At 54.7% G+C, this 57,671-nt stretch carries 48 protein-coding genes, 4 pseudogenes and 2 riboswitches (2 of these 54 running past the window's edge); of the genes and pseudogenes, 9 read left to right on the top strand and 43 right to left on the bottom strand.

The window, feature by feature from the left end; all coding sequences use genetic code 11:
• The 15 genes and pseudogenes from JD108_RS02445 to JD108_RS02370 form a co-directional block, all read right to left on the bottom strand.
• A protein-coding gene (locus tag JD108_RS02445; RefSeq protein WP_228728268.1) for a M28 family peptidase crosses the window boundary here: on the bottom strand, positions 1-266 show its 5' portion. 1,102 nt of this gene lie to the left of the window's left edge; 266 of the gene's 1,368 nt are visible here — the first part of the coding sequence; the start codon lies at positions 264-266; the stop codon falls past the left edge of the window.
• 227 nt (positions 267-493) lie between these two features.
• Positions 494-976: a hypothetical protein gene (locus tag JD108_RS02440; protein ID WP_228728267.1), complete on the bottom strand. Its 483-nt coding sequence runs from the start codon at positions 974-976 to the stop codon at positions 494-496.
• Between the two features lie 24 nt (positions 977-1,000).
• Entirely contained in the window at positions 1,001-1,261 is a 261-nt protein-coding gene (locus JD108_RS02435; RefSeq protein WP_198828427.1) for a hypothetical protein, read from the bottom strand.
• A 133-nt stretch (positions 1,262-1,394) separates the two neighbouring features.
• Positions 1,395-3,032, bottom strand: coding sequence for a peptide ABC transporter substrate-binding protein (locus tag JD108_RS02430; RefSeq protein WP_198828426.1), 1,638 nt, complete (start codon positions 3,030-3,032; stop codon positions 1,395-1,397).
• 298 nt (positions 3,033-3,330) lie between these two features.
• Positions 3,331-4,062 (bottom strand): NPCBM/NEW2 domain-containing protein, encoded by a 732-nt coding sequence (locus JD108_RS02425; RefSeq protein WP_228728397.1) that lies wholly within the window; start codon positions 4,060-4,062, stop codon positions 3,331-3,333.
• A 318-nt stretch (positions 4,063-4,380) separates the two neighbouring features.
• Positions 4,381-6,006: a peptide ABC transporter substrate-binding protein gene (locus tag JD108_RS02420; protein WP_198828424.1), complete on the bottom strand. Its 1,626-nt coding sequence runs from the start codon at positions 6,004-6,006 to the stop codon at positions 4,381-4,383.
• 188 nt (positions 6,007-6,194) lie between these two features.
• Positions 6,195-7,412, bottom strand: a pseudogene (locus JD108_RS02415) (peptide ABC transporter substrate-binding protein); the annotation flags it as partial.
• A 111-nt stretch (positions 7,413-7,523) separates the two neighbouring features.
• Positions 7,524-9,170 (bottom strand): peptide ABC transporter substrate-binding protein, encoded by a 1,647-nt coding sequence (locus JD108_RS02410; protein WP_198828423.1) that lies wholly within the window; start codon positions 9,168-9,170, stop codon positions 7,524-7,526.
• A gap of 242 nt (positions 9,171-9,412) precedes the next feature.
• On the bottom strand, positions 9,413-10,252 hold the full coding sequence (locus tag JD108_RS02405; RefSeq protein WP_198828422.1) for a MetQ/NlpA family ABC transporter substrate-binding protein: 840 nt from the start codon (positions 10,250-10,252) through the stop codon (positions 9,413-9,415).
• An 80-nt stretch (positions 10,253-10,332) separates the two neighbouring features.
• On the bottom strand, positions 10,333-10,992 hold the full coding sequence (locus tag JD108_RS02400) for a methionine ABC transporter permease (RefSeq protein WP_198828421.1): 660 nt from the start codon (positions 10,990-10,992) through the stop codon (positions 10,333-10,335).
• The gene (locus tag JD108_RS02395) at positions 10,993-12,006 is read right to left on the bottom strand and encodes a methionine ABC transporter ATP-binding protein (RefSeq protein ID WP_198828420.1); all 1,014 of its coding nucleotides are present in this window, start codon (positions 12,004-12,006) and stop codon (positions 10,993-10,995) included.
• 83 nt (positions 12,007-12,089) lie between these two features.
• A riboswitch (SAM riboswitch) is annotated at positions 12,090-12,207 on the bottom strand.
• An 84-nt stretch (positions 12,208-12,291) separates the two neighbouring features.
• Complete coding sequence (locus tag JD108_RS02390; protein WP_228728395.1) at positions 12,292-12,540, bottom strand: Ger(x)C family spore germination C-terminal domain-containing protein; 249 nt, start codon at positions 12,538-12,540, stop codon at positions 12,292-12,294.
• 73 nt (positions 12,541-12,613) lie between these two features.
• Positions 12,614-12,817 (bottom strand): annotated as a pseudogene (locus tag JD108_RS02385) (GerAB/ArcD/ProY family transporter); the annotation flags it as partial.
• A pseudogene (locus JD108_RS02380) lies at positions 12,790-13,925 on the bottom strand (spore germination protein). The pseudogenes JD108_RS02385 and JD108_RS02380, both read right to left, overlap by 28 nt.
• Before the next feature lie 80 nt (positions 13,926-14,005).
• On the bottom strand, positions 14,006-15,007 hold the full coding sequence (locus tag JD108_RS02370; RefSeq protein ID WP_407649394.1) for an LCP family protein: 1,002 nt from the start codon (positions 15,005-15,007) through the stop codon (positions 14,006-14,008).
• 192 nt (positions 15,008-15,199) lie between these two features.
• On the opposite strand from JD108_RS02370, the gene JD108_RS02365 reads away from it, so the two are divergent.
• Positions 15,200-16,447 carry an MFS transporter gene (locus tag JD108_RS02365; RefSeq protein WP_198828417.1) on the top strand — a complete coding sequence of 416 codons (1,248 nt, stop codon included), beginning with the start codon at positions 15,200-15,202 and terminating at the stop codon, positions 16,445-16,447.
• Positions 16,448-16,593: 146 nt separating this feature from the next.
• On the opposite strand, the gene JD108_RS02360 is transcribed toward JD108_RS02365, so the two are convergent.
• From JD108_RS02360 to JD108_RS02325, 8 genes and pseudogenes are all read right to left on the bottom strand, one after another.
• The gene (locus JD108_RS02360) at positions 16,594-17,466 is read right to left on the bottom strand and encodes an aldo/keto reductase (protein WP_198828416.1); all 873 of its coding nucleotides are present in this window, start codon (positions 17,464-17,466) and stop codon (positions 16,594-16,596) included.
• 70 nt (positions 17,467-17,536) lie between these two features.
• On the bottom strand, positions 17,537-17,968 hold the full coding sequence (locus JD108_RS02355) for a BrxA/BrxB family bacilliredoxin (protein WP_198828415.1): 432 nt from the start codon (positions 17,966-17,968) through the stop codon (positions 17,537-17,539).
• A gap of 208 nt (positions 17,969-18,176) precedes the next feature.
• Positions 18,177-18,981 (bottom strand): annotated as a pseudogene (locus JD108_RS02350) (bile acid:sodium symporter family protein); the annotation flags it as partial.
• A gap of 104 nt (positions 18,982-19,085) precedes the next feature.
• On the bottom strand, positions 19,086-20,738 hold the full coding sequence (rnjA, locus tag JD108_RS02345; protein ID WP_267459291.1) for a ribonuclease J1: 1,653 nt from the start codon (positions 20,736-20,738) through the stop codon (positions 19,086-19,088).
• Between the two features lie 358 nt (positions 20,739-21,096).
• Positions 21,097-21,720 (bottom strand): SCO family protein, encoded by a 624-nt coding sequence (locus JD108_RS02340; protein ID WP_198828414.1) that lies wholly within the window; start codon positions 21,718-21,720, stop codon positions 21,097-21,099.
• Positions 21,721-21,746: 26 nt separating this feature from the next.
• Positions 21,747-22,064: a rhodanese-like domain-containing protein gene (locus JD108_RS02335; protein ID WP_198828413.1), complete on the bottom strand. Its 318-nt coding sequence runs from the start codon at positions 22,062-22,064 to the stop codon at positions 21,747-21,749.
• A gap of 69 nt (positions 22,065-22,133) precedes the next feature.
• Positions 22,134-23,159 (bottom strand): cytochrome d ubiquinol oxidase subunit II, encoded by a 1,026-nt coding sequence (locus JD108_RS02330; RefSeq protein WP_198828412.1) that lies wholly within the window; start codon positions 23,157-23,159, stop codon positions 22,134-22,136.
• Between the two features lie 18 nt (positions 23,160-23,177).
• Positions 23,178-24,491, bottom strand: a complete 1,314-nt coding sequence (locus JD108_RS02325; protein WP_198828411.1) for a cytochrome ubiquinol oxidase subunit I — start codon at positions 24,489-24,491, stop codon at positions 23,178-23,180.
• Between the two features lie 441 nt (positions 24,492-24,932).
• Between JD108_RS02325 and JD108_RS02320 the strand changes: the two genes are divergently transcribed.
• Both JD108_RS02320 and JD108_RS02315 read left to right on the top strand, forming a co-directional pair.
• Positions 24,933-26,285 carry an ISLre2 family transposase gene (locus tag JD108_RS02320; protein ID WP_198826639.1) on the top strand — a complete coding sequence of 451 codons (1,353 nt, stop codon included), beginning with the start codon at positions 24,933-24,935 and terminating at the stop codon, positions 26,283-26,285.
• Positions 26,286-26,628: 343 nt separating this feature from the next.
• Positions 26,629-26,734, top strand: a riboswitch (SAM riboswitch).
• Between the two features lie 84 nt (positions 26,735-26,818).
• The gene (locus JD108_RS02315) at positions 26,819-28,123 is read left to right on the top strand and encodes a homocysteine synthase (RefSeq protein ID WP_198828410.1); all 1,305 of its coding nucleotides are present in this window, start codon (positions 26,819-26,821) and stop codon (positions 28,121-28,123) included.
• Between the two features lie 109 nt (positions 28,124-28,232).
• Here JD108_RS02315 and JD108_RS02310 read toward each other — a convergent pair whose 3' ends face one another.
• The 16 genes from JD108_RS02310 to JD108_RS02235 all read right to left on the bottom strand — a co-directional run bounded on the left by JD108_RS02310 (position 28,233) and on the right by JD108_RS02235 (position 44,138).
• Positions 28,233-29,126 carry a M73 family metallopeptidase gene (locus tag JD108_RS02310; protein WP_198828409.1) on the bottom strand — a complete coding sequence of 298 codons (894 nt, stop codon included), beginning with the start codon at positions 29,124-29,126 and terminating at the stop codon, positions 28,233-28,235.
• Between the two features lie 13 nt (positions 29,127-29,139).
• Positions 29,140-29,838, bottom strand: a complete 699-nt coding sequence (locus JD108_RS02305) for a SipW-dependent-type signal peptide-containing protein (protein WP_198828408.1) — start codon at positions 29,836-29,838, stop codon at positions 29,140-29,142.
• A gap of 76 nt (positions 29,839-29,914) precedes the next feature.
• Positions 29,915-30,436 (bottom strand): TasA family protein, encoded by a 522-nt coding sequence (locus JD108_RS02300; RefSeq protein WP_198828407.1) that lies wholly within the window; start codon positions 30,434-30,436, stop codon positions 29,915-29,917.
• 129 nt (positions 30,437-30,565) lie between these two features.
• A complete protein-coding gene (sipW, locus tag JD108_RS02295) occupies positions 30,566-31,138 on the bottom strand; it encodes a signal peptidase I SipW (RefSeq protein ID WP_228728266.1) in 573 nt (190 codons plus the stop codon).
• A gap of 221 nt (positions 31,139-31,359) precedes the next feature.
• A complete protein-coding gene (locus JD108_RS02290; protein WP_198828405.1) occupies positions 31,360-32,190 on the bottom strand; it encodes a hypothetical protein in 831 nt (276 codons plus the stop codon).
• A gap of 11 nt (positions 32,191-32,201) precedes the next feature.
• A complete protein-coding gene (locus JD108_RS02285) occupies positions 32,202-32,960 on the bottom strand; it encodes a hypothetical protein (protein WP_198828404.1) in 759 nt (252 codons plus the stop codon).
• Positions 32,953-34,206 (bottom strand): TasA family protein, encoded by a 1,254-nt coding sequence (locus JD108_RS02280; protein ID WP_198828403.1) that lies wholly within the window; start codon positions 34,204-34,206, stop codon positions 32,953-32,955. The genes JD108_RS02285 and JD108_RS02280 overlap by 8 nt, the downstream gene beginning before the upstream one ends.
• Positions 34,203-34,748, bottom strand: a complete 546-nt coding sequence (locus JD108_RS02275; protein ID WP_198828402.1) for a signal peptidase I — start codon at positions 34,746-34,748, stop codon at positions 34,203-34,205. Before JD108_RS02275 ends, JD108_RS02280 begins: the two co-directional genes overlap by 4 nt.
• A gap of 216 nt (positions 34,749-34,964) precedes the next feature.
• Positions 34,965-36,491 (bottom strand): tripartite tricarboxylate transporter permease, encoded by a 1,527-nt coding sequence (locus tag JD108_RS02270; RefSeq protein ID WP_198828401.1) that lies wholly within the window; start codon positions 36,489-36,491, stop codon positions 34,965-34,967.
• Positions 36,492-36,503: 12 nt separating this feature from the next.
• Positions 36,504-36,962: a tripartite tricarboxylate transporter TctB family protein gene (locus JD108_RS02265; RefSeq protein WP_198828400.1), complete on the bottom strand. Its 459-nt coding sequence runs from the start codon at positions 36,960-36,962 to the stop codon at positions 36,504-36,506.
• A gap of 60 nt (positions 36,963-37,022) precedes the next feature.
• The gene (locus JD108_RS02260) at positions 37,023-38,069 is read right to left on the bottom strand and encodes a tripartite tricarboxylate transporter substrate binding protein (protein ID WP_198828399.1); all 1,047 of its coding nucleotides are present in this window, start codon (positions 38,067-38,069) and stop codon (positions 37,023-37,025) included.
• A 196-nt stretch (positions 38,070-38,265) separates the two neighbouring features.
• A complete protein-coding gene (locus JD108_RS02255) occupies positions 38,266-38,961 on the bottom strand; it encodes a response regulator (protein WP_198828398.1) in 696 nt (231 codons plus the stop codon).
• Positions 38,948-40,573, bottom strand: a complete 1,626-nt coding sequence (locus JD108_RS02250; RefSeq protein WP_198828397.1) for an ATP-binding protein — start codon at positions 40,571-40,573, stop codon at positions 38,948-38,950. Before JD108_RS02250 ends, JD108_RS02255 begins: the two co-directional genes overlap by 14 nt.
• A gap of 190 nt (positions 40,574-40,763) precedes the next feature.
• The gene (locus JD108_RS02245) at positions 40,764-41,921 is read right to left on the bottom strand and encodes an HD-GYP domain-containing protein (RefSeq protein ID WP_198828396.1); all 1,158 of its coding nucleotides are present in this window, start codon (positions 41,919-41,921) and stop codon (positions 40,764-40,766) included.
• 41 nt (positions 41,922-41,962) lie between these two features.
• The gene (locus JD108_RS02240) at positions 41,963-42,586 is read right to left on the bottom strand and encodes a response regulator (protein WP_198828395.1); all 624 of its coding nucleotides are present in this window, start codon (positions 42,584-42,586) and stop codon (positions 41,963-41,965) included.
• Positions 42,579-44,138: a sensor histidine kinase gene (locus tag JD108_RS02235; protein WP_198828394.1), complete on the bottom strand. Its 1,560-nt coding sequence runs from the start codon at positions 44,136-44,138 to the stop codon at positions 42,579-42,581. The genes JD108_RS02240 and JD108_RS02235 overlap by 8 nt, the downstream gene beginning before the upstream one ends.
• A gap of 570 nt (positions 44,139-44,708) precedes the next feature.
• On the opposite strand from JD108_RS02235, the gene JD108_RS02230 reads away from it, so the two are divergent.
• From JD108_RS02230 to JD108_RS02215, 4 genes are all read left to right on the top strand, one after another.
• Positions 44,709-45,647, top strand: a complete 939-nt coding sequence (locus JD108_RS02230) for an AAA family ATPase (RefSeq protein WP_198828393.1) — start codon at positions 44,709-44,711, stop codon at positions 45,645-45,647.
• Positions 45,648-45,650: 3 nt separating this feature from the next.
• Positions 45,651-46,853: a DUF58 domain-containing protein gene (locus tag JD108_RS02225; RefSeq protein WP_198828392.1), complete on the top strand. Its 1,203-nt coding sequence runs from the start codon at positions 45,651-45,653 to the stop codon at positions 46,851-46,853.
• The gene (locus JD108_RS02220; protein WP_198828391.1) at positions 46,850-48,178 is read left to right on the top strand and encodes a DUF4129 domain-containing protein; all 1,329 of its coding nucleotides are present in this window, start codon (positions 46,850-46,852) and stop codon (positions 48,176-48,178) included. Before JD108_RS02225 ends, JD108_RS02220 begins: the two co-directional genes overlap by 4 nt.
• Before the next feature lie 159 nt (positions 48,179-48,337).
• Positions 48,338-49,423 (top strand): ArsR/SmtB family transcription factor, encoded by a 1,086-nt coding sequence (locus JD108_RS02215; protein WP_198828390.1) that lies wholly within the window; start codon positions 48,338-48,340, stop codon positions 49,421-49,423.
• A gap of 252 nt (positions 49,424-49,675) precedes the next feature.
• On the opposite strand, the gene JD108_RS02210 is transcribed toward JD108_RS02215, so the two are convergent.
• From JD108_RS02210 to JD108_RS02195, 4 genes are all read right to left on the bottom strand, one after another.
• On the bottom strand, positions 49,676-49,945 hold the full coding sequence (locus tag JD108_RS02210) for a DUF2325 domain-containing protein (RefSeq protein WP_198828389.1): 270 nt from the start codon (positions 49,943-49,945) through the stop codon (positions 49,676-49,678).
• A gap of 301 nt (positions 49,946-50,246) precedes the next feature.
• Positions 50,247-51,275: an NADH:flavin oxidoreductase/NADH oxidase gene (locus JD108_RS02205; RefSeq protein WP_198828388.1), complete on the bottom strand. Its 1,029-nt coding sequence runs from the start codon at positions 51,273-51,275 to the stop codon at positions 50,247-50,249.
• Positions 51,276-51,471: 196 nt separating this feature from the next.
• A complete protein-coding gene (locus JD108_RS02200; RefSeq protein ID WP_198828387.1) occupies positions 51,472-52,572 on the bottom strand; it encodes a citrate synthase/methylcitrate synthase in 1,101 nt (366 codons plus the stop codon).
• Positions 52,573-52,695: 123 nt separating this feature from the next.
• Positions 52,696-53,595 (bottom strand): LysR family transcriptional regulator, encoded by a 900-nt coding sequence (locus JD108_RS02195; RefSeq protein WP_198828386.1) that lies wholly within the window; start codon positions 53,593-53,595, stop codon positions 52,696-52,698.
• Positions 53,596-53,837: 242 nt separating this feature from the next.
• On the opposite strand from JD108_RS02195, the gene JD108_RS02190 reads away from it, so the two are divergent.
• Together JD108_RS02190 and JD108_RS02185 are read left to right on the top strand one after the other, a co-directional pair.
• Complete coding sequence (locus JD108_RS02190; RefSeq protein WP_198828385.1) at positions 53,838-55,490, top strand: DUF6583 family protein; 1,653 nt, start codon at positions 53,838-53,840, stop codon at positions 55,488-55,490.
• Positions 55,491-55,685: 195 nt separating this feature from the next.
• On the top strand, positions 55,686-57,671 hold the 5' portion of the coding sequence (locus JD108_RS02185; RefSeq protein ID WP_198828384.1) for a S8 family serine peptidase. Its footprint extends 1,164 nt past the window's final position; 1,986 of the gene's 3,150 nt are visible here — the first part of the coding sequence; the start codon lies at positions 55,686-55,688; the stop codon falls past the right edge of the window.

Below are 57,671 nucleotides of genomic sequence, written 5' to 3'. Positions count from 1 at the left end.
ATAAACTTAAACGACTGCAGTTCGGTATCGTATCCGTACGACTTGAACTGCTTCTCAAGGTATTTGGCAGCATCATGCTCTGCCCGGGTCCCGGCTACTCTCGGCTCTTTGGACAGATATTCTATCGTATCGTAGATGTTGTCCACCTTGATCCGTTTGACGATTTTGTTGTCAAAAGCACTGTCAGAAGGATGTGGCGCAGCATAGGCAGGCAAACTGAAGGCCAAGCTGGCTATTAACGCGAGCGGAAGTACCTTTTGTTTCAAGATTATTCTCCCCCTTGCCAAAATGTGGATTATATTGTCTATTATCAGGATTTTCGCTCCGTTTGTGTAGTCTGAATCGTCAGACAATTAACCAGACCATCCGACAGCATCTGAGGCTCCTCCCTTCGACAAACAGGCTTCGCCTCCATTGGACGGCGAAGCCCTTCCATGCAGATCAACACAGAGAAAAAAAAGAGACGTTCGCTATTCACCGAACGTCTCTTTCGCTAACCGATCATCCGCCCATCCCGTCGGCTGACGGGAGCCGCACTCCTTCCCCTCAGTCCACCGTTGGCCAAAAATTGTTGAATCATGGCGATGACGGCCGGATTGGAGAGCACTTTGACAGATTCGGCCACCTTGGGATTTTTTAATTGCGGAATCACGGCCCCCAGTTGCGGCAGAAGCGGCAGCAGGTCTTCCAAAGGCAACGCGGGCTTCGGTTTCGGCGGCTCCAGCTCGACCGGAATCGAACGCCTTCTGCCGAACAAGACGCCTCCTCTGCTCCGGGAGGGCTGTTTCACTTTGATCCTGCTGATCGTCTCCTTCATCTCCTCAATATCGCGGCGGACTTGCTGCATCTCCCGCATCACCTGCTCATTGCTCGCCGAATTCTCTTCTGCGATGCGATGGATCGCTTCCGCCAGCATGACCCGGGAAGATGGATTCTTTTTTGTCTTTCCTTTAGCTTTGGCAGCGATCGTCCCCACCTCCTCCCTCATTTTTCAGCACCATTATTTTTTAAATCTGTTTTTGATGGCGTTGAGATCGCCGGGTTTGACTCCTTTTTGGGCCAGCTTGTTCATCAAGCTGCCGACATTTTCCGTTCTCGCCATGCTCCGAAACTGTTTGACGTAGCTGTTCAGCTCCTGGTCTGTGAAGGTTTTTCCGGACTTTCTGCCCAAATCGCGAATGACTTCCTTGAGACCGGCGTCTGATTTCAACTTATCCTTGGGTATCGATCTGACGATACTCAGCAGCTTTCCGATATCCATGCACAAATCCCTCCCGATATAGCGGTACTCCTTTCTACTCTATGTAAGGAAGGCGAAGGGGGATTGGTCATTTGTCCCTGGATCAGAAAAAAAGAAGAGAGCACATGACTGTGCCCTCTTTGAATCGTCTATCTTATTCAACGGTTGCCCATTTGTAATCGACATCGCCCAGACCGGTGATCACCACGTCTTTGACGCTGTCTTTTTGTACCCAAGATTGCGTGTAGAAGTAAATAGGCGCGATTGGCATTTCATCCATCAGGATTTTCTCAGCATCGCCGAGAACCTTGAGGCGCTCGTTATGATCTTGGATGGTAGCGGATTTGTTCAGCAGCTCTTTGTACTGAGCATTTTCCCAGAAGGTATCGTTGTTTCCGCCGTTTTTCTCCTTGTACAGCTCCAGGAAGTTGATCGGATCGTTGAAGTCACCCAGCCAGCCCATGCGGCCGATTTGGTAGTTTCCTTGGTGCATGTCTTCCAGGTAAACCTTCCACTCTTTGTTTTCCAGCTTCACTTCTACGCCCAGATGCTTTTTCCATTGGTCTTGGATCGCTTCTGCAATCTTTTTGTGAGCTTCGGAGGTGTTGTAAGAGAGCGTGATCGGCGGCAGCTTGTCGATGCCGAGCTCTTTCATGCCTTCTTCCAACAGTTTTTTCGCTGTTTCGGTGTCGTTGTCTTTGAAGTAGCCGTCTTTGTTGATGGCCATGGACATCGGCAGCGCACCCATCGCCGGGATTTGACCCGATTGCAGGATGTTGTCGATCAGGGATTTACGGTCAATCGAGTAAGCAAACGCTTTACGAATTTTCGCGTTGTTGAACGGTGCTTTCTCCGTGTTGAATTTGTACCAGTACGTACCCGCGATCGGTTGGGTTTTCATTTTGCCGGATTCGATCAGAGACGGGATGGCATCTGTCGGCAGAGCGCTCAGCGGTGCACCGGCCCAGTCGATCTCGCCGTTGTCGAACATGGACAGCTCGGTATTTTCATCCTCAACCATGGAGAACTCGATTCTGTCCAGCTTTACGGAATCTTTATCCCAGTAGTTTTCGTTTTTCACGAGAACCAGCTTGCTCTTGTGTTCCCACGCTTCCATTTTGAAAGGACCGTTACCTACGTGAGTGCTGGCTTCTGCTGCCCATTTTGGATCCGCTTCCACGACTTTTTGGTTAACCGGGAAGTACGTCGGGAATGCAGTCAGCTCCAGGAAGAACGGAGTTGGGTTTTCCAGTTTTACTTCCAGCGTTTTGTCGTCCAGGGCTTTTACGCCGACGTCGTCTTGGCTGGCTTGCCCTTTGTTGTAGGCTTCCCCGTTTTTCACGTAGTAGAGCTGGTAGGCGTAGTTGGAAGCTGTTTTCGGATCGAGAGCGCGTTTCCATGCGTATTCAAAATCTTTTGCGGTAAGCGGATCGCCGTTGCTCCATTTCGCTTCACGCAGGTGGAATGTATATGTGAGACCATCTTCGGATGTTTCGATCTTTTCTGCGATAGATTCATGCGGCTGTCCGTCCGCACCCACACGTGTCAAACCGTCAAAGGTAGCACGGATGATCGCTGCGGAAGTGGTGTCTTCGGAAATGCCAGGGTCGGCAGTCGGCGGTTCAGAGTGAAGGTTCAATTTCAGAACTTTCGGACCTGTTTTCTCCGGAGCAGCTGCCTGTTGGTTGTCAGGTTGGTTTCCGGTTTGCGCTTGGTTGCCGCCGCCGCATCCAGCAAGCGCTGCACCAAGAACCAGGATGGAACTCATTGCTACAAAAATATTCTTTTTCATGCCACTTGTCCCCCTTGTCTAAATCTTTTATCAATATACATGCTTTTACATTCTTTTTAAATAAGTTTAATCGCGATTTAACAAAATTTTATTTGTTTATAAAGATTTTTATAAATAAATAAAAAAATATTTACTGATAAAAATTGGGCGGGCGATTAGAGGCCTTGCGGCAGTTGGAAAAAGCCGGCATGGACGGACCGGACAAGTCTTGGAGAAAAAATAAAGACTTCTTTCCTGTTTTCCAAAAGCAGGAAAGAAGTCTTCTCTGGCGCAAATCGCATTTTTGGCGAAAATCACGCTAGCGAAGCAGAGCGTTTCCGATAAAGGCGTAGATATCTTTTTTGTCATTGCCTGCTACTTTGCGCATCTCCAGCTCCAATACCTTGACGCCTGTCACATTGACGTGGATCAGCTGGCTCTGGCTCGCCTTCATGCGCGGGCTTTCGTGGAGAACTTTGCCGTCTCCCTTGATCCTCCAGATAATCAAGTCGGTCTTATTGGGAGAATGGTCGTCGACGGCCACGACACCGGAGAGTTCTTTGTATTTTCCGTTCAGCTCGACGCTGATAACCTGTCTCGTCGTGGAGGGGTAGCGGTCATTGGCGATGACATCAATGCCGGTGTAGCCGATCCCGTGATCGTAGATCGTCCCCCCTGCGGAAAAGCTGCCGTTATCCCAGTTGTCCACATTCGACTTCGTGGCGATATATCCGTACGGCATTTTATATTTGAGCGAGGAAAGTCTTGTTTCGCTGCCTACCGCAGCAGTCGGCGCACCGATGGTTACCGTGCTGGCGTTGGCATCCCAGGTCACATTTTTCCCGGCTGCCGTGCCGACATAAGTAACCGGTGCATAAGGCACCCCTTTGTACAAAAATGCGTCATTGGTCTCCCGCAACTGGCCGTTTACCATGAATTTGATGGGCTTGAAGTCCACCTGAATCGACTGAGTGGCGGCGTAGGTCAGGCCGGAGAAAAAGATGGACCCCAGAAGGAACCCCGACACAAACCCCAGCTTCGATTTTTTCATCAAGATGACCCCTCCTATTGTACTGGCAAATCGAGCCAATCATAACATTATTTTCTCTATTTGGGGTTGTGTCTATGGAAGGATTTGTCTGACAGTTTTGTATGACTTCTTTCCTGATTTGTTTTGCCGCTGAAAGTTTCGGATTGGGCATAGGTCCCTCTTTCATGAAAGGCCTTCTTACTACGAGGCTGTGGGGTGAAGAAGCCTATTTCCCTGCTTAACTCCGGGCTACGGCTCCGAATTCAAGCAAAAAAGAAGGGCCACGTAATGGCACCCTTCTTTTGATGAATCCAGTCAGAGAAACCTCTGCCCGCGTGATTATTCGATTGTCGCCCACTTGTAATCGACAAAACCGAGACCGTCGAGAACGACGCCTTTTACTTTGTCGTTTTTCACGTAGGAGTGCGTATAGTAGTAGATCGGCGCGGCCGGCATTTCGTCCATGAAGATTTTCTCTGCTTCGGCGAGAATCGCTTTGCGCTTCGCTTCGTCTTTCTCCATGGCCGATTGGTTCAGCAGCTCTTGGAATTTTGCATTCTCCCAACGAGTATCGTTGTTTCCGCCATTCTTGAACTTAAACAGTTCCAGGAAGTTGATCGGATCGTTAAAGTCTCCGCTCCAGCTGGAACGGCCGATCATGAACTTGCCTTGGTGCAGGTCATCCAGGTATACCTTCCACTCTTTGTTCTCCAATTTGACTTCTACGCCAAACGCTTTTTTCCACTGGTCTTGCACCGCTTCGGCGATCTTTTTGTGACCTTCAGAGGTGTTGTAGGCGAGCGTAATCGGCGGAAGCTTGGTCAGGCCTTCCTCTTTCATGCCCTCTTCCATCAGCTTTTTCGCTGTTTCCACATCATTGTCCTTGAAGTACGGCTCCGAAGTGAGAGCCATGGTCGGAGGCACGAGGCCCATCGCCGGCTGTTGGTTCGCCTGCGTCACATTGTCCACGATAGACTGACGGTCGATCGCGTACGCAAACGCTTTCCGAATCTTCGCGTTGTTGAACGGAGCTTGTTCCGTGTTGAACTTGTACATGTAGGTGCCCGCGATGGCATGTACTTGCATCTTGCCGGAATCTTTCAGAGCTGGGATGGCGTCGGTCGGCAGCGCGCTCAGCGGAGCGCCGGCCCAGTCGAGATCGCCGTTGTCAAACATGGACAGCTCGGTATTCTCGTCCTCTACCATGGAAAAATCGATCTTGTCCAGTTTTACGGCATCTTTATCCCAGTAGTTTTCGTTTTTCACGAGAACCAGCTTGCTCTTATGCTCCCAGGTTTCCATTTTGAACGGACCGTTGCCCACATGGGTTTTGGCTTCCGTCGCCCATTTGGGATCGGCTTCCGCTACTTTTTTGTTGACCGGGTAGTAGGTGTAGAAAGCGGTCAACTCGAGGAAGAATGGCGTCGGGTTCTCCAGCTTTACTTCCAGTGTCTTGTCATCCAGTGCCTTTACGCCCACTTCATCGGCGCTGGCTTTATTTGTATTGAATTTCTCGGCATTTTTAATGTAGTAGAGTTGGTATGCATAGTTGGCAGCTGTCGCCGGTTCCAACGCATGCTTCCAAGCGTATTCGAAGTCATGAGCGGTGACAGGGTCGCCATTGCTCCATTTGGAATCGCGGAGATGGAAAGTATAGGTGAGTCCATCCTCCGAGATATCGATTTTTTCGGCTACGGATTCATGGGGCTTCCCGTCTTCACCGATCCGGGTCAGGCCATCGAAGGTCGCCCGCAGCAAAGCGCCGGATGTAGAGTCTTCCGCCAAGGCAGGGTCAGCTGTAGGCGGTTCTGCATGCATATTGAGACGCAGAACTTTGGGTCCCGTGCTCTCTTCGTTTTGTGTATTGCCTTGGGCATTGCCTTCGGGTTTGTCTCCGCCGCAACCAGCCAGTGCAGCACTCAGTACGAGAATGGAGCTCATGGCTGCGAAAATGCTTTTTTTCATCGTAGTTCTTACCTCCCCTTATCAACCAATAAGACTCGTTTCATACTATACTTCAATTTTAGTAATGTTAAAGCGATTTTAATCAAGTTTAATTTTAGTTTATGTAAACATTTATTAGAGTAAACGAAAATAAAAACCGTTCCATTTTTCGAACGGTTCTGATTTTGCGCTATATTTTTTATTTGCCTCTATTTCTGAACGATCTCGGCCCACTTCAGGTCGACAAACCCAAGCGGGTCTACCTGTACGCCCCTGACGTTTTCATTCTGCACCCAGATGTCCACGTCCGTAAACATCGGGATGAGCGGCATCTCATCCATGATAATCTGTTCCGCTTCGGCAAACATCTGCTTGCGCTTCTCCAGGTCCAGCTCCGCCGCCGCCTGTATGATCAACTCTTTGTAGCGGGGGTTTTCCCAGCCTGTGTCGTTGTTCCCCCCGTCTTTGTCGCGGAACATCTCCAGGAAGTTGATCGGATCGTTAAAATCTGCGCTCCAGCCGATTCGGCCAATCTCGAAGTTCAGCTCCGTGAGATCCTGCAGATGCACTTTAAACTCTTTGTTCTGCAGCTTCACCTCAATGCCCAATGCCTTTTTCCACTGATCCTGGAGCGCCTCGGCGATCTTCTTGTGGCGGTCTACCGTATTATAGGAAAGGGTCAGGACGGGCAGCTTGCTTTGGCCCAGCTCCTTGAGTCCTTCCGCCAGCAGTTTTCTTGCGGTTTCCACATCATTGTCCTTAAAGTACCCCTCCGGTTTGAGCATCATCGTCTGGGGCAAGATTCCCATCGTCGGCACTTGCCCAACCTGCGTGACGTTATCGACGATATCCTGTCTGTTGACCGCATAGGCGATCACTTTCCGAATTTTTGCATTATTTAACGGAGGCTTCGTCGTATTTAATTTATACCAGTACATCGAAGCTTGCGGATGAATCACCAGCTTCCCCGCGGCTCGCAAAGCCGGGATGGCATCGGTCGGGATTCCCCCCATCGGCTGGCCGGCCCAATCCAGCTCGCCTTTTTCAAACATCGCCAGCTCCGTATTGTCGTCGTCAATCATGACGAATTCGATTCGGTCCAGCTTCACCGCTTCTTTGTCCCAGTAGTTTTCGTTTCTCTCCAGCACGATCTTGCTCTTGTGCTCCCAGATGCTCATCTTGAACGGACCGTTTCCTACATGTGTCGCCGCTTCCAAAGCCCAGTCGGGATTGGCCTCCACTACTTTCTGGTTCACCGGGTAATAGGTGTAGAAGGCAGTCAGCTCCAGGAAAAAGGGGGTGGGATTCTCCAGGGTGACCTCCAGTGTCTTGTCGTCCAAGACTTTGACGCCGAGCTGTTCGGGCGAAGCCTGCCCGGCATTGATTTTCTCTGCATTCTTGATGTAGTAGAGCTGGTAGGCGTATTCGAAGAAAAGGCAGCCCCGAACAGTCTTGCTCGTTCTGGCTGCCATGTTTGCTATGGTTGGTTCTCCGTCTTCTGCAATGATGCTGCTGCGAAGTAGACGTCTTTCCGGCAATTACTGAGTAATCTCAGCCCATTTCAGGTCGATAAACCCGAGTCCGTCTACCTGTACACCCTTTACTTTGTCGCTTTGTACCCATACGTCTACGTCCGTAAAGAGCGGGATGACGGGCATCGCGTCCATGATGATTTGCTCAGCCTCGGCAAACATCTGCTTGCGGGTCTCCGGATCCTTGGCGGTAGCCGATTGGGCCAGGAGCTCTTTGTAGCGGCTGTCTTCCCAGCCGGTGTCGTTGTTGCCGGTATTGGCGTCGCGGAACATCTCCAGGTAGTTGATCGGATCGTTGAAATCCGCATTCCAGCCGATACGGCCGATTTCATAGTTCAGCTCATGCATGTCTTGCAGATGCACTTTGAATTCTTTGTTCATCAGCTTCACATCGATGCCGAGTGCCTGTTTCCACTGATCTTGAATCGCTTCGGCAATTTTCTTGTGACGGTCGGTCGTATTGTAGGACAGAGTGATTGTCGGCAGCTCAGTGACCCCGAGCTCTTTCATGCCTTCCTCCAGAAGTTTCTTCGCTGTCTCTACATCGTTGTCTTTGAAGTAGCCCTCCGGCTTGATAATCATCGATTGCGGCAGGATACCCATCGTAGGAACCTGGCCTACCTGGGTGACGTTATCCACGATTGCTTGACGATTGACGGCCATTGCCAAAGCTTTGCGGATTTTTACATTGCTCAGCGGCCCTTTGGTGGTATTGATTTTATACCAGTACATGGTCGCTTTCGGATGGACAACCAGCTTGCCTGCATCCTTCAAAGCAGGAATTGCGTCTGTCGGGAGGCCGCTCAGCGGCTGACCAGCCCAATCGAGCTCGCCGTTTTCAAACATGGAGAGGGCGGTATTGTCGTCCTCGATCATCACGAATTCGATCTTCTCCAGCTTGACGACGTCTTTCTCCCAGTAGTTTTCGTTTTTCTCCAGAACGATCTTGGCTTTATGCTCCCAAGACGTCATTTTGAAAGGTCCGTTTCCTACATGCGTAGCCGCTTCGATGGCCCATTTCGGATTGGCTTCGACTACTTTTTTATTCACCGGGAAGTAGGTGTAAAAAGCGGTCAGTTCCAGGAAGAAAGGCGTAGGGTTTTCCAGCGTGACTTCCAGTGTCTTGTCATCCAGGGCTTTCACGCCCAGGGTATCGGCGCTTGCTTTGCCGGTATGGACCTTTTCAGCGTTCTTGATGTAGTAGAGCTGGTAGGCATACTCAGCGCCCAGGTTGGGGTCGAGAACGCGTTTCCAGGCGAATTCAAAGTCATGAGCGGTGACGGGGTCGCCATTGCTCCATTTGGAATCGCGAATCGTAAACGTGTAAGTAAGCATGTCATCGGAGATCTTCACATCGCTGGCGACAGAATTCATCGGCTTGGCGTCTTTGTCCAGACGGGTCAGGCCGTCAAAGGTCGCGCGGACGATGGCTCCCGAGGTTGCGTCTTTGGCCAGACCAGGGTCGGCTGTAGACGGCTCACTGGTCAGGTTGGCGCGGAAGATCTGTGGCACATTGGCGGCTGGCGCTGCCCCTTGTGTGTTCCCTGCCGCTTGCTCAGGCGTTGCTGTCTGTGTTCCGCCTGTTGAGCAGCCTGTCAGAGCTGCGCCGACGATCAGCGATAGCCCCAACATCATTGCGGAAAGCTTTTTCATCTGAAAATTCCCCCTTATCTAAAGAATGATGCAACCAAAATATACCTGCAAAAAGAGGGAATGGGAATGGGTTTTGTTTAGATTTAATTAAATTTTACGAATATTTTATCATATTATTAAAATATATAAACGAAACAGCGGGTCTGTTAGGGAATATAAAGGATTGTGAATAAGTGGCCGGCAAAAGAAAAAAGCACCCCGATCCATGATCAGAGTGCTAGTAAACAAGGTCGCTGGCTGCATTAGAATGCAGGGACAACCGCTCCTTGATAAGTGTCCTCGATGAACTTTTTCACTTCTGGCGTGTTCAGAGCTTTCGCCAGCTTTTGAATCGCTTCGGAATCTTTGTTGTCCGGACGCGCTACCAGGTAGTTGGCATACGGAGATTCTTTGTCTTCGATGAACAGCGCATCTTTGGTCGGAACCAGTTTGGCTTCCAGCGCGTAGTTGGTGTTGATCAGCGCGAGGTCAACCTCGTCCAGTACGCGTGGCAGCATCGCTGCTTCTACCTCTTTGAATTGCAGGTTTTTCGCGTTTGCAACGATATCTTTCACCGTTCCGTTGATGCCTACGCCATCTTTCAGCTTGATCAGGCCTTGTTTTTCCAAGAGAGCCAGTGCGCGGCCGTTGTTGGTCACGTCGTTTGGCAGGGCCACTGTGGCGCCATCCGCCAGCTCGTCAACAGATTTCACTTTTTTGGAGTATCCGCCAAATGGCTCGATGTGTACAGCCACGACTTCTGTGAGCTCCATGTTTTGGTCTTTGTTGAACTGCTGCAGGTAAGGAAGATGCTGGAAGAAGTTTGCATCCAGCTGTTTTTCGTTCACTTGCACGTTGGGTTGAACGTAATCGGTAAATTCTTTGACCTCCAGGTTGACGCCTTCTTCTTTCAGCTTCGGCGCGACGAATTTCAGGATTTCGGCGTGCGGAACAGGCGTAGCCCCTACGTTCAGCGTAACTTCTTTTTGCTCGCCCTGGGAGCCGTTTGCTGCCGGCGCGGGAGCCGCTTCGTTTTTGCTGCCGCAAGCAGCCAGCGAGAATGCCAATACAGTGGACAGTACAGAAACTACCAGTTTCTTCACAGATGATTTCCCCTTTCTCTTTTACGAACGTTTTGTTCGAGTTTGTTTTTGATGCTTGCCTTCCCTATATGGACAAGATCTTACTTGCGGCTGAATTTGATCACGAGTCGATCGCCCAGCGTTTGCAAGATCTGAACCAACACCAGCAAAATGAATACCGTCACAATCATGACATCCGTCTGGAATCTCTGGTAGCCGTAGCGGATCGCCAGGTCTCCGAGACCGCCTCCCCCGATGACGCCTGACATCGCCGTGTAAGAGACCAGCGCCACGGTCGTGATGGTGATCCCCGCGATCAAGCCCGGCCGGGATTCCGGCAAGAGAACGCTGCGGATAATCTGCCAGTTGCTGGCCCCCATCGACTGAGCCGCTTCGATTACGCCTTTGTCCACCTCACGGAGCGAGGTTTCCACCAGTCTGGCGAAAAACGGCGCGGCGCCGATGACCAGGGGGGGAATCGAGCCTTTTACCCCGAGCGAAGTGCCCACGAGCATCTTCGTCACCGGAATCAGCAAGATCATCAGGATAATAAAGGGTACGGAACGGAGCACGTTTACGATAAAGGATGAGATCGCATAAAACCAACGGTTGTCCAAAAGCTGTCCCCTCGAGGTGAGAAACAGCAAGATGCCCAGCGGAAGTCCGATAATCACCGTGAACAGGGTAGAGAAGCCCAGCATGGTAAGCGTATCGAGCGTCCCTCTCCAAATCTCCGCCAAATCCACATTTTCAAATGTCATCTAGATCACCTCTACTTCCAGCCCGCGCTGCCGCAGGGTCTCAACTGCCTTGTGGTTCTGCGCATCGTCTCCGCCCAATTCGACCACCAGCTGACCGTATGGGGTGTCTTTCATGCGCGAAATGGTCCCTTGCAAAATACTGAAGACAGTCCTTGTCTCCTGCATCGTCTGAAACAAAATCGGCTGGTACGTCTGTTCGCCGAGGAAAGTGACACGCAAGATCATTCTCTCTCCCGACTTCTTCTCGTGAGCGACGGCCTCGCGCAGCTCGCTGGAGTCTGCTACCTGTTCCACGAACTCCTGTGTCGTCGGATGCTGCGGCTTCAGGAACACATCGAGCACCTTGCCCGACTCCACGATCCGGCCGCCGTCGATCACGCCTACGCGGTCACAGATGGAGCGGATCACGTGCATCTCGTGGGTGATCAGCACGATGGTAAGTCCCAGCTTGCGGTTAATATCGAGCAAGAGGGCCAGGATGGAATTGGTCGTCTGCGGGTCCAGAGCGGACGTCGCCTCGTCGCAGAGCAGCACTTTGGGGTCGCTGGCCAGTGCACGCGCGATGCCGACCCGTTGCTTTTGCCCGCCTGACAACTGAGCCGGGTACTTGTCCCGATGTTCGCTGAGACCTACCAGCTCCAGCATTTCCTGTACCTTGCGATCAATCTCCGCTTTGGGCCGTTTGGCCAGCTTCAAAGGAAACGCGACGTTCTCGCCCACTGTAGCGGAGGAGAGGAGATTAAAATGCTGAAAGATCATGCCGATATGTCTGCGCTGTTCTTGAAGCTTGGCTTCGTCCAGCTTGGTCAAATCGACGCCATCGACGATCACGCTGCCCGCCGTCGGCTTCTCCAGCAGATTGATGCAGCGAATCAATGTACTTTTGCCGGCTCCGGAATGACCGATGACCCCGAAAATCTCTCCCTTTTCGATGGTGAGGTCAATTCCGCGCAAAGCTGGTATTGTTTTTCCATTTACCAGATAGTCTTTTTTTATGCCTTCCAACCGAATCATTCGTTCACCTCCGATTAATAGAAAAATCCCCTTTTTCACAAATGAAAAAGGGGCTGCACCGTTCTATACGATCGCATCCACCCTTCTCATCTATCAAGATTCTACAATCTTGTAGGAATTGGCACCGCGCCACCCATCGAAAATCGATGAGCCGGTTGCCGGGCTTCATAGGGCCTGTCCCTCCGCCTCTCTGGATAAGAAGAATTTCTACGCATATTCAATTCGACAGGATTTCATCGCTGATACGGATTATATGCCATACCAAAATAGAAAGTCAATGATAATTTAATCCATCACCCCGTTGCGGATAATTTTCACATCCACTTGATAGCGCATCTCCGCTTCCTGGAAAAGCCGGTGGAGATCCTTATGCGAAAGCGCTCGTCCGCCTCTGGTTTGGAAGCGATAGATCTCGCCAAAACCAAACGGGTCTACGCCCAGCTTCTGTATTTTCCCGACGACCTGGGCCAGCTCTTTCTTCATATTCTCTGCGAGGACCTTCTCCACTTTCTCTGCAACCTGGCTCTCCTCCAGTTTGAGAGGCTTGGAGGAACGTAAAGTAAAGATCGAGCAACAGCCAGATCGCCAAGAAGACGGCGATCATCGCATATCCGGTGATTACGCGGATCCCGCCCATAATCGTGTACCAGGCGAGAAACAGCAGGATGAGTCCCAGCAGCCATGTGGCGAGATTGGCAAACATCCAGGATTGGACGATCTCCACATATCCGCGGATGGTGGTCAGGGACATCGCGCTGAAGTATAGGATATACAGGGAGCTGATCACCCTGCCGATGAGTTTCCCATACACATCGTGATGGATGCCGTACAGGTCCGCCGAAGGGTATCTTCGCAGCGTCTGGCATATGACACCACGATCCCGATCGTCTGCCCGACCTTGGTCGGGAGCCTGGCCCCGGCTTCCCGGAGCAGTTCGATGATGACCTCCATCATGAGGGCTTCGAACAAAGGCGGAAACGGCACGCGAGCCCGCGACTGTGCCAGCGACAGCAAGAGATCTGCAGGGATCATCTCGTAGTGAAAGGTGAGGGCCGCCACGTAGATCGGCGTGAGAAGAAGAGACGCCATCATCGCCCCCATCCGCAGCAGCCGGGTAAACGTGCCTATATTCCAACGGAAATAATAATCATCCGGTGACTCAAAAAAATGAATCAAGGCTGTGGAAGCCAGGATCACAAAAGACCCTCCCTGCACCAGGATCGCAATCTGGCCGTTGCTGAGGCCATCTGCCACCCGATCAGGCCTCTCTGTCAGCATAAAGGACGGGAAAACTGATTTTTCATTGTCAGCGATGTACTGACTGAGCATCGTACTGTCGATCAGCCCGCTAGACTCCAGGTCTTTGATGCGCTGGCGGACTGTTTTCAGATTCTCCTGGTTGACGATCCCCTCCAGGTAAAGTAGCGCCACTTCTTGGGGCACGCTTTCTCCGATCCAGAGCCGCTCGTGAAACAACTGGACAGTCGACAGGTACTTCCTAATCAACGCAATATTGGTATCCAGGTCTTCGACGAACGCCTGCTGTGGACCGAGAACATTCGTCTTGACTCCGGCCTGTCAATACTCCGCTTATTTTCTGCGGAGATGGGAATCGCCACTCCATAGGGAGCTTTTTGAATGTGTATGTAGATAGAGCCGCTTAGCAGGTGTTCGATCACCATCTCTTGTCGGGAAACCCGTTGCGAGGCGGGAACAACCAGATGTTTCTCCACTTCTTCGATCGTGACCGTCTGGAGCGGCAGTCCCTGAAGCTGCGGCAACACCTGGGTGTAAATCAGCTTCTTATCCACCATGCTGCTCAGAAAATAGATGCGCACACGGCCGTCCTGCCCATCTACATACTCGATCCGAAGATCAGCCGTATGAGAAAACCACTTGCGAGTGAGCTCAGCATCCAAGCCTGTTCCCTCCTATCTGGCAGGATAACGCTAGTTTTCCCCAATTTCCCGGAAACATGGCAAAAAGAAAAGCGACACGCTTAGGCAGGCGTGTCGCTTTTCTTTTCTGGGGAGCTCGCCGCTGGGGGCTGCTCCGTTTTTTCCGGAGGCAGCAGCGCTTTTTCCACGAACTGCTGCACCTTTTGCACATCTGGTATCAGAACCGAGCCCGCCCGGTGAGACTCGCGGAACGCTCCCATGGGCGGCAGCTGATACTGTCCGGGAGAGCTGGTGTCCAAAGAGAGTCCCAGACCTGCCAGCTTGATCATATCCATCGAACTGATATTGGTCTGCACGTAGGGGGTGACCTGTTTCAGTATCGAGGGAAGCTGCAGCAGCGTCGTGCCTGACTTCATCTGGCTGGCCAGAGCGGACATGAGCTTCCGCTGCCGCTCCGTGCGTGTGTAATCCGAAGTGGCATCGTGACGGAAGCGGACATACTGCAGCGCTTTGGTGCCGTCCAGCCGCTGATACCCTTTTTTCAAATGAATGTCGTAGGCGCCTTTGTCGGTCGGATCACGGTAACGCATATCCTTTTCCACATCGATCTCGACACCGCCTACGGCGTCGATCAGATGCTTGAAGCCTTCAAAGTCGGTAATCACGTAGCGGTCTACGGAAAGTCCGGTCAGCTGGCTGACAGTCTGCATGGCCAGCTCCGGCCCTCCCTCCACGATCGCGCTGTTGATCCGGGAGCTGCCGTGTCCAGGTATTTTTACATACGTGTCGCGGAGAATGGAAAACAGATCATAGCGCTTGGTCACGGGGTCGACGCTGACCAGCATCATCGAGTCAGAACGAGGCAGTCCGCTGTTTTTCATGCCGCGTCTGTCTACGCCCATCAAGAGGATATTGACCCTTTCCTTTCCGTCCCACACCGGCAACTCCGCAGCCTTGGTCTCACCAGGCTCCTGCCGATGATCCACCACATTCGGATGTTGAATGTCTTCGGCAAATTGGTAAAATGCGTATCCATAATATCCGCCCGCTGCAATTCCGATCAAGAGCAGAAACAGCAATAGTCGTTTGATTTTCCGAATCAAGCAAAACTCCACCTTTTTTCTATCTGGTTAAACTTTTTTCGATTCATTCGTTTAGTATACGCCGAATCCTATGAAAATGGGGCAGCCTATATTTGCCTGATCCACCCTATTTAATTAAACATTTTAGTTTACAATATATAATAAATGGGGTATACTCTTTCCAAAACCTACCGCAAAAGCGAGGTGCTCACCATGATCTCACCGCGGGCGTGGCTTCATCGCTACCCTCGTGAAGCCTGGCTTTTTCTGGCTGCCAGCTTCCTCAATTCATCCGGCAGTGCCTTTATGTGGCCCTTGACCACCCTTTACGTTCACACGCAGCTGCACCGCTCCATGACCGAGGCCGGTTTCGTCCTGATGCTGCAGTCTCTGGCCGGCATGGTCGGTCAATTCACGGGGGGCAGCCTGTTTCACCGCATCGGAGCCAAGCATCTGATCGTCGGCTCCCTGATGCTGCAAGCGGGCTGCATGCTGGGAATCCTGTTTACCGACAACTGGTATGGGTACATCGGCTTTATGGTCGGTCTCGGCTTTTTATTTAATGTGTCCAATCCGGCCATTCAAGCCTTTATCGGATTTCGCTGGAAGGAGCGCAGACGCGAGCTGTTCAACATCGTCTACGTGGGAAATAATCTGGGGATGGCTGTAGGCACTTCTTTGGCCGGCATCATTGCCGCCCTCTCCTTTGACTTCACCTTTTTGTTCAACAGTATCAGCACGATGCTGTTTGCCGCATTCTTCTTTTCGTTCATGCGCCGCATGTCCCATGAGGAGCTCATCGGCCATCCGGAGCCCACAGCCGGGCTCAAGCAGCGTCAGGGCTCCCTTCAGCTGCTATCGCGCTATCGGATCTACCTGTTCATGGGCCTCGGCTCGGCGTTTATCTTTTTTTCGACGACGGTCTGGAATACCGGCGTCGCTCCGCACCTCACCTCAGCGGGCTTGCCTCTTGCCGCTTACAGCTGGTTGTGGACGATCAACGGCATCATTATTTTTGCCGGTCAGCCGGTGATTTCGCTGCTCAAAAAGTGGATGCGCCAAAATCTCTCCTCCCAGCTCGTGGCGAGTGCGGTTTTGTACGGCACCGGATTTGGATTCATGCTGCTTTTTCATGAAAATTATGCAGCTTTTGTCATCGGCATGCTAATTACGACATTTGGCGAGATGCTGATTGCTCCTACGGTTCCGACCTTCATCACTGAAAAAACCGGCGAGTCGGCACCATTTTATCTGGGGGCCGTCGGGGCCATCACATCGGGGGGACGTCTCCTCGGGCCGCTCTTCTTCGGGCAGATGTACGATGCCGGCGGGATCGTCCCGTCGCTGACACTGGCTGCCGTCATCTGTGCCGCTGCTGTCGTGCTGTGCCTGATCCACGCTTCGTTTCACCGGGAGCCTCGGGAGCACCGGGAGCAAACAGCACAGGCAGACGCAGTCTAGCGCATACAGGCAAAAATGGCGCAAAGGCCAGCCTATCGCGGGCAACGGTGGGAGACGGATGGAGCTGACCTGCTCCTGATCGCCATAAAAAAACGCGGGACACAGCTCCCGCGTTTTTTTGGTATGTCCCGGCAAACACTCCTGTCTTACCAGGACAGCTCCGGCAACTGGTACCACTCGCCGGACATCCATTCGCGCCCTTTCCAGCGGAGGACATCCGGGCGTACCAGCGGCATGATTTCCTGAAAGAATTGGACCCGTTCGATATCGGTCATCGGCACAAAGCGATTGGCCGCCGCGACATCCGCTTCCAGCTCGCTCATTTTGCTCACGCCCAGGATCGCCGTCGACACCGGCAAGCTCCAGGTGTAGCGGAGCGCTTGCTCTGTCCACGGAGCCAGCTGTCCCAGGGCCATTACCTTCATCCCGATCACAGCCACGCCTTTTTCCACTGCGAGCGGAACGAACTCGTGGGCGAAGCTGTAGATGAAATGATCCAGCCCCGACAGCGCGACCAGCGCACTGTCAAACGGAAAGCGGCGAATCGCTTCCGCCAGCAGCCGGGGGTCGGTATGTCCGCTGATGCTCAACTTGCGGACCAGCCCCTGCTCGCGGGCCTCCAGCAGCGCTTCCAGCGCCCCGCCTTTGGCAAAGACGGCTTCCAGATCATGCGGCTTCATGATGTTGTGGATCCGCCACTCATCGATGTACTCGGTGCCCAGTCTCTTCAGGCTTCCCTCCAGGTCTTTCAGGGCCATGTCTCTGGTGCGGTGTCCCGTTTTGGTCGCGATCCACACCCGGTCGCGCAGACCGCGAAGACCCAGACCCACGCGCTGTTCCGACTGTCCGTCGCTATAGCTGGGCGCCGTATCGAAGTAGTTGACACCCAGCTCGACGGCACGGCGCAGGATGGCTACGGCCTGTTCCTCCGTGCAGTCATGCTCGTCCACGATTCGCTGGGCGCCAAAGCCCAGCAGGGAAACCTGATGAGGATCCCGGCCAAATGAACGCGTAAGCATATTCCTTCATCCTTCCTCGAAAAAGTCCGTTGATGGAAGGAGACGCTCCCCGGGGAGCGTCTCGACAAGATTAATCGCAGTATTTATCGTATGCGTCGGTCAACAGCTTGGAAATCGTGCCGAGATCGTTGTTCTCGATCTGGTGGCGCTCGATCATCGTCATGATCTTGCCGTCCTTCATCAGGGCAAAGGATGGCGAAGATGGCGGATAGCCTTCGAAATACTCGCGAGCTTTCGCGGTGGCTTCCTTATCCTGTCCAGCGAACACCGTATAGAGATGGTCAGGTTTTTTCGCGTGGTTCAGGGAATGAGCGACAGCTGGACGTGCCAGGCCCGCTGCACAGCCGCAGACGGAGTTGACCACGACCAGCGCGGTTCCTTTCAGCTCGGAGAGGGCTTTTTCCACTTCTTCCGGCGTTTTCAGTTCGGTAAAACCTACGCGTGTCAGCTCGTCACGCATCGGCTGGATGACTTGACTCATGTATGCCTCATAAGACATCATTGGGCATTCTCTCCTTTGTTATGTTACGTTTCACTTTCCCTCTATTATACCCTTTCTTGGGAAGAAGGAGAATGTCGGAAGTGTCACCGGCAAAGAATCTGTCTGCATAGCGATAAATTTCCGGCTCGCGATCCTCTCAAATCATGTATGCATACGTCGCCAATCCGGGGAAAGAGACACATGACAAAAAAACTGTGACCCGATTCGGTCACAGTTCTGTTTTTACATCGGAGGTATCCTTGTCGTTCTTTATGCGGCTGAAAATCGTCGCCACAATCGGGCCGGAAATATTATGCCAGACGCTGAAAATCGCGCTCGGGACAGCGGACAGCGGCGAGAAATGAGCCGTGGCGATCGCTACGCCCAACCCGGAGTTTTGCATGCCCACTTCGATGGAGATCGCTTTTTGTTTCGCCCGGTCCATGCCGAACAGCTTGCCAAAGAGGAAGCCGAGCAAGAGGCCCAGACCGTTATGCAGGATAACGACAGCAAAAATAGCCAGACCGGTTGTCGCAATGTTTTGCTGGCTGCCCGCGACGACCGCTGCGACGATGGCGACGATCGCAAAGGTAGAGATCAGCGGGAGAGCCTTGGCCCCGGCTTCCGCCGGTTTTTTAAACAGCGTTTTGACAATGAATCCAAGCACAATCGGAATGATCACAATTTGCAAAATGGACCAGAGCAGCGCGACCGCGTCTACCGGTACCCACTGGCTCGCAAACAGCAGAATCAATGCCGGCGTGACGATCGGTGCAAGCAAGGGTCGTCACGGATGTAACCGACACGGACAGGGGCACATCGCCTTTGGCCAGGTAGGTCATGACATTGGACGCCGTGCCGCCCGGGCAGCAGCCGACGAGAATCACGCCAACCGCGATCTCCGGCGGCAGTTGCAGCCCTTTGGCCAAACCAAAGGCGAGCAGCGGCATGATCAGAAATTGGCCCAGCACCCCAATCGCCACATCCTTGGGGCGGCGAAACACTTCGCGGAAATCGGACGGCGATACCGTCAGAGTATCCAATATAAATTGGCTATTGCACCTAACACGATTGGCTATAACAACAAAGGCCACTCTCACATGCTGCCTCATGAGAATGACCTCTTGCTGTAGGACTGTTACACTTCCATCAATATCGTCAGGATCATCGGATTGCGCCCTGTTTTTTCATAAATAAATGGCTTGATCACTTCATTGATTTGCGACTTCAATTCCGACCATTCCTTGATTTTCTTATCCAGCGCTTCCTGCAGACGCTGCCGCACCAGCACGGTCGCCTCCTGGATCAATGACTCCGATCCGCGCACGTAGACGAACCCGCGGCTGACAATGTCCGGGCCGGTCAAAATCTTGAAGTTCTTCATATCCAGGCTGACGACGACGACCATCAGGCCATCCTCTGCCAGATGCTTGCGGTCCCGGAGAACGATGTTGCCGACGTCGCCCACGCCGCTGCCGTCGATCAGCACGATTCCGGCCGGCACCTTGCTCAGCCAGGCTTTCTCGCGGGTGCAGTTCAGGACATCGCCGTTGTCCATGATAAAGATGTTGCTCTCTTCGATGCCCACCTGCTGTGCCAGCTTGGAGTGCGTCTTCAGCATCCGGTACTCCCCGTGAATCGGGATAAAATACTTCGGCCGGATGAAGTTGAGCATCAGCTTCAGCTCTTCGCTGCTGCCGTGACCGGAAGCGTGAATGTCAAAGACGGAGCTGAGCACGACATTGGCGCCTGCCCGGTACAGCTTGTCAATCGTGCGGCTGACATTGACCGTATTTCCCGGAATGGGCGAAGCCGAAATGATCACGGTGTCCTCCGGGTAGATCGTGACGCTGCGGTGCGAACCGGAAGCGATCCTCGTCAGGGCCGCCATCGGCTCGCCCTGGCTGCCTGTGCAGATGATCAGCACCTGGTTGTCCGCGTAGTTGTCGATGTGCTTGATGTCGATCAGCATGCCCTCCGGCATGGTGATGTAGCCCAGCTCTTGTCCGATCAGAAAAACCTTCTCCATGCTGCGGCCGATCACGGCTACTTTGCGGTTGCATTCGGCGGCGGCATCCACGACTTGCTGCAAGCGGTGCACGTTGGACGCGAAGGTGGCCAGGATAATCCGTCCCTTCGCCTTTTGCACCACATCCAAAATGCCTTCGCCCACGGTCCGCTCCGACATGGTGAAGCCGTAGCGTTCGCTGTTGGTGCTGTCGGAGAGGAGCGCCAGCACATCCCCCGAGCTGCCGATCCGGGCGATTTTGCCGTACTCCGTGGTTTTCCCGACCGGGGTCATATCGAACTTGAAGTCTCCCGTGTGGATGACCATGCCTTCCGGTGTATGCAGCACCACGCCATAAGAATCCGGGATGCTGTGGTTGGTCCGGAAGAACGATGCCTTCATGTGCTGGAAGGGGATCTCCGTATCCTCCGAAATCGGGATCATGGTCACATCATTTTGCATCCGATGCTCTTCCAGCTTTGCCTTCACCAAGCCCAGGGTAAGACGTCCGCCGTAGATCGGCACCTTGATTTGCTTCAGGACATACGGAATGGCTCCGATGTGGTCCTCATGGCCGTGCGTCAGCAACAGCGCCTTGATTTTATGCTGGTTGGCCACCAGATACGAAACGTCCGGGATGACCAAGTCGATTCCAAACATCTCGTTTTCGGGGAATTTCACCCCGCAATCGATGATCACGATCTCGTCTTCGTACTCGACACAGTACATATTTTTTCCGATTTCGCCGAGACCGCCCATCGCGAAAATCTTTACGTCACTCAATCTGCTTTCCTCCTACCTCAACGTGCATGTTTTGTTGGAAACCCGAACCAATGCATGCCACTTCTATTGTATCACAACGCGAGGGGTTCTTTTCATGTTGACTTGCTAAATTTCAGGACCAGACAGCGCCGCGTCTGCCGGCCATTTGCATAATATTTCTACATAACCTCGGCGCCATACCTGCCGCAGCCTCTTCCTCGGCACACCCTCTCTATTTCGCCCCCTCCCTCGCCCTACTGGCCGAACGCTTTTTACGGATAGCGAAAAATCCCTCAGGAGGCAAAAGCAAGACCGCTTCCGCTCCTGAGGGATGGCTGATTCCGTTCGCGCCAGCCGGCCGCGAACGCCCTATTTCTTTTTATTTAGCCAACTGCTTCATCTCTTGCAGGATCAAATCCATGTCCATATCGGATGCCATGCCGTACGCCCGGCGCATGCTCCCATCCTTGTCGACCAGGAAGATCCGGGCGGTATGGGCGAAGGAGCCGTCCGGCTGCTTCAATGTGGCCATGCCGAAGTCTTTGGTCACGGTGGCAATCTCAGCCTCTTCGCCCCGCAGGAAATACCAGCCGCTAAAATCGACGTTGAACTGCTCGGCGTATTTTTGCAGGACCTCCGGCGTGTCTCGCTCGGGGTCAAACGTAATCGTGACAAACTCCACCTTGCTGCCAAAGAGTCCTTCTGCTTTCAATTGCTCCTGCAGCTTGGACATATTGAAAGTGGTCGCCGGGCAGATGTCCGGACAATGGGTAAACATGAATTCTACCAACCGCACTTTTTTATTGTGCTCGTAAAAGTTGTAAGCAGAGCCGTCAATGCTGTCCAAAGTAAAATCGTTCATCTGCTTCAAGACAGGAATCTGGCTCTTTTGCCAATATTGATAGCCAAACACGCCGACGATCAGCAGCGCCAGCACTCCGGCTGCGATGACAAACCAGTACCGCTGCCAAAAGGATGGCTGCTCTCGAGTCACTTCACTCACAATATCCCTCTCCCTGTACAGTCTCTCTATTCGACCTCTTTTTCTCCCGGCCAGGCCAGCATGCCGCCTACCATATTGGCCGCGTCAAAGCCCAGACTGGTCAAATACTCGGTCGCCATATGGCTGCGTGCGCCGCTGCGGCATACCAGCACGACGGGCACGTCCTTATCCAACTCATCTGTCTGATGAGGCAAAAAGCCGAGCGGAATCAGTCTCGCCTCTTTGATATGGCCGGCGTTCCACTCTTCTACTTCGCGCACATCCACTACCTGCAGCTTCTCGTTGGCTGCCAGCTTTTCCATCAGTTCCTGCGGGGTTATTTCCTTTACGCCTTGATCGCTCATCTGCTATAGCCTCCTGTATTTGGGGGTATTCACTGGATATCATGTCTTCCATCATACCATACCGCAGGACTATTTTTGAATCGGACGGCCCTGCACGTACTTGGCGTCAAACAGGAACAGCTTCAAGAGCAGAACCAGAGACGGAATCAAGAGGAAAAGACCGGCGATCAAGCCGATGACCAGCGCCTGCCCCATGGCCGGACTGTTGATGCTGTCCGTAATCGTGACATAGGGGTAGAGCAGGTACGGCAGATGAGCGTTGCCGTAGCCGAAAAAGGCGAAGGCGAACTGCAGCATGACCAGGATGAACGCCCAGCCGTAGCTGCGCTTTTTCAACTGCAGGGCCAAGGCGCCGCAAAAGCTGGCAAACGACAGCAGAAACAGCCAGCTCACGTCCATCATCTTGTCAAAATGCTCGGGGTTGTGCCGATGGATCGAGAGAAAGACCAGGAAGCTGGCAAAGATCGTCGGCAAGCTCCAGGCGATGGCAAACGAGCGCAGCAGCTTGACCGCGGCGGTATCCTGGGCCCGCTTGGCGTAAAAGGTGAGGAAGCTCGCGCTGATGTAGAGCACGCTGACCAGCGCCAGCGCCACGACCGCCCACGAATAGGAGCTGGTGAGCAGCTTGCCCATATTCAGGACGATCTCTCCGCCAGCGGTCTGCTCGATATAGCCCCCTTCAGAGATGGTCAGGACCGTCGACAGCGAGGCTGGAATAAACAGGCCGGTCACCCCGTAGACGAACAGGTAGGCGGTGCTGTTCCGCGCTCCGTAATGGGCAAAGGCGTAGAAGGAGCCGCGCAGCGACTGCAGGATGAGAAAGATGCTCCCCGGCACCAGCAGGGCGGTTCCGTAGTAGTAGGCGGTATCCGGGAAAAAGCCGATCAACCCGACCATGAAGAAGATCAGAAATACGTTGGTCACCTCCCATACCGGCGACAGATAACGCTCGATGATCGCGCTGACGATGTGGTCGCGGCGGGTAATCTTGCAGAAAAACGAGAAGAACCCGGCGCCAAAGTCAATCGACGCGACGATAATGTAGCCGTACAGAAAGATCCACAGCACCGTAATCGCCAATGTTTCCAGAGACATGTCATTCCCTCCCTTCCGTTACTTGAGCTCCAGCTCCACCGGCTTGTTTTTAAACATACGCTTCAGCACCAGCGAGCAGACGATTGCCAGGAACGCGTACAAGAGGCTGAACAAAATCAGCATCTCCCCGACATTGTCTGCGGTCGTGGCCGCATGCTGGGTCTTCATGTAGCCGACGAGAATCCACGGCTGCCGGCCAATTTCGGAGAAAATCCACCCCAGCTCGATCGCCAGCATGGCCAGCGGAGCGCCCCAGAAGATGGCGTGGAGCAGCGCGCGGGGCACCTGCCCCTTTTTCCAGCGGCGCACGGCAAAGTAGAGAATCGGCACCGCCACCATGTACATCCCGATCAGGACCATGCCGTCAAAGAGATAGTGGATGAAAAGCGGCGGCCACAGCTCGCGCGGAATCTGATCCAGCCCCATTACCTCGCCGTTCGGCGATCCGGTCGCCAGGATGCTGAGCGCAAAAGGCAGCTTCAAAGCGCTTTTCACCTCCAGTGTCTCCGGGTCCAGCACCCCGCCCAGAATCAGCTCGGCCTGCGGCTTCGTCTCAAAATGCCACTCGGCGGCCGCCAGTTTGGCCGGTTGGTACTTTGCCAGATACTTTCCGGCGAAATCGCCGTACAAAGCGGTGCCAAAGGAGAACAAGAGCGCCAGCGCGACAGTGAAAGTAAGGGCCTTGCGGTGGTACTCATGGGCATGGCCTTTCAGCAACTTCCAGGCCGCAATCGCTGCCAGCACAAAGGCGGACGTGGCATACGAAGAGAGGATCATATGGCCCGCTTTGGTCGGTGTGGCGGGGTTGAACATCGCCGCCAGCGGCTGCACGTCGACGATCGTCCCGTCCACCAGGGTAAAGCCTTGGGGCGCGTTCATAAACGCATTCACGGTCATGATAAAAAAAGCGGACGCGGTCGAGCCGATGACGACCGGGATTGAGAACAGCCAGTGAATGTACGGGTTTTTAAAACGGTCCCAGGTATACAGGTAGATGCCCAAAAAAATCGCTTCAAAGAAAAAGGCAAAGGTCTCTAAAAACAGGGGCAGCGCGATCGCCTCTCCGGCTACCTTCATAAAGCTTGGCCACAATAGACTGAGCTGCATCCCGATGCACGTCCCCGTCACGACACCGACCGCTACCGTGACCGTAAAGCCTTTCACCCAGCGGCGTGCCATTAGGATATACATCGGGTCTTTGCGCCGGATGCCCAGCCACTCCGCGATCGAAATGATAATCGGAATCCCGACGCCCAAGGCCGCGAAAATGATGTGAAAGCCCAGGGTCAAAGACGTCAGGATGCGAGCGAGCATGGTATTGTCCAGTTCCATCGTTGTCTCCCCTTCCCGAAAAACAACTTATTCACTATGCATATGTGTGAATGTGATCACAATCACTTTTATTATATGGCTCCCGGGGGCCACAGGTTGTGAACAAGGGAGGACGAATTAGTTACGGATTCGGGGCGAATTGGTTACGGAAAAAAGGCGGAATGACAATTTGTTATTTTTACATACCTATTTACGAAAAGTAATTTATTTTTACTTATTCAGTAATGTATAATCGCCTTGTATCTAATTAGGAAAAGGAGGTTGGAAAGATGGCAGCTTGTGGATGCGGACAAACCAAGAATCCTAGTATGAGTAAAATGTTCGTGGGCAAACCGAAAAGAAATTTTTGAAGAAAAATCAGTTGGAGGGTATAGAAAAGGGCTTCTCTTCTTGGTAAAGTGTAAAGCGCCAAAACCAAACACACCAAGGAGGAGAAACCCTGTGAGCAAGTTTACCACGGAATTTCCCACAATGAAAGAGCTTGAAACGTTGTTGTTTCGAACGTTGCAGGAACAGTTCGCTGCCGGTATGGCTTATATTTTGGAAGCGTTGGACGAGTATCTGATGCATCAACGGGATCATTCACGCTTTCGGCTGAAGGACCAACGAGAAGTCCAGATCGACACGCTCTTTGGTACGGTTCGATTCAAACGGCGATTGTATCAGGATCGCGTGAAGGGTCAACATGTGTATTTGTTGGATCGTATGCTGGCCTTTGACGGGCGGGAGAAGCTAAGCCCGTTTTTGGAAGAGATAGCGATCGAATTTGCTAGCCAAGGCCCCTCGTACCGGGACAGCGCAAAACGCTTGGAAGCGTTACTGGGGTATCGGGTACTGAGCCATGAGGCCATTCGGGACAAACTAATCACGCGGGTTGAACAAGCATCAACCATCGTGTCGAAAGCGACCCGAAGGTCGGTTCGCGTATTGTTTGTGGAAGTGGATGGACTTTACACCTCATTGCAGAGGCAACGCCAGCGGGGAATGGAAAATCGAATGGCGATTGTGCACGAAGGATGGGAACAAGAGGGGGACCGAGTGCGGCTTAGGTCGAAACGCCATTACCTGCATACGACGAAGGGAGAGTTCTGGGAAGGGTTTGGCGACTTTCTGGTTCGTCATTACGACATGGATGAAAACACATGGATCGTAGTCAATGGGGATGGGGCCAATTGGATTGGAGAATGCGAATCCTACTTTCACCGCTGTATTTACACACTGGATCGCTTTCATGTGGCGCGAGAATTGCGCCGATTCCTGGGTCAGTTGCCAGAGACGTGGCAGACGGTAAGGCAGGCGTTGGCGGCCTTTGAAGCGGATATCTTGCTGGCGACAGTAGAGTCCGTACCGGAGGAAAAGATTCTGGAAGAGCACCGGAACGAATGGCGGAAATACGTGGCCTATTTACGGCGGCATCGAAGGCATCTTATCGACTATCGAAAGGTTCTGGGTGAAGCTGGTATCGACACGACGGGCATGCGTCCAATGGGGAGTGCGGAAGCGCAAATGCGGGTGATGGCAAAAAGGACCAAACGAGGCGGCTACAGTTGGAGTGTACGGGGAGTACAAGCGATGTTGCGAGCCATTATGGCACGACAAGAGGGAAGTCGTTTGAGCGGCCAGGCGATAGCGAAGAAGCAAGTGTTACAGCCCAACCCAATGGTCCGAGTGAAGGACTTGCTACGGGAAGTGAAAGAGCAGGCAAAAGGCTATATAAACGGGACGATCCGCCTGTTGCACGGGCCATATCAAAGCAGCCCTACCGGGCTGGCCTTAAAAGCCCTTCGCGGATGAGGCAAAAATCGAGTGGAAGAAAGGAATCATACAAAAATAAAACGCTTTCAAGAAGAGGAAACCAGAAGTCTTATTTTGGAGACAAAAAAATCCTGCCCACTATGGCTTGACTCACACAGAATCCTAATGGAAATTGCGATGGTACACACACAACGATTAAAAAAGACGAAGGCATGGAGCGGAGTACATATCCGCTGCTGACTCACAGACAGAAGGGAGATCTGACAAAGATCTCCCTTTTTTAAATCACGAAAATCCACCCATATTAGTCGGGAATATTTGATTGACCTCTCGTCTTCGCCGCACTATAATAGCAGATAAGCAAGATTAGAAAATTTCAAACATTTCATCAAGAGTGGTGGAGGGACAGGCCCGATGAAACCCGGCAACCTGCGGTCGATCCGCATGGTGCCAATTCCTGCAGAATCAGTGATTCTGAGAGATGAAGCCGCGCGGTATGCCCGAAGCCTTTTCCCTCTCAGGAAAAGGCTTTGTTTTTTCTAAATACAAATGGATGAGAGGAAGAGATGACCATGTCAGATCAAAAACAGTGGAAGCCGGAAACCCTTGCCCTGCACGGAGGACAGCAGGTGGATCCTGTCACGGGATCACGGGCCGTGCCCATCTACCAGACGACCTCGTACGTATTCCGCGATACCGAACATGCCGCCAATCTGTTCGCGCTGAAGGAATTCGGCAACATCTACACCCGCATCATGAATCCCACCCAGGATGTTTTCGAGCAGCGTGTCGCCCTGCTGGAGGGCGGCGTCGGCGCGCTGGCCACATCCTCCGGGCAAGCGGCGATTACGTTTGCCATTTTGAATATCGCAGGAGCCGGCGATGAGATCGTCTCTTCCAGCCATCTGTACGGCGGCACCTACAATCTGTTTGCCCATACGCTGTCGAAGCTGGGGATTACGGTCCATTTCGTAGACCCGTCTGATCCCGAAAATTTCCGGGCGAAAATCAACGAGAAAACCAAAGCCCTCTTCACCGAGACGATTGGCAACCCGCGAATCGACGTCGCCGATCTGGAAGCCATCGCCGCCATCGCTCATGAAAACGGCGTTCCGTTGATCGTTGACAATACCTTCGCGACGCCATTGCTCTGCCGTCCGTTTGACCATGGCGCCGACATCGTGGTTCACTCCACGACGAAATTCATCGGTGGTCACGGCACCGCGATCGGCGGAATCATCGTCGATTCCGGCAAATTTGACTGGAACAACGGCAAATTCCCTGGACTGACCACGCCGGACCCGAGCTATCACGGCGTCGTCTTTACCGAAGCGGTCGGCCCGCTGGCCTACATCATCAAGGCCCGCGTACAGCTTCAGCGCGACATCGGCGCTGCTGTCGCACCGTTTAACGCCTTTTTGTTCCTGCAAGGACTGGAGACGCTGCATCTGCGTATGGAGCGTCACAGCCAAAATACGTTGGCTGTGGCCCGTTTCCTGCAGGATCATCCGGCTGTGGAATGGGTCAATTACCCCGGTCTGGAAAGCAGCCCGTACTACCCGCTCACTCAAAAATACTTGCCAAAAGGCGCAGGCGCCCTCCTCACCTTCGGCATTCGCGGCGGCGTCGAGGAAGGGAAAAAGCTGATCGAATCCCTCCAGCTTTTCTCCCATCTGGCCAACGTCGGCGATTCCAAATCACTGGTCATCCACCCGGCGAGCACCACGCACCAGCAGATGACCGCGGAAGAGCAGCTCGCTGCAGGTGTGACGCCCGGGCTGATTCGCCTCTCCATCGGCACGGAGGCGATCGACGATATTATTGGCGATTTGGAGCAGGCTTTGCAGGCGGCGGTTACCGCCAAGAGCGTCCAATAAAAGAGGAAGGCTTCGCGAGCTTTGGGCGGAGCCTTCCCCTCACGCAAAAACACACCTCCTTCCGGCTTTGTGCCGGCGAGCGGAGGTGTGTTTTTTTGCGCCCTGCTTCCTAATTCGCCCGGTTGCCCTGCTGGCGCACCGCGAATTCCTTTCCACAGACAGCCGTACTCCCTGTATAGACCACAGCCTTGTAGACGCCATCTGTCACGACCGGATAGTCACGCGTGGAAAAGCCGGCCTGATAGTGATTCCCGTTTCGATCGAGTGTGCCATTTTCACGAGAAAAAGTATAGCTCACCGTTCCGCCTCCCACCGCAGGTCCCGTGATCTCCAGGCGGACATCGCCTTCCGGGTGCGGCTTCACGTCCTTGAGCTGGAATTTGATCGGCACCGCGGAACCCTGGTGGAGGGCGAATTGGTTGTTGGCAAACGGCGGGAGAAAACATCCTGCCTGCTGCTGAAGGGACTCCGCATGAAAGACTAGCTGCAGCGCTCCGCTTGCCTGCTGATAGCGATTGTCCGCGGAAAGCGGAATCTGGTAATTGATTTTGTAGTAGTGAATCTCTTTGGCTGCCAGAAAAATATCCCGCGTCCCGGGAGTAATGCTGATCCAGGTTTTTCCCTGATCGGTAGAGTACGCATAGGACACTCGCAGATCCTGGGCCGGATCCACCCCGGTGAACGGAATCGGACCGTTTGCGACACCGCCCCTGATCTCATACTTCAGATCGGCGGCTTTGTGGTTGCGGAGCTGGAATGTCTCCGTACCCCGATCCCCGGGAGCCAGCCTGTCGATCGGGAGGCTTACCGTACCTGTCGCCTCCGTAAAGCGAATCTCCTCGTTTTCCACCGCAATCCCCAGCTCTCCCGCCGTAAAGATAATTTTCCCCTCTCCTGTACTGTCGCGTAACGCTCCCAGCGTAGCTCCTCCCGTGAAAAGCCCCAACACGAGCACAATCAGCAGGGAGAGAAGCATCCATACTTTATATCGCGCCAGAGACACGCCCGTATCCCGCTTAGTCGTTATTCCGCACCTGTTCCGCGTAGAAGCCGAAGTCGAAGATGAAGTTCTTTCCTTGCAGCTCATTGCCTGCGGATCTGTCCAGCGTCACCTCAAACGTAATGTTGAGCGGGCCGGAGGGATCGGACTGGAGCACCAATTCCTCGACGACACCGGCATACCCCTCGCCGATCAGATCCCTGAGCACGCCGTCAAAAATCAAGGTATCGCTGTCGGGATTGGAGATTTTCACATGCGCCTTATCGATAAACTCTTCGTAGGCCGCACCCGCAATTTCTCCCGTCACCGTCCGGGTATCTCTGCCATTGCGAAGTGTCTGGGTGTAGGACTCTCTTACGGTGGCTTTGACCCCCGTCAGTTTGGCGTCGAGACTTCCTGTATTGGAGAGAATCATCGTCCGCTTCACTTTGTCCCCAGGCGCCCAGCCGCCGATCACCTCGCCGCTTGGGCGCAGCTCGGTCTTGTCATAGGGGTGATTCCCATCCGGATCGAGGAAGTCCGAGTAGAACATCGGACCCTGCAGATAGTCTCCATGGTTGCGGGCTGCGTTCAAATTGATGGTTCCTGCGGTAAATTCATTGCCTTCATTGGCCGCCGTATCCGTAAACAGCGCGAAGGTGACACCGCCAACTGCCAGTCCCACTGTCAGTAATCCAGCCATGGACAGGGCGACTATTTTTTTCCTCGCATTCATGCAATACCCTCCTACCGGTTACTCGTATTGAGTGAAAAAAGGGCGGTGACTTCCACCACCCTTTTCAGCTATAAGATTAATCCCAAGCAGTCGGACCGTCGCCGGCAGCGTTCGTATTGTTGCGCGCCTGTACGGCTTTTATAGCAATCGATGCCGTTCCGGTGGCTTCTTGATACTCATTTCCTGCTTCCAGGGGGAAGTTGTAGCTGACATCGAAGGTAGCTTCCCCGCCCGCAGGGATGAGCACCGTGTCGCCATCCAGCGTCAATGTGAGGGGGGTGTCACCTTCAAACAGAGCGCCCGTCGTCGTTGTGTTGTCTGTGTCAATGGCTACCCACGCATCCAGGGAACCCGTGTTTCTGATGGTCAGCTGTTCGTTTTCGCTGTCTCCAGGAGCCAGGTTGTCGAAGTACACGGTGTAGTCAAAAGCAGCGCCGCCGGTTACATCCTCAATGGTGAGCGTCCCTGCCGTAAAGGTGTTGCCTTCATTGGCCGCCGTGTCCGAGAAGAGGGCGAACGTGCCGCCGCCAATCAGTGCCGCTCCCAGAGCCGTGGAAGCCAATGCCATACCGAATTTGCCTTTGAGTCCCAGTTTCATGGAAAAATTCCTCCTAATAAATGATTTCTTGGTTTATTTAGAACCTCTCACGCAAAACCAGTGTGTATCATTTGCGTCTACTCCTGTATTTCTTGCGAGAAGATTCCTAACGTAGGGAAGCTGAGGTTTTTACCCGATTGGTTCTTTTGACGCCTCTTTCTCTTTTTCCATTTGCGCGATCGTCCGCCAGAGGCTGATCATCTGCGAGAGGATGAGGTAGACCCCGGGAACGATCAGAAAAAGCGCGATCCCTGCTTTGGATTTCAAAAAGTTGAGAATGAAGCCCAGGTAAGGGACAGTCAGGTCGGCATACACGCCGACTACATGCGAAGCGGGAACGGGAGAGGAGTCGGGCGCGTCGTTGTTATCTCCTTTGGTGATAAAGTGAAGCTCTGAATCGATGGTCTTGACTTCGAGAATGCGGTGGGTAATCAGGACGCTGGCGTTGTCTGCGGACTTGAAGGTGATCACGTCACCGACCTGCAGCGACTGGGGATCGGGTTTGGGTGTCACCGCGATGACGGATCCCGTCTGAATCCCGGGCTCCATCGAACCGGAGAGAACCGTGAGCAGCTCTTTGCCCATGATCGTAGGCGATCCTCCGGTCCATTTGGCGGAGAGAGCAAAAGCAAGCAACGACAGGAGGATCAGTACGAGGATGGCGGTGGTGATTCGACTTAACCATTTGAGCACAGCAGCCATGGAGCGCAACCCCTTCTATCAACTGATTTGTCACATCTTCATCGTACCTGATGGTTTTTTTCCGGAGTATCCGTCATGGCGGTAGTCTTCCTCCTCCTCCAGGATGAATCGGTCTCTCACCGCGGAGGAGGAGGGAGGTGAGACTCGGCGTTTGATTTTTGCTTTTTGCATAGAAAAAACCCACCGAGCCGCGCTCGATGGGCAACATTTGTCACAATTCGCTAGGGGCCAGAGGGAGGGGCGTCTCCTCCTGCTGGCGGCGAGCCTTCTCCTCCTCCTGCGGGCGGCGGGCCTTCTCCTCCTCCTGCGGGCGGCGAGCCTTCTCCTCCTGCGGGCGGCGAGCCTTCCGGTTGTGGGAGCGCCGGCGGATCGACCTGCGGTGGAGCCGAATCTGGCGGCGGAGGCGGTGTCGGAACAGGCGTCTCCACCGGAGGCTGGCCTGCTGGAGGCGGGCCGACCGGAGGCACGCCGGGCACACTTGGCACACGGATCTCTACCACGCTCGTACTTTCCTTGACCCGGGTCACCAACGTCACCGGGACCGCGTGCATGTAAAAACCGCCCAACGCCGTAATATGAAGCTCTCCCCGCACTGTCCCATCCCGGTACTCGACCTGATCGCGCCGATGCTCCAGCCGATAGGCAATCGCCTTCTCGTCTTCATCGTCCGCGGGGCTGATCTGCAACAGACCCGCCAAATCTCCCGTCACCCGAAAGTTCTCCGGCTCCAGATCGAGATGCGGCCGCTGCGGGATCAGCCTGAGCGTATAGGCTCCCTCCACTACCCGATAGCTGACATCCCGCTCCTCCGATTCGCCGCCGGCCTCTCCCTCCGCTGCTCCCTCTACCTTTTTCCTGGTGATTTTGACTTGCTTGGTCACCTCCGTCAGAAGCTGGATCGACTCCGTTTCGGTGACAAACACGTCTTCATTCGTGCCCAGACTGACAGGAACCGTCTGTTTCTTCTCGCTGGTCAAAAAAGCGACCGTCCCTTCCAGGGGGAGCAGCGTGACCATCGCAGCCAGCGCCGCTACCGCTATCACTTTTTTCAACCGACTCCCCCCTATTCCGCAAAAATGGCGCCCGGTGTCGCTTGTTTGGCCAGAAACCGCACTTCCAGATTCCCTGCCAACGCCTGATACTGATGATCGATCCCTTCTTTCGGCAGGTAGACCGTTATGGCGAATTTCTTCGTTCGCTGCCGCGCGGAGAAATAGCTCTCTGTGCCATTGACATGGGGAAGACCGGGCTGCTGCTGATGAAGCTCGCGAACCAGCCCGTCGTAGACGACGTCCCCGCCGCTCTCTATGCGAATGCGCAGGACGTCCTCCAGCTTCGGCGCATCATTCCGCTTCGAAACATCGCTCTGCTTTGTTGCATCATCCTGCCTCGTTTCATCGACCGCCCTGCGCGCATCATCCGGCTGGTCCGTCTCTTCCCGCTCCTGCTGCTCCTCCGGGTGGTCCGCTGCTGTCACTCTCGCCACGATTTTGTAGAAAAAATCAAGATCGCTCTCGCCGCGAGAGAGCGTGGCCTCCAACAGGCGCGCATCGCCGGGGATCATGCGGGACAAATCAATGGAGTGATTGCCGCCTTCCACCACGCGCCACTGATCGGCAAAGGAGCTCCGGGTGATGTCCAGCAGCCCGACGGCAAAGTGGTGGCTGGCATCCCTCGTCTCCTGCCACAGCCAGCTGTAGGTGCCTGCCGGCTGATGCATCAGCGTGGCGGCAAGCCCGAGGAGAAACAGGCTGCCCGCCACCTTCTCAGCAGCCGCGCGTCGAGATGGATTGAGCGTTCCCCCTCTCCTGCGCTTACTCATACCGATTCCCTTCCAGATACAAGTCAGCTTTGTTCAAGTGGAGGGCCAGCCGTTTCGTGTCTCCTCCCTCGCCGCCGGTCTCCCTGAATCCCTCGATTCCGTCCCCTACGCGAACCCCGCTGCTGTCGACGGCATATCGGCTAACCTGGGAGAAGTCATTGCCGACAATCTGCACTTCCGACTCTCTCCCATTGTCTACTACGACAGCATGGCCAACCCCCTCAAAGGTATTGTTCAGGATCAACACGGCCTTGGCGGTCTGATCCAGCAAAATGGCCTCCTGCGCTCCTGCAAAGCGGCTCTCTTTTACCGTCAGTCCTTCCAGCGACTCTTCGGCTCCCGGCATGGTCCGGATCCCCGCGCCGTCGAACTGGCAATTGCGAAAGCTGACATGATCGCCTACGATCAAGCCTGTCCCGTTGCCCACGAAGCGGATCCCTTCGAAGGAGGCATGGCTCACCTGCAGCTCGTCTGCACGGATGACGACCTCGCCCTCCCGGCCGGGAGCCGCTTTCCACGTCACCGCTTTGGGCAAGGAGAGTCCCGATAAATCGTAGCTGCCTTCTTCGAGGACAAAAGTCATGCCGCCCGCTCCCGCTTCTGCCTGCTTTTCCGCCATCTCCAGCGTTTCTTGCAGCTTGAGGCCATTCAGTTCCTCCGGGGTGAACGTCATGACGGGGCCGGACTGGGCAAAATAAGGGCCGTTCTCCTGCTGTGTCGCCAAAAAGCCGAACGTGACGTCTGCTGATTTTTGCTGCACCTCGTTGCCCGTGCTCTCCGGCAGATAGACGGTAAAATGAAGCGTATCCTGATCCCCTACCGGCAGCTCCGGCACCACGACATTGGCTTGATTGAGCTGGTTGACCCGTCCGTGATACAGCAGCTCGCCTCCGTCGCCGTCCCTCCTGATTTCCACGACCAGTTGGTCGTACACGATGTCATCGCCCTCTTCCTTTTCGGCCAGGAGGGCGTATTTCACCGGCACATCGCTGTGATTGTAGACACTCAGTTCCTTATCAAATCGCACGCCTGGCAAAAACGGCATGTCACCTTCCGCCTGAAACTTCACCTTGGTCTCCCCGAGGGTGATCTCCAGCTTCCCTGCGGCAAATGTACTGGTTTCCTCCGCTTCACTCGTAAAATAGGCGTAAGTCCCAAAGCTGGTGCTGACGACGATGGAGGAAATGACAGCGCTCCCCAGCAAAATTCGCTTCCACGGCCAATGCTTGACCTGACTCCAGTTCATGTAGGCTCCCCCTCAATGGTTTCAGATTGGATCGTTTGCGGCTGCCGGTCTCCCCCGCGCATCGCCAGCAGCGGCCATGCGAGGAACAAAACCGTCAGGGCGAGCAAAACCAGCGGCTGCTGGAGCCCCTCCTGTATCGCGGCGGCATAGGGTATGCGCGCGACTACCGTTCCGACCAGCCGATCCGGGTGGGTCCATCCGCCGTCCACCCCTAGGTTGGCATCCCCCTTGGTTTGCAGATACCCGTTCGCCAATTGGTGGACGATGCGATGGGTGGTGAGGGAACCTCCGCCCTCCTCCTGCCAATAGGTGACGATTTCCCCGACGGCAGGCCGCTTCTCGCCGTAGCTTTGCACAATCACCATGTCTCCGGCGTTGATCGTCGGCGACATACTGCCGGTCAGTACCGCCAGCACCCGCCAGCTCCCTGCCCCTGGCATCCGGTCCGCATTCAGACGGCTGGAGATGGAGAAAAACAAATTGACGGCCACGAGCAGACATACGATCACGAGAAACAATCGCTTTCCCCAACGAAAAGCCACGCCGATCACCTCTTCTCCCATTTTACGGAGAAACGAAGCCCTCATCTTCCCCCGCTGGAGGGACTGCTGTCACTCAGCAGGAGGAAGATTTTTCTCCGCCGGGATGAGGCCGTCTCATCCTGAAGGATGAGGCCCATGAGAAACGTCAGTAAAAAGAAAAAAGACGGCGCAAACCGCTGCCGCCGTCTTCCTTCTGCTTTTCATTCGTTATGGATGCTATCCTTCGACATTCACCACGACCCTCTTCCCTCTCCGTTTCATGATGAGCGGAACCGCGATCCACAGTACCGCAATCACCAGAAACGTCAGGGATACGGGCTTTTGTACAAAAATGGAGAAGTCGCCGTTGGATGTCGTCAGCGCTCTGCGCAGGTTGTTCTCGATCATCGGTCCCAGTACCAGCCCCAGCACCAGCGGCGCCATCGGGAAGTCATTTTTGGTGAGAAAATATCCGACCACGCCGCAGACGATCAGCAACAACAGATCGAATGTGGAGACTTGCACGGCATACACGCCAAAAAAGGAGATGGCCACGATCATGGGGATCAAGTATTTGGGCGGCGTTTCGATCAGTTTGGCAAAAACTTTTACGAGCGGCATGTTCAGAATCAGCAGCATCAGATTTCCGATGAACATGCTGGCGATCAATCCCCATGCGATTGTCGGGTGCTCCTCGAAGAGCAAGGGGCCGGGTTGAACGTTATACATGATCAGTGCACCCATCAATACAGCGGTTGTTCCCGTCCCGGGAATCCCCAGCGTCAGCAAAGGAATCATCGCCCCGCCAGATGCTGCGTTGTTCGCCGATTCAGGCGCGGCTACACCCTCGATGGCGCCCTTTCCGAATTTTTCCGGATGCTTGCTGATTTTTTTCTCCAGCAGATAGGCCAGGAAGGAGGCCAGTGTAGCCCCGGAACCCGGTACGATTCCTTTAAAAAAGCCCACCAGCGAACCGCGAATAATCGGCAACGCACTGTCCTTCAAGTCTTGCCGGGTCGGAAAAACCCGGGTGATTTTTGCAAGCTCGCCTTCGCTGCCGTCTCGCTCCAGAATGGTCTTAAACACTTCCCCCAGCGCAAACAGGCCGACGGCGATCGTCAAAAATTCCAATCCCCCGTATAGCTCCGGACGGTCAAAGGTAAACCGGGCGACGCCGGAGACATTGTCGATGCCTATGGTAGCCAATGACAACCCCAGCACGGTCATCATCAAAGCCTTGGTCACAGACTTTCCCGCCAGGCCGCTTAAAGCGCACAGGCCGAGAATCATCAAGGAAAATTCATCAGCAGGGCTTAATTTTAAGGCCACTTCCGACAGGGGTTGGGCCAACAAAACCAAACCGATCAGCGAAATAATTCCGGCGACGAAAGAACCGATCGCGGCGATGGCCAGGGCAGCGCCCGCTCTCCCCTGTTTCGCCATGGGATAGCCATCCAGTACGGTTACCACCGAAGAAGATTCCCCCGGCGTATTGAGCAAAATGGAAGTGGTGGAGCCTCCGTACATCGCACCGTAATACACACCAGCCAGCAAAATGATGGCACTGGTCGCTGCCTGTTCAGGCGGCAGTCCTCCCGTCAACGATGCCGTTACCGGGATCAGCAGGGCAACACCGCTGATCGGGCCGATTCCGGGCAATACTCCGACCATCGTGCCGATCAGTACGCCCCCGAATGAAAACAACAGGTTGTGCCATTGCAGCGCGATCCCAAACCCGTTTAACAGATAAGACAACGTATCCATCTTTTCTCCCCCCTACAAACCCAACCAGGCAGGAAAACCGGGTAAAGTTCCTTCCAGCAGTTCTACGTACACGTAATGGACACCAAAAGAAAATCCGCCTGAAATGAGAATGGATGAGAGCCACTTGCCTTTCTCCATGGTCTGAAACCCAATCAGGAGAAACAGGAAGGTGCCGATCACATACCCCACATCTCGAAGGAACAACGCATAGAGAACAGCAGCCGACAGGATGATGCCGAATCGCTTGTAGTCCAGCTTGTACGCTTGCTTTTGCCCGCTTTGGTAGCGAAAGGTTTCAAAAAACAGCCGTATGCTGAGCAGCACGAGGATGGAACCCAGCCCCAGCGGAAAAATATTGGGTCCGACCTTGCTTCCGTAGGCGCTCTGGGAGATGCCCATACTGCCGATGACGAAGGCGACACCCATAGCCAGGAAGACGATGCTTGCATACCGATCAAAAGTTTTGCTCACGATCCTGCCTCCTTGAGAAAAGCTGAAGCTTAGAAAAAAGGAGAGGGGTGCCTCTCCCTTTTATTTGGCCATGCCGAGCGACGTCAGGAGCTCGATTACCAAATTGTTTTGTTCGTCGAGGAACGCGGTGAAGCTGGCGGAGTCTTTGTATTCACTTTCCCACCCGTTGGCCTCCAGCTCTTTCTTCCATGCTTCGTTCTCAGAGAGCGCCTTCAGCTTTTCGTCCCAATACGCTTTTGCGTCGGCAGGCATATCGGCCGGACCGAAGATCCCGCGCCAGATGGTAAAGCTGGCATCGATGCCCTGCTCTTTATAGGTGGGGATTTCTTTCAGCTCCCCGCCCAGGCGTTCATCAGAGGCAATCCCAAGTATGCGGATTTTCCCTGCTCTCAGGTACTCGGTCAGACTGGATGCATCCGTGGCGATCGCATCCGCGTTGCCTCCGAGCAATGCGGCAATAGCCTCCCCGCCGCCGTCATAGGAAACGTATTTGACCGCCTTTGGATCGATGCCGTATTTCGCCGCAGGCAAGACGCCTACCAGATGGTCCATCGAACCGGGAGCGGAACCTCCCGCCATCGATATTTTTGTCGGATCGGCCTTGATCGCATCAAGCAGGCTCTTCAGGTCGGCATAAGGAGAATCCGCCTTGACCGCGATGGCCCCGAAGTCTCTCGTAAGCTGAGCGAGGGGCGTCACATCTTTGTACCCAAACGGGCTGTTTCCTTCTTTTTTGTTGTTGTTGATCAGAATGGGCGGCGAACTGACAAACAGCTTGTATGCGTTCCCTTTGTCCTTGCTCGCATATTCCGCCAAAAATACGGCTCCCCCGCCGCCCGGCTTGTTCTCCACCGTAATCGTCTTCTCTACCAATTGGGTCTCCATCAATACCTTGGTAATGGAGCGGGCGGTTTTGTCCCAGCCGCCGCCGGCTCCCGATGGTGCGACAATCACGATGGGCTTCTCCGGATAGGCAGAAGCTGCAGGCGCAGATTGTCCTGTGGGTTGGCTGCCGCCGGCATTGCCAGCATTGCCGCCGTTGCTGCATGCAGCCACCAACAGCATGATGCTGGTGGACAGCGCGAGGAAAAGACTTCTTTTTTTCATAGGTACATCCCCCTTACCTTATGTGTTTGAAAGCGCATCCAAATTACTGTTCATAAGGTATCACGCTGCCTGACAGTTGAATAGTTTGCGTGCATAATTTCCATTTTGAATATTTTGTCTATTTTGGCCATAAAGTTCACAGACTTGGTTGGAATGCAAAAAGGCTGCCTACCTGACAGCCTTTGCCTACGCTATCTCATTGCAACGTGACGGCCAGATACTTCCGCTCCGGCCTGCCTACTGTCCCGTACACCAAATCGGCCCGCAGCTTGCCCTCTGCAACCAGGTATTCCAGATAACGCCTGGCCGTCGTACGGCTTGTCCCCACGAGCCTGCCCACTTCTTCAGCAGAGAGTCCCCTGACGTCGGCCTGCATGATGACCTGCATGACTTTCTCCAGCGTCAAACTGTCAATTCCCTTGGGCATGTTCGTCTCCCTCAGCTTGGCCGGGTGCAGACGCCGGGACATCAGCCGGTCGATTTCTTCCTGGTCCACAAATCCCGCCTCGCTGGTCCGCATCACATGCTCCCGGTAGCTTTCCAGCCGCTCACGAAAACGTTCGAATACCAGCGGCTTGACGATGTAGTCGTACACCCCTCCGCGCAGGGCCGCCTGCACCATCTCCATTTCTTTGGCAGCCGTGATCATGATAATGTCTACGTGGCGGTAGTGCTGCCGGATATGCCACACGAGATCGGTGCCCAGCATATCCGGCAGATAGACGTCCAGCAGCACCAGATTGGGGCGGATATATTCCAACAGCTCCTTGGCCTGTTCGCCGCTGGTCGCCGTCGCCATCACTTGAAAGCCGTCCACCTTCTCGGCGAACCGGCGGTTAATTTCGAGAATTCTGACGTCATCTTCTACGATGAGCACCTCAACCTGCTTCATGTGTGTCCCTCCTTGCTTTGGGCAGCGAAATCGTAAACAGCGCGCCCCCCCATTCACTTTTTCCAACCAGGATGTAGCCGCCCATTTCTTCCACGATGCTTTTTACTTTGGCGAGGCCAATGCCGCGCTTTTCCCCTTGCTTGGTGGAGAAGCCGTATTCAAAAATACGCTCCCGGATCGCCTCATCCACGCCAGGGCCCGAATCTTCCACTTCAAACAAAATCTCCTGTCCGGTATCGGAAATATAGCATTCCACCGTTTTCTTGCCTTCCACGCGAGGATCCTTAACCGATTCAAACGCGTTCTGAATGATGTTGCCGAGCAGCAGGACGACCTGTTGACGGCTGATTGTCGCGGGCAGCTCTTTCAGACGGCTGTCGCGGTTAATCTGAAACTGGATTTTCAATTCCTTGGCCCGGTTGTGCATCCCCAGCAGCAAGGCGCCAATCAGCGGATCGGGTACTTGTCTCGCCAGAAGCAAGATCATTTCCTGCTGTGCGGAGGTCTCGCTGGTGATCAGCTCGATTGCCTCTTGAACGGAACCGAGCTGCAAAAGACCCGAGATCATGTACAAGAGGTTGTGAAACTCATGGGTCTGTGCACGCAGGGCATCCGCGTAACGCCTCACCTGGGATAGCTCTTCCGCAAGCTGGTCGATCTCCGATTTCGGGCGAAAGCTGCTGACGACTCCGATGACCTTGCTCCCGATCTTTATCGGCACCCGGTTTACGATAATTTCCTTCCCCGCGATGATCACCTCCCGGTCCAGCTGCCTTTCCCCTGACTCCAGCACCTCCAGCATCTTGCTGCCGGGCAATATCTCCTGAATCGGCTTGCGGTGCACATCCTGATCAGCGGGCAACTCCAGGATGCGAATCGCCGCTTTATTCACCGTGCTGACCTCACCGTGCCGGTCAATGGCGACGATGCCCTCCCTCACCGATTCGATGACGGCATTTCGCTCCATGTACAGGGCCGCAATCTCTTCAGGCTCCAAACCAAGGATGGCTCGTTTGAAACGCCGGCTCAACCAGATCGCACCGAGGACGCCGATCAGTACGGAAAGCGCGATAATCACGAGAACCTTTTCCTGATAGCTGTCGACGGCTTCTTCGATATCTTCGAGGAGGAAACCGACGGATACGATCCCGATTACTTGGCCGTGTTGATTTTTGACGGGCACCTTCCCCCGCAGAGCGGGACCCAGACTGCCCACCGCTTTGGAGATATAGGAGCGCCCGTGCAGCAGCCCCTCGTCGTTGTCCCCCCCGACCATCTCTTTCCCGATCCGCTCCGGAAGGGGATGGGAGTAACGAATGCCTTGGCGGTTGCCCACGACGACGTATTCCGCTTCGGTCTGTTTTCTCACTGCTTCCGCAATCGGCTGAATGACAGCGGATGGATCGGTCATGCCAAACGCGGCTTGCACCTCGGGCATGTTTGCCACAATCGTGGCTACGCTGAGCGCCCGTTTTCCCACCTGCTCTTCGATTGAAGTGGAAATGATGGAGGTAAACACCATGCCGATCGCACTTATGATGGAGACGATGACAAAGATAATGAGCAAAATCATGCGGGTTTGCAGCGTTAACCGCAATTTTCTGGTAAACATTCCCTCACCTCTCCCTCCATCTTACCATCCGCTTCTCACGAAAGGATATGCCCTCCATATGTTCGCGAATCACCGGGGAGGGAAGATCGTCTGCCCGCGCAGGCCCAGGAAAAGGCAAGCACAAGAAGAGCCGGTTTGCACCCTTCGCATGGGGAAACCCGCTCTTTCATCCGAAATCATCGCTCTCGCTCTAACCAACCATGGAGGGAATTGGGGCTTTCTTTTGCGGAGACGAGGGAAGCTCCAGCGACTTCGTAAAAGCCCGCACCACCCGCTCTTCATACCTGCTTCCGGCCATCGCGGATATTCGCTCCAAGGCTTCCTCGGGTGCGAGCTGCTCCCGGTAGGACCGCGCCGTCGTCATCGCCAGGTACGACTCGGCAATGCCCAGCATTTGTGCCAGGACGGGAATCTGCCCGCCTTTCAGCCCGGCAGGATAACCCGTGCCGTCGCAGCGTTCATGATGAAAGAGCAGCGCTGTGATTACCTGCTGATAGGCCGGGGCGCCCTTGAACATCTCTGTGCCGATATGGCAATGCTCCTGGATGATTTGAAATTCGTAGCTGGTCAGATTCCCTTTCTTTTCAAAAACGTAATCCGGCCATTTGATCCGGCTGACGTAGTGGAGGAGGGAGAGCAGATCCACCTCCCAGTCGTACACCTTTTCCTCTGGAAATTCTCGCAGCATCCGCTTGATCAGTCTCCCCATCTGTTCGATTTCCTTGCAGCTGGTATGGGTTTTTCGCTCGACGATGGGAACCAGCCCGTTGAGCATGCTCATGGCGTATTCCCGGTTTTTCGCATCGGCGGCCTGTCTGACTGAATCCATCCACCTGTTCTGCGACCAGAAGCCCAGCCACGCGGAGAGGAGACTGCCCGCCGCAAGCGTCAGGACAGCCAGCACGTCCGATAGGGCAACCGAATCGACGTACAGCAGAAGGGAGCCTGCGTATATCAGGGAGCTGGCCGATCCCCAGACTGCCAGCAGCAGCCTGTCGTGAAAAAAGCTCAGGTACAGGGGATAGATGAGGAAAACATTCCATATGCCCGGCAGTTGTTGAGGATGGCCGAGACAAATGAACAACAGAAGTGCGATTCCCAAAAAGACGGAGACATGACGCGATTGGGTATCAGGCAGCACATAACGCTTATGCAGCAGGTAGACTGTCCAGGGAACGGCACTGTATATCGCCAGCTTCATGACTTCTGTCCAGGAAAGTGAGACAAACGCAAACGCTGTGAGAAGTGCCAAGATGCCCGCATATGCCGAAACCAACACGGATAGCATCCAAAACATGCGATCAGCCAAATACGCAGAATGATCCCCTTTTTTCTTTCGCAATCTCATCTCATACCCTCTTTACCGTTTATACTGATTCTCGCCGTCGATCAGCGCGGCACCTTGACAAGCCCTTTTTTGAGTCCGTACAAAACAGCCTGAGATCGATTCGGCTGTCCCGTCTTTCGGAGGATGCTGCTGACATGGGTTTTCACCGTGGCCTCCGAGATATACAGGCGGTTCGCGATTTCCTGATTGCTCAGATTCTCCACAATTAACGCAAAAATCTCCTGCTCCCGCTCGGTAAAGGCCACTTCTGACTCTTCTTTTCGCTTGCGCTGAAGCTTGGATTGGAAGCAGGAGTACCCCATCATCACCATGTCCATGGTATGCAGAATCTGCTCCGGCACCGTATCTTTCATGACATACCCGTCTACCTGGGCGTCCAATGCCCGAAAGACGTCCTCGCTCTCGTCATAGGCTGTTAAAATCATGATTTTCAGCTCGGGACTCTCTTCCTTCATCTTCCGGCAGCTCTCGATGATGGGGGCTCCCGGCATTTTCAGGTCAGACACGATTAAATCCGGCTTGCTGCTTCTCGCTTTGGCCAGCAGTTCATCTCCGTTATCCGCTTCTTCTACCACCGTGTAGCGAGGCGCACTTTCCAGGATCATCTTCAATCCTTCGCGAACGATGCGGTGATCATCCGCCAGCAGCAGTCTGACCTTATCCATATCTCTCCACCCCTTTTTTCGGTACAATCGCCACAATCTCCGTCCCTTGCTCCGGACAGGAGCTGATCTGCAGCGTCCCCCCCACCTCGGCAATCCGCTCCTTCATTCCGAGGAGGCCGTAGTGGTTCGGCAATCGGGACTTTTCATCCGGGACAAAGCCGATGCCATTATCCTTCACCCGAACGCAGATCTGCAGAGCGGATGCCTCCACGCTGACCTCCAACCGAGTGGCTCCCGCATGCTTGACGACATTGACAGCCGCTTCCTCTACCAATCGATAGATCGCGTCCTGGATCGGCAGCGGTTCTTCTCCAAACCGGCCGCGCTTGCTGAACGCGACCTGGATCTCTTTGTCCGCCGTAATCCGCTGAAGCAATTGCTCCAGGGCCTCCGCAATCTTCTGGTGGGGCCGGGCATCCCGCAGATGGGTAATGTAATGGCGCACTTCGCCGTGGCACCACTGGATGCGCTCCTCCATCTGCCGCAGTCTCTTCAGTAGCGGCCCCTTGTCCCCCGCAGGCAGCGTCTGTTTTATCTGAAACAGCTGGGCGGACAGGAGAAACAGCTGCTGCGCCAATCCGTCGTGCATGTCCTGGGCCAGCTTGCGCCGCATTTCCACATGCAAGGCGCGAGCCTTCTCCTCCCGCAGCCAGTTTTGTTTCAATCGCTGACAGATGTACACATCCATCATCCGCAGCAGCAATTTTTCATAGCGGCTAATCGGTTTTTTCGTCGGGATCGAAAACAACAGACAGCCCCAGGACTGGCCATTTTGCCTGAGCGGCCAGCAAATGTAGGTGTCTTCCCTGCCGGTAAAGTCAAAAAGAACGATTGATGTGACCTGTCCCCATCCCTCCGCTCCCAGATCAAGCAGCCGCTGCACAAAATAATCTCTCCGCCAGTTCCCTTCCCCCTCCCGCTCCTCGAATAGACAAAGATAGGCATGATCTGTACGGAATAATCGTCTGACCGTTTTTTCCGTCTCCTGGCACAGATGTGCGTGCTGCTCCGAATGCGACAGTCTTCTCATAAACAGATATATTTGCAAACCTTTGGAATAGGCCCCTTTTACCAAATTTATTGCGGTAAAGATCCAGTAAGACATGCTGGTCCAGAGCAGGATATCAAGCAGGAAGCGAAGATCATCGAGATGAGAGGGCGGCAAATGCATTTCGTAAGGCACCCAAGCCTGAAGAACGGAGTACGTGAGGAGAAATAGGGCGGCAACGAGCAGAAAAGGCTTTAATCTGAGCACTGTCGTCAGCCATAAAAGGGTGGAATAGGCGTAAAGCATGAACGGACTGTTCCACTTGCCGGTGAGCACGATAAAATAGACCGCCACGCCCAAGTCAACCAGGCCCAGCAGGAGCCAGGACCTCCTCGGAAGTGCGTACCACAGGAAGGCGGCATGGGCGATCATCAGCACCAGCAGCAGAAAAAACAGCGGGTCATGGCGAGGATGAGCGTTCATGTACAAATAAAAAAAGAGCAGAAACAGGATCCATTGCAAGATAGAGAGCATGAAGCGGAGTTCTTTCAGAATCTGGTTCATTTCGATTACCTCAGAACCTGTTCAAAAGTAAAAAAGACCTACATCCATTAGGGACGACCTAATCGTACAGCACATCGAACATATTTACAACGAGTATAAACTGTCGAATTCAAGCAGAAACCCCCGGAGATTTCGACTTTTTACCTGACTGAATTACATAGGTATTGTACTACTTTTATTGAATGTTCCATTCGAAAATAATAGGATACGGGTACCATTGCGCCTCTCCCCTGTTTGAAGCTGCCCTGGGTATTGCCGCTACCACCTATGGCGAAATCCATCCGACTTTGGAAAAACCTCGGGATCATTGGCAAATGATGATGGAGGCTTTGCCGCGCCATCGTGGCCGCCGCCGCGCGCTCTTTTCGCTGCGAGCGCGCTCGCTGGATCAGCCGACCCGGCCATCTTCTCCTTCCATTCGCCGCTAAACTCTCCATTTGTTAGAGGATGTGAAAATTTGGCAATCCCCGCGAAAGGCTTGTATAATGAAAAAGTATTTTCTGTAAAGTCAAAATGATCCGAGAAGACTCCCTCTTCGAAAGGGAGAAATGAAAAGGGGTATGCAAGCGGATGACACAACCAAATCTGAAATCACTCCTCGATACCATGAACCGCGTCATCGTGGGCAAAGAAGCACAGGTGCGCCTGCTCGTGACGGCCATGCTGGCAAGAGGCCACGTCTTGCTGGAAGACCTCCCCGGGATGGGCAAAACCGTTTTGGCCAAAACACTGGCTCAAGCCATCGGCGGGACATACAACCGCGTGCAGTTTACCGCCGACCTGCTCCCTTCGGACGTGGTGGGCCTCCACGTGCTCAATCCCCGCACGAGCGAATTCGAGCTGCGGCGCGGCCCTGTCTTTGCCGACGTGCTGCTGGCTGACGAGATCAACCGCGCCACGCCGCGCACGCAATCCGGCCTGCTGGAGTGCATGGAGGAACGTCAGGTGACAATCGAAGGAATCACCTTGCCGCTCCCTGCCACCCTCCTCGTCATCGCGACCCAGAACCCGATCGAATCAGAGGGAACCTATCCGCTCCCGGAAGCGCAGCTCGACCGTTTCCTCTTCCGCCTCTCCCTCGGCTACGGAAACCGGGAGGAAGCGCGGGAAATTCTGCGCCGTTTTCGGAGCGAAACCCCGCTGGATTCCGTCCGTCCGGTCATCACACCCGAGGAAATCGCTGCGATGCAGCGGGAGACGACCGCGGTTCACGTCAGTCCGGCTATCGAGGAGTACGTGATTGATCTGGTCGAAGCGACGCGGAACCACCGCTCCATCGAGGTCGGACTCAGCCCGCGCGCGATGCTCGCCCTGCTGCGCTCCGCTCAGGCTTCCGCTTATCTGGAGGGGCGTTCTTTTGTGCTGCCTGACGATGTAAAACGAGTCTTTCCTCCGCTGGCCGTCCATCGGATTCGCCTGTCTCTGGAAGCAGAGCTTCACGTCACCGAAGAGGAAGTCGTTCAAAGCATCCTCCGGGAAGTATCCGCTCCCGTCGAAGAGGGCGTATAGCCGATGAGCACGCGCCAAAAATTTCACGGACTGGGCTTTCTCATCCTGCTTTTCGCCCTGTTTTCCGGAAGCGGATTTCTCTGGCTGCTCGGCGGTTTCTTCTTCTTTATGCCTGCCTTCAGCCAGTGGTGGACCCGCCAGCTCCCCCGCTGGATCCTGGTGGAGTGGCAGGCTGATCAGACCCGTGTCATGCCGGGTACGCCTATCGCCATCAGGCTGCGGCTCCACAACCGCTCCTGGCTGCCGCTTCCGGGTACGCTGGTTCAATTTTCTCTGCCCGACCACGTCGCGGCGGCCGATGCCGACGAGGCGGTGCAGCGAAACCAACGCCTCTGGCTTCGTTTTCGCTTTCACCTGCCGCCGAAAAAGAGCGCGGAGCGATTGTTCGTGATCACCCCGCACAAGAGGGGGGTGCTCTGGCTGAGTGAAGCGCACATGGAGACAATCCCGCTCTTTGGTGAGGAGTCGGCGCCCCTGCCATTGCCTTTTTCTTTCTCGGTGCTGGTCTACCCCCAGCCCCTGCCTCTCCCTGCGCTGGACACCTGGTCGACCGAACCGGAAGGCAGCCGGGTCACCCGGCTCCATCCCACAGAGGATGTCACGTTTTTGCGCGGCGTCAGGCAGTATGCGCCGGGAGACCGGCTGAGGCACATCCATTGGAAAGCGAGCGCCAAAACGGGACAGCTGCAAACCCGCCTGTTCGAGCCGACAGCCAGTCCGCGCTGGAAGCTGGTTGGGCATATCCTGCCCTCCTACGAGCCGCTGCTGCAGAGGCATAATGACGAGACAAACGAGCGTGCGATCTCAGCGCTCGCCGCTCTATCCGTATTTTGCCGCAGGCATGCCTACTCCGCGGAGCTGCTGCTCACGGTGAAGCAGCGCGGCCGGGAGCACTATCAGCTGAGTGCCGGCAGCGGCAAAGCGCATCACATCCAGCTCATGACCCATCTGGCCAAGCTGCACCAGTATGCGCCCACGTCCCTCGCCTCCCTCCTGCACCGGCTGGAACACGTCAGCTCTCCAGGGGAGATGATCATCCTCGTCACGCCCCGACTGGACGAGCGCTCTGTTGAGATGATCGAGCGTCTCAGTGCCCGGGGGCTGCGCTTCACCGTAATCGATGTGTCCGGAGAACAGCCGGCGCTCCGCCGCTGGGACCGGGTATCCACCCGCTTTGGACGCCAAAGGAAGGTGAGTCATCGATGAGCCGCTCCTATCTGCTGCGGCAATCCCTGCTCTTTTGGCAAGAGTCCTTCCTGGCTGCATCCCTGCTGATGCTGCTGGGATGGCTGCCCTCCGTGTGGACGGATGTGGCCGCCTTTGTCGGAAGCGCGACGCTCCTGCTCGTCCTCGGCCTCTGGCTGTACGATGGCGGGGCCCGCAATCTCTTGCTTCACCTGCTGCTCTACCCGCTTGTGTTTGCGGTGGGGGTATTGATCTACCAGACCCTTGATTCCGTGCTCCTCGCCGCCCTGGCCGCCGCTCTCTTTTATTGGCGGGTGCACAGTCTCGCCGCCTCATCCTACTCCCAAGCGACGCTTTTGAACGCATGGATCATGACACTCTGCATCAGCCTGGCTCATCTGGCGATCGCTTCCCTGTTCGGCCCGCTGCGGAGCGGCGCTCCCTTTCAGGCCGCCGAGCTCTATCCGGTGATCTCCCTGCTCGTAGCCGGCTATATGCTCGCCAGCCTGGGCGAATATCTGACCAGGGAGGATACGGCCTCCTTATCTGTCCGCGTGCCCCGCGTGCCGGCTTTTCTCGGGGTCCAGCTGATCGGCTCCCGTCTGCTGCTGGCAGCTGGCTATGCCGCAGCGGCGGGCATGGGACTGTGGGTGCTCTCCTTGCTTTGGGGATGGATGAAAAAGCCGCTCGGAGCCGCGCTGTCCTGGATCTTTGGCCCCTTGCTCAAGGGAATAGGCGACTGGATTGAAAAACTGTCGGCTTCGCTCGGCAGCAACCGCAAAGTCCAGGATCTGCTCGAGCAGTCTTCGGGAAATCGCGAGGAACTTCCTCTGGAGGAAGCGGCCTATACAGGGGAGGCTCTCTTCACTCTGTGGCAGCCCTATCTCATCGCCGCCTGCGTGCTCCTGGTCGGGATCGGACTCGGCTGGGCGATCTGGAAGCGAAGAGGTGGAGCGCAAGTCCCAGTGAGCGTGGCCCCGGCCGAAGCCGTCGAAGCCACCCTGCATGAGCTGCCGCCGGAGAAGGCGGGCACAATGCCTCCCATCTGGGATCTGGAGGCGCTGCGGGCAAAGGCGCACCGCCAGGAGGACGATCCGGTGCGCTACGGCTACTATCAGTTTTTGCTGCACATGGCGGATGCCGGCCTCGGCATCGCACCGTATGAGACGCCGCACGAATACCTGTGCCGCCTGCAACAGCGCTGGACAACATCTGGTCGGCTGGAATATGCGGCCCGGATTACCCGGTACTACGAGCAATCCCGCTATATGGAAAAACTGCTGACGAATGAAGAGCTGGCTGATCTGCAGCACAGCGTAGCGGAGATACGGAAAATGACAGACTGACGCGAGTGGCCCTGCGGCAACGCACTGTGAAAGTGCGCCCGCGGGGCCTGTTCCTGCGGGATTGACAGAATCGGCTCATCCGTGCATAATGTCTACACTTTTGCCTTTTGTTTCCTACAATAAACCAAATGGTTAATTCATGATGAAGGAGGAAGGTCTATGCATGACTTGCAGCAGTGGTTGCGAAAGCGCGTCACCGTCTCCTATATACCCGGATATGAATTTTTCCTCAGTCTGCACGTGCTTGCCCATCCCGAACATCATACCACCCGCATCCGCTGGGTGAGGGAGACGCAGGATCGGCTGCCCCGCCCGCTGCTCCGCGATCTCCAGGCATTTGATGCCATCTCCAATCACTTCCTGGAAGTGATGGACTTTCTTTTTCCCTGGGACGAAACCTATCAGCATTCCGTCGAAGCCGGTCTGGAGAGAATCGAGAGGATGAGTCCGGAGGAATTCGTCGAGGCGATGATGGGGCCCGTGCACCATCGCCTCCAAGTGAAAAGCTGGATGGACGGCCATACCGATGAAGCATTCGAGCAGCTGAAGCCGGTGCACCGCGAGCTGATCCGCCGTCCGCTGCGGGCACACCGCTTGTTTCTGGAATTTTGCCACGCCTATCTGCCCTTTTTTAAAGAAGAGGAACGCCGCATCGAGCCTTGGCTGATCCGCTCGGTCCATGAAAGCCAGGAGGCCCTGCAAAAAGATCCGATCGCCTTCCTCTCCCAGGTCCATCCTCGTCTGCATGTCCGGGATCGCTTTTTGCAGTTTCACAAGGCCAGAACCTATCAATTCGCCTATGAAGATCTCTCTCACATCCATCTGTTTGTCTCCAGCTTTCTCGCGCCTCATCTGCTGCTCGGCGTCTATCCTCAGCGGATTACCACCGGCCTGCACGTGGATGTGCCGGGGCGTGCGGAGAAGCCGGTCATCGCCGCTGACTTCGTAGCGAAAATGAAGGTGTTCAGTGACCCGACCCGGATCGCGATCTTAAAATCGCTGCTTAATCATCCCTACTGCATACAGCAGCTCGCCTGCTTGCACGGAATCAGTGAACCGGCCGTGGTCAAGCACATGAAGCTGATCGTCGACGCCGGATTCGCCTGGAGCGAAAGGCGGGGCCGCTTTGTTTTTTACCGGGGCGTACCTGCGCGTCTGGAGAGTCTGGCCGTCGATATCCATGAATTTATCGATATGCCGGACCCGAGCTGCCATCTGCCGAAGCACGTGGCGGACGGGAGCTAGGCCCGAATTTTCCATACGCCGAGAATTACGCAGCTGCACAGCGCTGCCATTCCCGCGAGATTGCCCTCTCTTACATAAGATATACATGGATAACTTTCGCCCGTGGTTGCCGGGTAAAAAACACGGTTGCCCCGTCTTAAACGATCGTTTAATCCTCTTTCTGCCGGAAAACGGAAAGGAAATCCTCTTCGCAAACCAAAAAACCAACCTGCTCGCCTGCGGTAGAGCCGAGGCTATCGGTTGGTTTTTCCCTTACAACATCTTTTCCATCATCGTACACGACCGTCTGCAAAACAGGATGGGGAGTTTTTTGGCTTTGGCCTGACTTTTCACATGATAGGACAGATTGTGATTGACGAAGTCCGTGAACACTACGATCATTTTGGTGTCAGACGGGATGTTCACCTTGTATTGGGAGTGCTTTCTGCCCGTCACATGATAGATTTGCTGATAACCGCGGCCATGCAGCAGATCCGTAATATTGCCTAATCGATCTCCTCCGATAACCAGTACAGCCGACATATGCCTTCTCCCCTCCTTTGATAAAAGCGAAGCCGCCTGTTGCTGCGGTCTTCTTTCTAATTCCGAGTATTAGCATAGGTTTTTGTTTAATTATAGAAAGTGCATCTCAGCCTGTCAACTATTAAAGTATCCCCTGTGTACGAGGGCGCAGGGAGAAGAATCATGTTCCCCATCAATGATAGATTCACACAAAAAAACAGGACAGCCTTTTGGCTATCCCCAAACTTGTCCATCCGTCTGTGTTAATAAAAGGACTTCCCCATGTGAAGTCCTCTCTTTTAGGAACCTATTCCGCCGTATTTTAAAATGCCCGGGCGTACTGCTTGGGAGCTGCCAGCTCTCCCTTCAGCTGCTTGATCGCATGATGCGCCCAGTACGGGTCGCGGAGCATCGCGCGGCCGATTGCGACCAGGTCTGCATCTCCATTCCCCAGCGTAGCGGCTGCCAGCTGCGGATCATCCAGGATGCCTACGGCAATGACAGGCACATCCAGCGCTTCCTTGATCGCCCGCGCCATCGGCACCTGATAGCCGGGATGAATGCCCGGACGGCCGGCTGAACCGATCGGACCCTCTCCGCCGCTGGTGATGTGGAAAATATCCACGCCCGCATCCCGATAGCGGCGGCACAGCTCCGTGCTGTATTCAAGTCCGTAGCCCCCATCCACGTACTCGACCGCAGAGATGCGCATGATCAGCGGCATGTCAGCCGGCATTGCGCTTTTGACCGCCCGAATCGTTTCGATCCCGAACAGAGCCGGATCTTGTCCATACTCATCGTCCCGCTTGTTCGTCAGCGGCGAATGGAATTGATGGATCAGGTACCCGTGTGCACCGTGCAGCTCGATGGTGTCCACGCCCGCCTCCACAGCCCGCCGCACCGCTTCGCGAAACTGGATGACCATCTCTTTTACTTCCGCCGTGGTCAGCGCCCGCGGGGTTTTGAACTGTTCGTTAAAGGGAATCGGCGACGGCGCTACAGGCTCTTCCGCATCCTGCGCTTTCCGGCCGGCATGACCAATCTGTATGCCGATCTTCGCCCCGTATTTTTGCACCTCGGAGATGATCCGCGCAAACGCGGGAATCTGTTCGTCGGACCATAAACCGAGATCGTAATCCGTAATGCGTCCATCCGGGTGAACATCCGTCATCTCCATGATGATCAGACCGGCCCCGCCGACCGCGCGGGAGACGTAGTGGACAAAATGCCAGTCGTTTGGCGCCCCGTCCTTTGCCTCTACCGAATATTGGCACATCGGGGGCATGACAATGCGGTTTTTCAGCGTCAAGCCTTTGTACTGAAAAGGGGAATCCAGCTTGATATTCGTCATCGTTTGGCGTCAACTCCTTATCTGTATATGTACCTGACTTCCCCATTATCATGGCAGAAGTCGAGGCGGATCGCAAAGGCTCCCGACACTTTCCCCACCCTCTGGCGGACATGTGCGAATCGTTGCGCCCGGCAGAAAAATAGAAGCCCCTGTTCCGGCATGCACCGGGCACAGGGGGATTGCGCTCTGACGATTTTTATTCCGGCATGGAGCCGATGTAGTTGGATTGCGGACGAATGATGCGATTGTTGCTCGCCTGCTCCAGAACATGGGCACTCCATCCGACGACACGGCTGACGGCAAAAGTCGGCGTAAAGAGAGAGTCATCCAATCCGACGGCGCGCATCACCGCAGCAGCGAAAAATTCTACGTTGGTATTCAATTTCCGGTTCGGCTTATACTCTTCCAGCAGCTTTAGGCCGACCTTTTCGACATGCGTCGCCAGGTCAAACCACGGATCGTCTGCGGAGAGCTCCGATGCTACGACGCGCAGGGCAGTCGCGCGGGGGTCGATCGTCTTGTACACGCGATGGCCGAAGCCCATCAGGCGGCCGCCGCTCTCCAGCTTGGCGCGGAGCCAAGGCTCGGCATTTTCCTTGGTGCCGATCGCTTCGATCATTTCAGTGACCTCGGAAGGGGCTCCGCCGTGAAGCGGTCCCTTCAACGCTCCGATTGCCGCTGTAATCGCGGATATCAGATCGGATTGGGTCGAACTGACCACGCGGCCGGAGAAGGTAGAGGCATTCATCCCATGCTCCTGGGTCAGGATCAGGTAAGCATCCAGAGCACGGACGTGAGCCGGGTTAGGCTCCGTTCCCTTCAGCATATACAGGTAGTTCGCCGTGTGGTTCAGGTCGGCGCGTGGACCGAGCGGCTCGCGGCCTTCCAGGCGGGCGTAGCGATGCGCGACGATCGTCGGCAATTTGGCGGTCAGGCCGATCACCTGCTCCAGGCTTGGCGGCCAGGCATGGGCCGGCGTACCCAGAGCAGACACGGCTGTTCGCAGCACGCTCATCATGTCCACGTCGGCCGGAATCAGATCGATGATGCCTTTTACATGGGCAGGCAGCTCCCGATTTGCTTTCAGCTTTTCTTGCAGATCGGCCAATTCCTGCTCGCTCGGCAGATGACCGTACCAGAGAAGATGGGCAACCTCTTCAAATGTATGATGAATCGCCAGGTCGCGGGCCCAATGGCCACGGTAAACCAGCAAGCCATTGGTTCCGTCCACAAGACTCAAGTCGGTCTCCGCCACTGCAATGCCTTCCAGGCCAATCGCCAGCGTATTTGTACTCATGATTACCACTCCTTTTACTCTCCGTATCCTACTCTTCAGTATATCGATACGAAATTATGAATGGAAATAGAAGAAACCACGGTTTTTGATCACATTCTCCGATCAATGGACAAAACTGGCGCGCTAGTGAATCACATCCATCGGCGCATACAGCACCTCCAGGATGTCGATAAAGCCTTGGACCGATTTGCTGATGCCCGTTTTGGGAACGAGCAGGTACGAAGCCGCTTTGGGGATGGTCAGCCCGGGCGTCGGCAATTCGATAAAGCGATTTTCAAACAGCTCCCGCGTAATGGACGAGCGCGGCAGGAAGGAGACTCCCAGCCCCTCTTCGATGAAGCGCTTGGTAATATCCACGTGGGAAACCGCCATGGTGCGAAGAGAGAGGCCCCGCTGCCTGAGCATCAGGAGCAGATCGTCCCAGTATACGGGATGGTTATGGGTCAACAATCGCTGGGATTGCAGCTCATGCTCCCAATCCGGCAGTGGCGCCTCCATATCGCCCCCGTTGTGCGGCACGGCAAACACGACCGGATCCTCGTACAGCTTATAGACGGAAAGCTGCAGTTCGCCGGGGACCATCCGGGTCAGGCCAATATCGGCCTGGCCGTTTTGCACCAGCGGCCCGATCTCGACCGAATCCGCCAGCTTGATCGACAGGTCGACATCCGGATACAGCTTCGTATATCGATGGATCAAGTGAGATAACCGGGTACGAGCAATAATCGGAGAGACGGCGAGGTGCAGCTTATCCCGATAGCCCTGCCGCCAGGCGATCAAATCCTCGATGCCGTTATGCCACTGCTCCAGAATTCCTTTTGCATGCGGCAGATAGCGCTTGCCGGCCGGCGTCAGCCGCACCCGTTTGCCCACCCGTTCGAACAGCTTGATGCCCAGTTCTTTTTCCAGAAGGCGAATGTGCTGGCTTACGGTGGGCTGGGCGATAAACAATGCTTCGGCCGTCTGATGAAAGTTTTCTGTCGTCGCAGCCATTACAAAGGTCTGCAATACGCGAAAATCCAATGTCACACCTCCTCGTCGCGGGAAGGATACCCCCTCTTATTTTGCCATTAAGATGGGATTACAGGAAGAGCATGACGGAAAACGGATCACCCCCCTCTATTTTCCTGGTTCATTTTTCCCCTTTTTCGGGGATTTACCAATTTTCGACATCTTTTCAACTCTCTTGTGGTACAATACGAAATCGGGTGCGAAAAAGATCACTTTCGACCCATATAGAGAGAACAAGATTGAGGAGGAAGAAAATGGAGACCACGACAAACGTGACCCCGCCGCAAAAAAGTTCCAAAAAAGGGCTGCTGATTGCTGGTGTAGCGGGGATCGCGATTCTTGCCGGATTGGGCACGGCCTATGCCAAGCTGGATCTGTTCAAGAGTCCCAAAACGATGTACCTGGAGGCGGAAGCGAACAGCATCAAGCAGTTAGCGGATGACGTCTCCCAATCCTTTCAGGAGTACGAAGACTATGTGAAGCCTTATCTGGATCAGCCCGTCAGCTCGACGGTGGAGCTGAGCCAATTCCATATCGATGCAGACCTGCCTGACCCGCAGGCTCTGAAAGTTCTGGATCTGCTCCAGAGCGCCAAGCTCGTCGTATCATCCCAGACCGACGACCAAAAGCGGCAGCAAGCCGGGAATGTCGAAGTTCATCTCAAAGAAAACAAACTGCTTCAGCTCGACTACTTCATCGATGACACCAAAATTGGTTTTCGCCTCCCCGACTTTTATCCCAAATACGGTTTTCTCGATCTAAAAGACCGCGATGCGATCAAAGCGAAATTTGGCGAGGAACTGCCGAAGCGTTTTGTTACCAATAAAGACATGTACGAAGCGATTAAATTCGACCGTCAGGAGGTCACGGCCATCCTCGCGCCCTACGCGAAGCTGTATGCCGAAAGCCTCAAGGATGAACAGATCACGCTGAATAAAAACGCCAGCTTTTCCGAGGAAGGCTATGAAGCCAGCGTTCGCGAGCTGACGGTGACGTTCTCCGACGCGGAAGGACAGAAGCTGTTCATCGACTTGGCTGAAAAGGCCAAAGCGGATGAAAAGCTGTTCGAACTGCTTTACAGCCGTTACCAAAACGTAGCCAAACTGTTGATCGACAGCGGGTATCCGGATGTCCAAGAGCTTTCCAAGGACGACTTCAAGAAGGAGTACACCAAGACCTTCGACGACATGGTCGCCGAATTCAAGGATACAAAAGCCTCGAAAGATCAATTGAAAATGATCGTCCTCGTAGACAGCGATCACCAGATTCTGTCCCGCAAGCTGGTCTTCCTGGACGATGCCAGCAAGGAGGAAAAGACGGTCTGGTCCAGCGCTTCCTTCCAAAAAGGAACGGAGACCTTCCAGCGCTACTCGTTGTTCGTCGATGAGGACGGCGAAAAGGGCGAGATGACCGTCCGCTACAAAGCCGACAAACAAAAAGACAAAACAAGCGGAACCCTCAGCTTCCTCTTCGACGCTCAGCCGGAGGTGCTTTTCGATCTTACGGCCAAGTTCGAGACAGCCAAGCAGGCTGACAAGGAAGACAGCAAGCTGGACTTCACGCTGAAGGCAAAATCAGACACCGACCCAGAGGCCATCTCCCTGTCCGGCAACCTCACGTCCGCGATGACCAAGACAGCAAACGGCCGCGACGCCGAAGGCTCGTTCAAACTGAACTTTGACCAGCCAACGCATGACATGCCGAAGAGCATCAGTCTCGCCATCAAGACCAAAGAAGAATTCGGCAAACCGGTCTCCGTCCCGTCCCTTGCCGCTGACAACTCCGTCAATATCGCGACGATGACCGATGCGGAGATGATGGAAATTCAGCAGCAGGTGGCGATTTCTGCCCAGTCTTTCATGATGAAAAACATGGAGCTGGTCCAAGAGTTTATGCCGATGCAGTAACCGGCACTATCCAAAAACAGCGGGATTTTTCACTGTCCTCCCTTTTCGAAATCGGAAAGGGAGGTTTTTATTTGCCCGCACAAAAAAGGGCATTCTTTCCTGAAAAATTACTTTTTTACTAGAGGAAAAAAGGATGGGATGGTGTAATATTTACCAAATGTTTTCAATTTATATCCGATGACTGGAGGATAAGCTGTGAAAAGGTCAACGAAATCATTCATCCCTTTCTCTCTCACCGCAGCCTTGCTATTCACCGCAGCCCCGAGCCAGGTGCATGCCGCCGAGGAGTGGAGCAAACGCGAACTGTCCAAGCTGAACAGCGTGACACAGGTTCAGGCAGAGCAGGGGGCTGCCGCCGCCAAAATCTCTCCCCGCCTCAACACCAAATCGAGCAAGGAAGTCAGCGTTATTGTGCAGCTCAAAGGCGAACCGGCCGCAGGCAGCCAAGAATACAGGCGCGGCTCCCGCTCATCGGCTCGGGCAGCCGAAGCACGCGTCACACGGGAACAATCCTCCTTTGTCCGAGAAGCTCGCAAAAAAGACATCGATCTCCAGATAGAGCGCTCCTTTTCCCATGTATTTAACGGAATGGAGCTGACCCTGCCCGCAAATGAGATCGAAAAACTGGCCAGCCTTCCACAAGTCAAAGCTGTTTTTGAAAACACCGTCTATACGGTTCCCGACGTAGATATTCACCTCCTGAGCAAAAATGGGGACGTCAAATACGACATCGCCCCGCTGAAGCAGATCGGCGTGCTGGATATGTGGGAAGCCGGCCTGAGCGGGAAAGGCCTGAAGGTCGGCGTGATCGATACCGGTGTCGATTACCTCCATCCAGACCTGAAAGACGCCTACAAAGGCGGCTACGACTCGTACGACAACGACCGCGATCCCTACGAGGAAGCGCCCATCTCCGAGGAGGACGACGCGACCTGGGAGGGCGGCTACGAAGGCTCGTCTCACGGTACGCATGTCGCCGGCACCATTGTGGGCCGAGCCCAAAACAACAGCTCCGACGTGCAGGTAAAAGGGATCGCGTATGAAGCGGACCTCTACGCCTACCGCGTTCTCGGCCGAAATGGCGGTACCTCTGCGCAGGTGATCGACGGTATCGAGAAAGCGGTCAGAGACGGCATGGACGTCATCAACCTGTCGCTTGGCGCCGACAATGAGAAAAACGCGGATTCCCCTGACTCGATCGCCGTCAACTACGCGATGCGCGCCGGGGTGATCACCGTCATTGCCAATGGCAACGCGGCTTCCGACGAGCCTGGCAGATGGTACTACACCGCCGGTTCCCCGGCAGGAGCCAAGCTGCCGATCTCGGTCGCGGCCGTCAATTCCCCCAGCGTGCTGTACGATGCGTCTGCCAGCTCGTCGCTGGGTGATCACTATCAATTCCACGTATTCGCGTGGCAGATCAAACAAGAGAATTTCCGCGAGACCATCGGCACCGCTCCTCTCCCGGTCGTCTACGCCAACCTCGGCTCCCCGCAGGATTTCGCGAAAGTCGACGTGGACGGCAAAATCGCTCTCGTCTCGCGCGGTACGCTGCCATTCGTAGACAAGATCGCCAACGCCAAAAAGGCGGGGGCCGTAGCGGTCGTCATCTTTAATGGAAATGACGCAGACGGCGATGGACAAGCGGACCTGGATCTGCCTCCGGATGAGCGGGGCGGATACATCGATACCGTCCTGGGCGATCAGATGGACGCTATCCCTTCCTTTGACATGAAAGGAGCAGAGGGACGGGCCCTGGCACGCAAGCTGCTCGAATCACCCGGCAAGACCGTGACGCTCACCTTCTCGGGGGACTACCCTGCCACACAGGATCCGGGAGACCAGGTCGCCAGCTTCAGCTCGCGCGGTCCGGTGCTGGGTGACAATTACTCGATCAAGCCGGATGTTGGCGCACCGGGCGTCTCTGTGCTGTCAGCCTACCCGGCCTGGGCCAAGCTGATTGACAATGCCAGCTACGATAAAGCCTATGCCCGCAACAACGGCACCAGCATGGCCGCTCCGCACGTGGCCGGACTCGCCCTGCTGCTGAAAGAAGCCCGTCCGGAATGGACGCCGTTTGACGTGAAGGCCGCTCTGTCCAACACGGCGAAGACGCTGTACGAGGATGAGGACGTGCTGTACGACGTCTATTCCCAGGGAGCCGGCCGCGTCGACGGATTC

This window comes from Brevibacillus composti, assembly GCF_016406105.1.
Classification (GTDB): Bacteria; Bacillota; Bacilli; order Brevibacillales; family Brevibacillaceae; genus Brevibacillus; species Brevibacillus composti.
Note: the sequence above shows the minus strand (reverse complement) of the source record. Positions and strands in the feature narration are given on the sequence as shown.

Coding starts and splice junctions, on each gene's coding strand:
- JD108_RS02435 (WP_198828427.1), bottom strand. CDS start 1,261: ATGGATATCGGAAAGCTGCTGAGTATCGTCAGATCGATACCCAAGGAT.
- JD108_RS02430 (WP_198828426.1), bottom strand. CDS start 3,032: ATGAAAAAGAATATTTTTGTAGCAATGAGTTCCATCCTGGTTCTTGGT.
- JD108_RS02425 (WP_228728397.1), bottom strand. CDS start 4,062: ATGAAAAAATCGAAGCTGGGGTTTGTGTCGGGGTTCCTTCTGGGGTCC.
- JD108_RS02420 (WP_198828424.1), bottom strand. CDS start 6,006: ATGAAAAAAAGCATTTTCGCAGCCATGAGCTCCATTCTCGTACTGAGT.
- JD108_RS02410 (WP_198828423.1), bottom strand. CDS start 9,170: ATGAAAAAGCTTTCCGCAATGATGTTGGGGCTATCGCTGATCGTCGGC.
- JD108_RS02400 (WP_198828421.1), bottom strand. CDS start 10,992: ATGACATTTGAAAATGTGGATTTGGCGGAGATTTGGAGAGGGACGCTC.
- JD108_RS02395 (WP_198828420.1), bottom strand. CDS start 12,006: ATGATTCGGTTGGAAGGCATAAAAAAAGACTATCTGGTAAATGGAAAA.
- JD108_RS02365 (WP_198828417.1), top strand. CDS start 15,200: ATGATCTCACCGCGGGCGTGGCTTCATCGCTACCCTCGTGAAGCCTGG.
- JD108_RS02360 (WP_198828416.1), bottom strand. CDS start 17,466: ATGCTTACGCGTTCATTTGGCCGGGATCCTCATCAGGTTTCCCTGCTG.
- JD108_RS02355 (WP_198828415.1), bottom strand. CDS start 17,968: ATGATGTCTTATGAGGCATACATGAGTCAAGTCATCCAGCCGATGCGT.
- JD108_RS02335 (WP_198828413.1), bottom strand. CDS start 22,064: ATGAGCGATCAAGGCGTAAAGGAAATAACCCCGCAGGAACTGATGGAA.
- JD108_RS02330 (WP_198828412.1), bottom strand. CDS start 23,159: ATGTCTCTGGAAACATTGGCGATTACGGTGCTGTGGATCTTTCTGTAC.
- JD108_RS02325 (WP_198828411.1), bottom strand. CDS start 24,491: ATGGAACTGGACAATACCATGCTCGCTCGCATCCTGACGTCTTTGACC.
- JD108_RS02315 (WP_198828410.1), top strand. CDS start 26,819: ATGTCAGATCAAAAACAGTGGAAGCCGGAAACCCTTGCCCTGCACGGA.
- JD108_RS02305 (WP_198828408.1), bottom strand. CDS start 29,838: ATGAATGCGAGGAAAAAAATAGTCGCCCTGTCCATGGCTGGATTACTG.
- JD108_RS02300 (WP_198828407.1), bottom strand. CDS start 30,436: ATGAAACTGGGACTCAAAGGCAAATTCGGTATGGCATTGGCTTCCACG.
- sipW (WP_228728266.1), bottom strand. CDS start 31,138: ATGGCTGCTGTGCTCAAATGGTTAAGTCGAATCACCACCGCCATCCTC.
- JD108_RS02285 (WP_198828404.1), bottom strand. CDS start 32,960: ATGAGTAAGCGCAGGAGAGGGGGAACGCTCAATCCATCTCGACGCGCG.
- JD108_RS02280 (WP_198828403.1), bottom strand. CDS start 34,206: ATGAACTGGAGTCAGGTCAAGCATTGGCCGTGGAAGCGAATTTTGCTG.
- JD108_RS02270 (WP_198828401.1), bottom strand. CDS start 36,491: ATGGATACGTTGTCTTATCTGTTAAACGGGTTTGGGATCGCGCTGCAA.
- JD108_RS02260 (WP_198828399.1), bottom strand. CDS start 38,069: ATGAAAAAAAGAAGTCTTTTCCTCGCGCTGTCCACCAGCATCATGCTG.
- JD108_RS02255 (WP_198828398.1), bottom strand. CDS start 38,961: ATGAAGCAGGTTGAGGTGCTCATCGTAGAAGATGACGTCAGAATTCTC.
- JD108_RS02250 (WP_198828397.1), bottom strand. CDS start 40,573: ATGTTTACCAGAAAATTGCGGTTAACGCTGCAAACCCGCATGATTTTG.
- JD108_RS02245 (WP_198828396.1), bottom strand. CDS start 41,921: ATGAGATTGCGAAAGAAAAAAGGGGATCATTCTGCGTATTTGGCTGAT.
- JD108_RS02240 (WP_198828395.1), bottom strand. CDS start 42,586: ATGGATAAGGTCAGACTGCTGCTGGCGGATGATCACCGCATCGTTCGC.
- JD108_RS02235 (WP_198828394.1), bottom strand. CDS start 44,138: ATGAACCAGATTCTGAAAGAACTCCGCTTCATGCTCTCTATCTTGCAA.
- JD108_RS02230 (WP_198828393.1), top strand. CDS start 44,709: ATGACACAACCAAATCTGAAATCACTCCTCGATACCATGAACCGCGTC.
- JD108_RS02225 (WP_198828392.1), top strand. CDS start 45,651: ATGAGCACGCGCCAAAAATTTCACGGACTGGGCTTTCTCATCCTGCTT.
- JD108_RS02220 (WP_198828391.1), top strand. CDS start 46,850: ATGAGCCGCTCCTATCTGCTGCGGCAATCCCTGCTCTTTTGGCAAGAG.
- JD108_RS02215 (WP_198828390.1), top strand. CDS start 48,338: ATGCATGACTTGCAGCAGTGGTTGCGAAAGCGCGTCACCGTCTCCTAT.
- JD108_RS02210 (WP_198828389.1), bottom strand. CDS start 49,945: ATGTCGGCTGTACTGGTTATCGGAGGAGATCGATTAGGCAATATTACG.
- JD108_RS02205 (WP_198828388.1), bottom strand. CDS start 51,275: ATGACGAATATCAAGCTGGATTCCCCTTTTCAGTACAAAGGCTTGACG.
- JD108_RS02200 (WP_198828387.1), bottom strand. CDS start 52,572: ATGAGTACAAATACGCTGGCGATTGGCCTGGAAGGCATTGCAGTGGCG.
- JD108_RS02190 (WP_198828385.1), top strand. CDS start 53,838: ATGGAGACCACGACAAACGTGACCCCGCCGCAAAAAAGTTCCAAAAAA.